Source organism: Flavobacterium sp. PS2, assembly GCF_046250155.1.
Lineage (GTDB): Bacteria > Bacteroidota > Bacteroidia > Flavobacteriales > Flavobacteriaceae > Flavobacterium.
In genome coordinates this window covers 5,132,764-5,190,434 of record NZ_CP176426.1, presented here as the reverse complement: position 1 = coordinate 5,190,434, position 57,671 = coordinate 5,132,764, and the positions used below count along the sequence as shown (strand labels likewise).

Annotated in this window: 41 protein-coding genes (2 of these 41 only partly in view); 20 read left to right on the top strand and 21 right to left on the bottom strand. The window is 32.6% G+C overall.

What is annotated here, in order from left to right; translation table 11 throughout:
• The 4 genes from ACJ6WR_RS22325 to ACJ6WR_RS22310 form a co-directional block, all read right to left on the bottom strand.
• Positions 1-749, bottom strand: the 5' end (the start) of a protein-coding gene (locus tag ACJ6WR_RS22325; protein ID WP_409416549.1) for an RHS repeat domain-containing protein. It extends 2,515 nt beyond the left edge of the window; only the first 749 of its 3,264 coding nucleotides appear in the window; the start codon lies at positions 747-749; its stop codon lies off the left edge, out of view.
• Positions 750-759: 10 nt separating this feature from the next.
• Complete coding sequence (locus tag ACJ6WR_RS22320) at positions 760-2,418, bottom strand: T9SS type A sorting domain-containing protein (protein ID WP_409416548.1); 1,659 nt, start codon at positions 2,416-2,418, stop codon at positions 760-762.
• A gap of 386 nt (positions 2,419-2,804) precedes the next feature.
• Entirely contained in the window at positions 2,805-3,626 is an 822-nt protein-coding gene (locus ACJ6WR_RS22315; RefSeq protein ID WP_409416547.1) for an alpha/beta hydrolase, read from the bottom strand.
• 71 nt (positions 3,627-3,697) lie between these two features.
• Positions 3,698-4,270 (bottom strand): Crp/Fnr family transcriptional regulator, encoded by a 573-nt coding sequence (locus ACJ6WR_RS22310; RefSeq protein WP_039120524.1) that lies wholly within the window; start codon positions 4,268-4,270, stop codon positions 3,698-3,700.
• A 238-nt stretch (positions 4,271-4,508) separates the two neighbouring features.
• On the opposite strand from ACJ6WR_RS22310, the gene ACJ6WR_RS22305 reads away from it, so the two are divergent.
• The 18 genes from ACJ6WR_RS22305 (at position 4,509) to nagB (ending at position 37,982) form a co-directional block, all read left to right on the top strand.
• Positions 4,509-5,723, top strand: a complete 1,215-nt coding sequence (locus tag ACJ6WR_RS22305; RefSeq protein WP_039120523.1) for a glycoside hydrolase family 88 protein — start codon at positions 4,509-4,511, stop codon at positions 5,721-5,723.
• A 15-nt stretch (positions 5,724-5,738) separates the two neighbouring features.
• Positions 5,739-7,721, top strand: coding sequence for a heparin-sulfate lyase HepC (gene hepC, locus ACJ6WR_RS22300; RefSeq protein ID WP_039120522.1), 1,983 nt, complete (start codon positions 5,739-5,741; stop codon positions 7,719-7,721).
• A 147-nt stretch (positions 7,722-7,868) separates the two neighbouring features.
• Positions 7,869-10,652, top strand: a complete 2,784-nt coding sequence (locus ACJ6WR_RS22295) for a chondroitinase family polysaccharide lyase (RefSeq protein WP_409416546.1) — start codon at positions 7,869-7,871, stop codon at positions 10,650-10,652.
• A gap of 122 nt (positions 10,653-10,774) precedes the next feature.
• Positions 10,775-12,757, top strand: coding sequence for a heparin-sulfate lyase HepC (gene hepC / locus ACJ6WR_RS22290; protein WP_409416545.1), 1,983 nt, complete (start codon positions 10,775-10,777; stop codon positions 12,755-12,757).
• Between the two features lie 1,080 nt (positions 12,758-13,837).
• Entirely contained in the window at positions 13,838-16,987 is a 3,150-nt protein-coding gene (locus tag ACJ6WR_RS22285) for a SusC/RagA family TonB-linked outer membrane protein (protein ID WP_039116815.1), read from the top strand.
• Positions 16,988-17,003: 16 nt separating this feature from the next.
• A complete protein-coding gene (locus ACJ6WR_RS22280) occupies positions 17,004-18,890 on the top strand; it encodes a RagB/SusD family nutrient uptake outer membrane protein (RefSeq protein ID WP_409416544.1) in 1,887 nt (628 codons plus the stop codon).
• 11 nt (positions 18,891-18,901) lie between these two features.
• Positions 18,902-20,329 carry an alpha-L-fucosidase gene (locus ACJ6WR_RS22275; protein ID WP_409416543.1) on the top strand — a complete coding sequence of 476 codons (1,428 nt, stop codon included), beginning with the start codon at positions 18,902-18,904 and terminating at the stop codon, positions 20,327-20,329.
• A 28-nt stretch (positions 20,330-20,357) separates the two neighbouring features.
• The gene (locus ACJ6WR_RS22270; RefSeq protein ID WP_131474458.1) at positions 20,358-20,696 is read left to right on the top strand and encodes a hypothetical protein; all 339 of its coding nucleotides are present in this window, start codon (positions 20,358-20,360) and stop codon (positions 20,694-20,696) included.
• Between the two features lie 465 nt (positions 20,697-21,161).
• Entirely contained in the window at positions 21,162-22,541 is a 1,380-nt protein-coding gene (locus ACJ6WR_RS22265) for a sulfatase (protein ID WP_409416542.1), read from the top strand.
• Positions 22,513-25,245, top strand: coding sequence for a DUF4962 domain-containing protein (locus tag ACJ6WR_RS22260; RefSeq protein WP_409416541.1), 2,733 nt, complete (start codon positions 22,513-22,515; stop codon positions 25,243-25,245). Before ACJ6WR_RS22265 ends, ACJ6WR_RS22260 begins: the two co-directional genes overlap by 29 nt.
• A 263-nt stretch (positions 25,246-25,508) precedes the next feature.
• The gene (locus ACJ6WR_RS22255) at positions 25,509-29,564 is read left to right on the top strand and encodes a two-component regulator propeller domain-containing protein (protein ID WP_409416540.1); all 4,056 of its coding nucleotides are present in this window, start codon (positions 25,509-25,511) and stop codon (positions 29,562-29,564) included.
• A gap of 61 nt (positions 29,565-29,625) precedes the next feature.
• The gene (gene kduI, locus ACJ6WR_RS22250; protein ID WP_409416539.1) at positions 29,626-30,468 is read left to right on the top strand and encodes a 5-dehydro-4-deoxy-D-glucuronate isomerase; all 843 of its coding nucleotides are present in this window, start codon (positions 29,626-29,628) and stop codon (positions 30,466-30,468) included.
• A 6-nt stretch (positions 30,469-30,474) separates the two neighbouring features.
• Positions 30,475-31,605, top strand: a complete 1,131-nt coding sequence (locus ACJ6WR_RS22245) for a DUF4861 family protein (protein WP_409416538.1) — start codon at positions 30,475-30,477, stop codon at positions 31,603-31,605.
• A gap of 444 nt (positions 31,606-32,049) precedes the next feature.
• Positions 32,050-32,844, top strand: a complete 795-nt coding sequence (locus ACJ6WR_RS22240) for a gluconate 5-dehydrogenase (protein WP_039116544.1) — start codon at positions 32,050-32,052, stop codon at positions 32,842-32,844.
• A gap of 6 nt (positions 32,845-32,850) precedes the next feature.
• Positions 32,851-33,861, top strand: a complete 1,011-nt coding sequence (locus tag ACJ6WR_RS22235; RefSeq protein WP_409416537.1) for a PfkB family carbohydrate kinase — start codon at positions 32,851-32,853, stop codon at positions 33,859-33,861.
• Positions 33,854-34,519: a bifunctional 4-hydroxy-2-oxoglutarate aldolase/2-dehydro-3-deoxy-phosphogluconate aldolase gene (locus ACJ6WR_RS22230; RefSeq protein WP_409416536.1), complete on the top strand. Its 666-nt coding sequence runs from the start codon at positions 33,854-33,856 to the stop codon at positions 34,517-34,519. The genes ACJ6WR_RS22235 and ACJ6WR_RS22230 overlap by 8 nt, the downstream gene beginning before the upstream one ends.
• A gap of 1 nt (position 34,520) precedes the next feature.
• A complete protein-coding gene (locus ACJ6WR_RS22225) occupies positions 34,521-35,792 on the top strand; it encodes an MFS transporter (protein ID WP_409416535.1) in 1,272 nt (423 codons plus the stop codon).
• 261 nt (positions 35,793-36,053) lie between these two features.
• Positions 36,054-37,982, top strand: a complete 1,929-nt coding sequence (nagB, locus tag ACJ6WR_RS22220) for a glucosamine-6-phosphate deaminase (protein ID WP_409416534.1) — start codon at positions 36,054-36,056, stop codon at positions 37,980-37,982.
• Between the two features lie 171 nt (positions 37,983-38,153).
• Here the strand turns inward: nagB and ACJ6WR_RS22215 are convergent, their stop codons facing one another.
• The 9 genes from ACJ6WR_RS22215 to ACJ6WR_RS22175 all read right to left on the bottom strand — a co-directional run bounded on the left by ACJ6WR_RS22215 (position 38,154) and on the right by ACJ6WR_RS22175 (position 46,099).
• The gene (locus tag ACJ6WR_RS22215) at positions 38,154-39,014 is read right to left on the bottom strand and encodes a hypothetical protein (protein ID WP_409416533.1); all 861 of its coding nucleotides are present in this window, start codon (positions 39,012-39,014) and stop codon (positions 38,154-38,156) included.
• 236 nt (positions 39,015-39,250) lie between these two features.
• Positions 39,251-40,357: an alkene reductase gene (locus ACJ6WR_RS22210; protein WP_409416532.1), complete on the bottom strand. Its 1,107-nt coding sequence runs from the start codon at positions 40,355-40,357 to the stop codon at positions 39,251-39,253.
• 25 nt (positions 40,358-40,382) lie between these two features.
• Positions 40,383-40,766 carry a cupin domain-containing protein gene (locus ACJ6WR_RS22205; protein WP_409416531.1) on the bottom strand — a complete coding sequence of 128 codons (384 nt, stop codon included), beginning with the start codon at positions 40,764-40,766 and terminating at the stop codon, positions 40,383-40,385.
• Positions 40,767-40,780: 14 nt separating this feature from the next.
• Positions 40,781-41,794, bottom strand: coding sequence for a zinc-binding alcohol dehydrogenase family protein (locus ACJ6WR_RS22200; protein WP_409416530.1), 1,014 nt, complete (start codon positions 41,792-41,794; stop codon positions 40,781-40,783).
• A gap of 20 nt (positions 41,795-41,814) precedes the next feature.
• Positions 41,815-42,195, bottom strand: coding sequence for a hypothetical protein (locus tag ACJ6WR_RS22195; RefSeq protein ID WP_039114647.1), 381 nt, complete (start codon positions 42,193-42,195; stop codon positions 41,815-41,817).
• An 11-nt stretch (positions 42,196-42,206) separates the two neighbouring features.
• Positions 42,207-43,157: a polysaccharide deacetylase family protein gene (locus tag ACJ6WR_RS22190; RefSeq protein WP_409416529.1), complete on the bottom strand. Its 951-nt coding sequence runs from the start codon at positions 43,155-43,157 to the stop codon at positions 42,207-42,209.
• A gap of 314 nt (positions 43,158-43,471) precedes the next feature.
• Positions 43,472-43,828 carry a hypothetical protein gene (locus tag ACJ6WR_RS22185; protein ID WP_131450978.1) on the bottom strand — a complete coding sequence of 119 codons (357 nt, stop codon included), beginning with the start codon at positions 43,826-43,828 and terminating at the stop codon, positions 43,472-43,474.
• Between the two features lie 25 nt (positions 43,829-43,853).
• Positions 43,854-45,275: an L-dopachrome tautomerase-related protein gene (locus ACJ6WR_RS22180; RefSeq protein ID WP_409416528.1), complete on the bottom strand. Its 1,422-nt coding sequence runs from the start codon at positions 45,273-45,275 to the stop codon at positions 43,854-43,856.
• Positions 45,276-45,319: 44 nt separating this feature from the next.
• On the bottom strand, positions 45,320-46,099 hold the full coding sequence (locus tag ACJ6WR_RS22175; protein ID WP_409416527.1) for an acetolactate decarboxylase: 780 nt from the start codon (positions 46,097-46,099) through the stop codon (positions 45,320-45,322).
• A 116-nt stretch (positions 46,100-46,215) separates the two neighbouring features.
• On the opposite strand from ACJ6WR_RS22175, the gene ACJ6WR_RS22170 reads away from it, so the two are divergent.
• Together ACJ6WR_RS22170 and ACJ6WR_RS22165 are read left to right on the top strand one after the other, a co-directional pair.
• Positions 46,216-47,061 carry an AraC family transcriptional regulator gene (locus ACJ6WR_RS22170; protein WP_409416526.1) on the top strand — a complete coding sequence of 282 codons (846 nt, stop codon included), beginning with the start codon at positions 46,216-46,218 and terminating at the stop codon, positions 47,059-47,061.
• A gap of 229 nt (positions 47,062-47,290) precedes the next feature.
• Positions 47,291-48,025: a tyrosine-protein phosphatase gene (locus ACJ6WR_RS22165; protein ID WP_409416525.1), complete on the top strand. Its 735-nt coding sequence runs from the start codon at positions 47,291-47,293 to the stop codon at positions 48,023-48,025.
• A 100-nt stretch (positions 48,026-48,125) separates the two neighbouring features.
• On the opposite strand, the gene ACJ6WR_RS22160 is transcribed toward ACJ6WR_RS22165, so the two are convergent.
• From ACJ6WR_RS22160 to ACJ6WR_RS22125, 8 genes are all read right to left on the bottom strand, one after another.
• A complete protein-coding gene (locus ACJ6WR_RS22160; protein ID WP_409416524.1) occupies positions 48,126-50,486 on the bottom strand; it encodes a GumC family protein in 2,361 nt (786 codons plus the stop codon).
• Between the two features lie 7 nt (positions 50,487-50,493).
• Positions 50,494-51,258: a polysaccharide biosynthesis/export family protein gene (locus tag ACJ6WR_RS22155; RefSeq protein ID WP_409416523.1), complete on the bottom strand. Its 765-nt coding sequence runs from the start codon at positions 51,256-51,258 to the stop codon at positions 50,494-50,496.
• 48 nt (positions 51,259-51,306) lie between these two features.
• Entirely contained in the window at positions 51,307-52,005 is a 699-nt protein-coding gene (locus ACJ6WR_RS22150; protein WP_039114656.1) for a WecB/TagA/CpsF family glycosyltransferase, read from the bottom strand.
• A gap of 2 nt (positions 52,006-52,007) precedes the next feature.
• Positions 52,008-53,195, bottom strand: coding sequence for a delta-aminolevulinic acid dehydratase (locus ACJ6WR_RS22145; protein WP_409416522.1), 1,188 nt, complete (start codon positions 53,193-53,195; stop codon positions 52,008-52,010).
• Between the two features lie 4 nt (positions 53,196-53,199).
• The gene (locus tag ACJ6WR_RS22140) at positions 53,200-54,543 is read right to left on the bottom strand and encodes a hypothetical protein (protein WP_039114659.1); all 1,344 of its coding nucleotides are present in this window, start codon (positions 54,541-54,543) and stop codon (positions 53,200-53,202) included.
• On the bottom strand, positions 54,540-55,580 hold the full coding sequence (locus tag ACJ6WR_RS22135) for a glycosyltransferase family 4 protein (protein ID WP_052259489.1): 1,041 nt from the start codon (positions 55,578-55,580) through the stop codon (positions 54,540-54,542). Before ACJ6WR_RS22135 ends, ACJ6WR_RS22140 begins: the two co-directional genes overlap by 4 nt.
• 332 nt (positions 55,581-55,912) lie before the next feature.
• Positions 55,913-57,022: a glycosyltransferase gene (locus tag ACJ6WR_RS22130; RefSeq protein WP_165572115.1), complete on the bottom strand. Its 1,110-nt coding sequence runs from the start codon at positions 57,020-57,022 to the stop codon at positions 55,913-55,915.
• An 8-nt stretch (positions 57,023-57,030) separates the two neighbouring features.
• On the bottom strand, positions 57,031-57,671 hold the 3' portion of the coding sequence (locus ACJ6WR_RS22125; protein ID WP_409416521.1) for a glycosyltransferase family 4 protein. The gene runs 466 nt beyond the window's last position; 641 of the gene's 1,107 nt are visible here — the last part of the coding sequence; the start codon falls outside the window, past its right edge; its stop codon occupies positions 57,031-57,033.

The window sequence follows — 57,671 nt, the reverse complement described above, 5'->3', positions numbered from 1 at the left end:
GTAAGATAAATTTCGGATCCGTTTGGGTGTACCATCTTGCTTAAATACCATGCCGTTACACTGGCACTTATTACTGAGTGTCCCTCCCCCTGACTTCTAAAAGCTGTTGTTTCTTTTTCGGTAAAATAATATTTAACACCATTAGTAGTAGTCAATAAAAAATCGGCATTATTAGTGATTCTTTCTATTTTAATTTTTTGGTTATTTATTAAAACCGGTATGTTGTTTTTATCATATATAAATTTTCCTGAGTTGCCATTAAAATTAAAAGAATATATATCTCTTTCTGAATCAGCATTGCCTTGCGCAGCTGCTTTATAAAACGCTACTCTTTCAGCATTGGTAGCATTAGGCATATCATCTGGTGGGTAAATCATTGTTTGCAAATCATCTGATTTATCTCTTACGGTTCGGGTAATAACTCCTCCAAAATTAAGATTCCAACCCAATCCCACATTCGAAGCAACTTCATCTACCTTAATTCCGTTAGAGCCATAAAAAAGTGACATAGGAGATTCTAAATCTTTAGTTTTAAAACTTATTAATGGAACTGAAATATTTGCCGCTCCTGTAAACATTCCAACAGGAACGTTACCATATTTACCTAATTCCCCAGCTACAGGTGATGGTGGTGTTATATTAGGCATGAATTTACTATCATCAGACTGTGCAACACTATGCAAGGTTGTAAAAATGAGCAACAAGAAAAATATATGTTTAATCCTGTTGGTGGTATGTATTGTATTCATTATGATTCTTTTAATTTTTTCCTCTTCTTATTACTTTCACACCATCACTCTGCACATTAGTTTTTATGTTTATTATATAAATACCTTCAGGGTAACGGCTTAAATCTACTGGTACAGTTCGCTCTGTGATACTAAACTGTTGCAGGATGCGACCCGCCATGTCTACAACCGTAGCAGTACCAGTCTCGTACTCATATCCTATAATAATATTGGTAAATGTTACAACTGGATTAGGAATGGCTTCTACACTTATTTTAACTTTTTCGAGTTTGGTTTTGTCCTTGAGTTTTACAACCCAAAAATCATTTCCGCCTATACTTCCGTTTTTATCCTTAGATGCGCTGGAATTTGAGGTTCCTGCCATAAGATATCCACCATCTCTGGTTTCTACAAGCTTACGAAGTATATCCTCTCCTGCACTTCCTACTGTTTTCTTCCAAAGTTCTTCACCTTTATCATCTATTTTTAGAGCGATATAATCATTGATCCCTTCTTTATCTTTGTCTATCAAACCAGTTACTTTACCCACAATACCTTCTTTAGGAGATTTTTTTTCGCCTTGGGCATAACCTCCAATTAGGTAGGTATTGTCTTTATTTTCTACTAATGAAGTCAAGATATCTACTTTGCCAAAATCATAGGTTTTACTCCATATTACTTCTCCTTTCTCATCTAATCGTAATACCCAATAATCGGTACCATTACCTACTGTACCGCCTAAAGTCGTGAGAGGTTGAGTACTATTAGAATTCCCTCCTGCTATATAACCTCCATCTTTTGTTTGGTGAACTACATACAACTGATCATCACCATTGCTTCCATATGTATTTTGCCATTCTATCCCGCCTACATCGTTAATTTTTATAATCCAGTAATCTCCTATTCCTTTATTGGGTTGGGTTTTGTCTCCTGATAGTGTGGAATTAGAATATCCTCCTAATATATATCCTCCGTCTTGGGTTTGCTCCATACTTCTTAATAAATCAGCATACTGACCTCCATAGGTTTTTTGCCACTCTACTACTCCAGCTTTATCCAATTTCACGATCCAATAATCCATGTTTCCACGGCTTTTTTCAGATTTAGCGTATATATCAGTTTTGGTATCCAGAGGTAAAGATTTTGAAGTACTTATTAATGCTGGGCTTGAACTTGAAGAACCTCCAAGCATATATCCACCATCTTTGGTCTGAAAGGCACATAAAAGTTCATTTTGTCCACTACCGCCAATCGTTCGCTGCCAAAGCTCTTCGCCTTTGGCATTGAGTTTTATAACCCAAAAATCGGAAATACCTTTACACGGATCTTTCTTTTGGAAATCATTTGGCGAGCTTGAAGTTCCTGCAAGGATAAAACCGCCATCACTTGTGTTTTTTATGCTTTGTAGTAAATCAAAACCGCTTCCTCCAATGCTTTTTTGCCAATCGAGGTCGCCTTTTTCATCCATTTTCCAAATCCAATAATCTAAATCGCCATGATTATTATCGGTTTTATTGCCTGTTTTATCAGATAAAGAACTGCCTGCTAGTATAAAACCATAATCGGCTGTGGGTTGTGCATCAAAAAGATAATCTGCATGTTTGCCTCCATACGATTTTTCCCAAAGTATGTCTTGAGATTGCATGAATAACGGGCAAATAAATAAGAGTAGTAAGTAGTTTTTTTTCATATTAAAACTGGATTAAGATAAATGCAGCTATATATTACATAATACTGTTAAATAGCTATAATTTGCGCAATGATAGTTCTGCTATTCTGAAGATACAATACCCACTTTTAGTGATTTTATTATAAAATCACTAAAAAAAAACCTTATATATTGATAATTAGTTAATTATAAAAAACATCAATACATATAATAAATAAAACATTAACATAATAAAATAATGTTAGGAAGAATAAGCGTACAGTTAAAAAGTCTATTCTTGCTTCAGTTACATTTATTTTAAGCAATAAACAGTTAAAAGTCAGTATACTTAAAATCATAAACTAAAAAAGCTGATACGAAATGTATCAGCTTTTTTAAAATAAATCTTGCAACAATCAACATAAGCTTTACTTTCCCTCACTACCAAAATAATTTTCAAACAAAGCCAACTGATTTGATAACGCTTTGCTCCAATAATTTGTATCGTGTGCGCCCAGAGATTCTATATAAAGGTGTTCAATTTTTTCATTTGTTAGGAGTTTATGAAAATCTCTATTCATATCTATCATTTGAGCATCCTCTGTACCACAATCAAATATATAAAACTGATTTGAGGCTTGCATTTGTTTCGTTTTATCAAATGTTAAGTATTGTTTTGGTAAGCTTTTAAATTCGCCTAAAAATTTATCTACTTGATAATTATGGAAACTTTCTCCAAATCGATTAAAATCTAATGCGCCACATGAACTTCCTACTATCGAAAAAGTATTTTTATACGCAATTCCGATGTTTGTTGCGCCATATCCTCCCATACTCCATCCTAAGATTCCTCTAAATTTTCGGTTTTGGATTGTTGGATAATTGGCATCGATATAATCAACTAATTCTTTCCCAATAAAAGTTTGATATTGCGAAGATTTATCCACAGGGCTATCTACATACCAACTATTAAAATTACCATTGGGTAGGACATAAATAGTTTTATTTTTTTGAGATTTGCTTACAAGATCAGGAATATCCTGCTTATATGTTCTATCAGGATTACCGCTATAACCATGGAGTATATAAATGGTTTTATAAGTTTCACCATCTACAAGATTTGGTGTAATAATTACGGTTTCAATTTCCTTATTCATTTTTTTGCTATATACATTCTTATGAATGATTTTCTGAGCAGAAATTGATACTGATAAGGCAAGTAGTCCAACTGTGGTAAGTAATGTTTTCATTTTTTTGTTTTTTATTTATAAGACAAAAGTCAGATATATAAAAAGCAAAAAAGTTTACAAATGTTGATAGATTAAAAGTTTATTTCTTTACGAATTCGACTTAACTGAGTTGGCGTAATGCCTAAATACGATGCAATATGATGTTGTTTTAACCTCAGGAACAAATGTTGGTTTTCATATAATTCGATATAGCGCTGTGTAGCCGATTCCCATTTTAAGTTAATTTCTAAAGGCTCTTTTCTTACCACCCAATTTTTCTCTAGATAATTGATGTGAAATAATGCTAAATCATGATGTTTTTTAACCAATTCACGAAAAGCATTTGCAGGATAAACAATCAATTCTACATCTTCTAAGGCTATGATATTAAAATTACTTGGTTTGTCTTCAATAATTGCTGCTGTAGAGGCTACAAAGTTATTCTCTTCAAAAAATATTTTATAAATCGTATCCCCATTTTCATCAATAGTATAATAGCCAAGCAAGCCTTTCTTAACAAAATAATAATACAATGCCAAATCTCCAGCCTGAAGTATTAATTCGTTTTTCTTAAAATGTTTTACTCTACAAATACCCAACAAAGCTTGTGAAGTTTCATCGGAGATAGGATAATATAAATTGATTTGTTTTAAGAAGTCTTCCATAATTGTTTTAAATGAGTTTTATAAAATCAATCTCATTTATAAGTGACAAATTTACTCATTATTGATTGACTATTTTCTCTAATAAATGATTGAATTAACTTGAATAGATGCATAAAACATGATGTTTACACAAATTCGAAACATTTATGATAAAATTTGAAAGTTCGTTTTCTAACTCCCGTCTAACTTCGCTTAATTAAAGATTTAGAACAAAAGATTATAAATAAAATATCAAACCATGAAAAAAACCTTTAGCCTATTTTTAGCAATCACTACCATTACCATAAGCTCATTTGCCAAACCTAAACAAGATGATCCTTCTTTTGATTGGTTCAAAAAAACAACAGAAGTAATTCATTTTCAATTAAACAAAGCAGCTCAAACTTATAAACCGGGTAAAAACCCACGTTCTGTAAATCCTGATGGATCAGTAAGATTGGCTGGTTTAACCGATTGGACAACTGGTTTTTTCCCAGGAAGTCTTTGGTACGGATATGAACTCACTGGTGACAAAGTAATGGCAGAAGAAGCTAAAAAGTTTACCCTAGCTTTAGATTCTATCAGAAATATAAAAAACACGCATGATGTTGGTTTCATGCTTTATTGTTCTTACGGAAATGCCTATAGAATTACTGGTGATAAAACCTATCTTCCTGCACTTGCTGATGGTGCTGCAAATCTTTATGCTCGTTTTAACCCAACGGTTGGAGCTATTCGTTCTTGGGATTTTGCTTGGTTACATTACCCTGTAATTATCGATAATATGATGAATCTTGAGTATTTATATTGGAGTGCCATTGAGTTTAATAAACCAGATTATGCTAAGGCAGCAAGCACTCATGCATTGACAACAATGAAAAATCACTACAGAAAAGATTATAGCTCGTATCATTTAGTCGATTATGATCAAAAAACGGGTAAAGTATTACGCAAAGGAACACATCAAGGTGTTACCGATGATTCGGCTTGGGCTCGTGGGCAAGCGTGGGGACTTTATGGCTATGCTATGTGTTATGAAAACACCAAGAATCCTAAGTTTTTGCAACAAGCCGAAAATATTGCTTCTTTTATCATGAATCATCCGCGTATGCCTAAAGATAAAGTACCAGTTTGGGATTTTGATGTACATAACGCAATGGATACTGCAGAACTTGCACCAAGAGATGCTTCGGCAGCTGCAGTTATTGCATCAGCTTTACTAAATTTAAGCACTCAGGTAAAAGACGGGACAAAATATGCCGATTATGCCGAAGATATTTTGAAATCATTATCATCAGATGCTTATTTGGCTAAACCGGGTGAAAATAGTTATTTTTTATTAAAGCATAGTGTGGGCGCATTTTTGTATAATTCAGAGATTGATACACCACTTGATTATGCAGATTATTATTATTTGGAAGCTTTAAAAAGATATGCTACCATCAAAAAAATAGATTTTTCGGAAAAATCATAATTTAATAAATTAAAAATGAAGATTAAAAAATATACATTCATTTTAGCATTTATCTTACTTCTTGTGCAAAATATTTTTGCGCAAGAAGTAAAAATTAATCAATCAAGTTTTGAGAATATTAATCTTGACAGCAAAGGACTTGAAAAAGTAAAAGCATTGGTCGTTTCTAAAAAATATGAAGATGCTGCCGCTGCACTTTTAAAATACTATAGAACTCGTACTGGTGTTAAATCTCTGGATTTTAATCCTGTAGATAAAGAAAATTTGGCTGGCAAAAAGGTAAATGCTAATACATTAGAGCTTGCCAACAATATATTATTACACAAGTTTAAGCCCCATAAAGGATATCCTGCTTACGATTATGGCAAAGATATTAATTGGCAATATCGTCCGGTACAAGATCAGTTGGTAACGACTTTTTTGCATCGTACAGCTTTTTGGGAATCCTTAGGGATTGTATATAACAGTACTGGCGATGAGAAATATGCTCAAGAATGGGTACTCGAAGTGCGTGATTGGATTAAGAAAAACAAACAAGGAGCATATCCAGATGATAAAGATTACTCTTGGAAGGCATTTGTTGTTTCTTTTAGACTTAATCATTGGTCGAGTTATTTTAATATGTTTTTAGATTCGTCAAATTTTACGCCTGCTTTTTTAATGGAATTTTTAAACTCCTATAATGAACAGGCAAATTATGTAATGGCAAATTACACCGATATAGGTAATCATCGACTGTATGAAGCACTTCATTTAATGTATGCAGGAAGTTCATTTCCAGAATTAAAACAAGCTACAACTTGGCGTAAAAGCGGTATTGAAGTATTAAACGAAGAAATTAAAAAACAAGTATTACCAGACGGAGTTCAGTTTGAGCTATCCCCTTCTTACCATATCGGAAGTATTAAAATATTTTTAGATGCATTGCAAATTGCCCAATTAAATGGGGCTGAAAATGAGTTTCCAGGAAGTTACCGCAATCTGGTAGAAAAAATGATTCTTGCAGTGGGCAAATATTCATTTCCAGACTATACGTTTCCGTTATATGGTAATTCGTTTTTAACGAATAAAACTATGATGCTCAAAAATTATGAGAAATGGGCTAAAGCTTTCTCACAAAACGAACAGATTAAATATTATGCAACAGATGGTAAATCAGGAAAACAACCTGATTATCTTTCTAGTAGTTTGCCTAATGCAGGTTTTTATGCTTTTAGAAATGGTTGGGATTTAGCAGCAACAGTAATGCAAATTAAAGTTGGGCCTCCTGCAGAGTTTCACTCACATCCAGACAATGGTAATTTTGTTCTTTGGGTAAAAGGTCGTGATTTTACTCCCGATTCAGGTAGTTTTATCTACGCCAATGTTGGTAACCAGGAAAACTCAAAAAGAGATTGGTATCGTTCTACCAAAGCGCATCAAACCCTAACTATTGATAATAAAAATATCACAAATGATGCTAAAGTAATAAAGTGGCAACCAGATGGTAATCTTCAGCAGCTTTCTTATATAAATCCTAGTTACAAAGATTTAGATCATCAGAGAACCTTTCTTTTTATAGACAAAACTTTTTTTGTAATTATAGATAGAGCAATCGGGAGCGCTACAGGCAATTTAGGAATTCATTATAATCTAAAAGAAGATAGTAAAGCCTCTTTTAATGCTTCAAACAATCGCATTATTACCAATTATAACGACGGTAATAATCTCTTGATTCAAGTGTTAGATAAAGATAAAGTAAGCCTAAAAGAAGAATCTGGTTTTGTATCGTACCAATATCAAAAAGAAACTAGCCGTCCGGCTTTTGTTTTCGAAAAAAATAAAAGCGATACTACAACTCAAGGTTTTATTTCGATACTATATCCATACAGTGGTACTGCTGTGCCTGTTGTAAAAATCACCGAAAATGCAGCACATAATCTATCTAAAGGAATAATTGATATAATACTAACTATTAATAATAAAACTAGTCATATTAAAGAAAATTTAAACTTCTAAAAAAATATAAAAACCTGATTTAAAATTAAACAATGAAATACCTTTATAAGTAAACTATTTTGATGTGTTTGATGAGTTAAAGTTGATAACGGATGAATGGCTAAGAATACAGAAAATAATAAATGAAACTATTTAATAAATAATCTTATGCGTAAAAAATTATTTTTATCCGGATGGCTAATTGCCATAGTATTCAACTTTTCGTACGCTCAAATGAGTGATGTAAATAGTATTAAAACAAAATATAGAAATTGGCTTACGGGGGAAAATCTTGATTATTCTAAAACACAAGTTAATGAAAGATACAGCCGATTCCTGAGCAACGGAATTGCAGCCAAAAATCTATCTTCATATAATTTTGCTAATCCGGGACCAGTTTGGAATTTCACTGTAAGTGCAGATCAAAATGCCTATCAGGTACTTGTAGAACAAAAACTAATTAGACTTGTGTTTTTATATCAGTTAAAGGGATCAAGTACCACTCCTAATCCAGATTATCATAGTCCGGCACTTAGAGATATGATTCTCAGTCTTTTTAATTATATGAAAGCAAAAGGAATAAGTAGTACAACCAATTTTGATTATGTTTCAATTCCTGCTACCGAAGAGATTATTACAAGTGGTCATGGTGTATGCCTGCGTTCATCGGGATATGCAACAGCTATTTTCTTGATGAAAGACGAACTAGTTACAGCAGGAGAATTTACACATCATATGGGAGCACTTAATGCGCTTACCGCTTTTATAGCGCCAGAATTTCAATCTTTTAATTTTACCAATCCAGGTTTTAATACAGATGTTATTCGTTCGTCAGTTCAACAACGACTTTGTTATGTTTTGGCTCAGGATGATTCAGACAATTCCAGACTTGCTAATATGGATTTTCTAAAAAGGTTTATTAATAATGCTTTAAAAATCGGCAATGGCTGGAACGATTGTATTAAACCCGATTATATTACCTATCATCACAGAGGAGCATATTCTAATACTTATGGTGTAGAGGCTTTACAGCAATCCTCTATCATGAATATGATGCTGAAAAATTCGGCGTATGAATTAAATACAGAAGCACAAAGCAATTTAAAAAGTGCTATTTTAAACTATAGTAAATTCAGTAAAGATTTCGAAATGCCTTTAGGACTTGCCGGAAGATTCCCGACTAATACTGATGCAATAAATGATTTAAGACAAGCTTTGGCATTTTTATATGTAACAGATCCTGCTAGTAATCAAGATGCAGGAAGAGAGTTTGTAAGACTTTGGGATATATCTGTAACTGCTAATACTGCTTTACTAAGACAGAATGCCTTATCGATTACCATGATTTATACACCTAGTGGTGTAATGGATATTTTGCAAACTTTAAACTCTGGACTTACTCCTCTTCCCGAAATAACCGAAGCACAGTTTAGTTTTCCGTATGCGGGATTAAGCGTTCATAAGTATAACGGATTTCAGGTAAGTGCAAAAGGAACAAGCAAGCATATTTGGCATTTTGAGAATTCGAGTACCGAAAATGTTTTTGGAAGATACACATCTGCAGGAGCTTTGGAGTTACTTACAAAAGGAAGCCAAATGACCCGTGCTACAAATGGTTATATAGAAAATGGCTGGGATTGGTCGCACGTACCTGGAACTACAGTAGCATATCTTCCGTTAAGTACACTTGCAATTGGTACAATGAGAGAAATGAACGGAAAATCTTTTCTAGCACACGCATCTCTTGATAATAATGGAGTTTTTGGAATGGATTATAAAGATTTTAATTCCGCAACAGGAATGACAGCCTTAAAATCTAATTTCTTTTTTAAAGATATCATACTTTGTTTAGGTTCTAATATTCAGGACACAAACGGAACCTTTCCTATTCATACTACTTTGTTTCAAACTGCTCTGGCAGATACCAACACTCCTACTTACGTAAATGGAAATTCTGCTACAGGAACTAGTTTTACGATTACACAAACTGGCGGTGATTTTTGGGCAACCGATGCAATTGGAAATGGTTATGTAATTCCTGCAAATCCTAGCAATACTGAAGCTATTACAGTTACCAGATCAGCACAAATCTCTCGTAATAATGCCAATACGGTTAATACTACAGGTAATTTTGCTACAGCATATATAAATCATGGTATTGCTCCTACGGCAGGGAAATTTCAGTATGCAATTGTAATGCAAGGTGGTCAAACAGTGACACAACAACTGGCTAATAATTTTGATTCTTATTTTAAAATTCATCAACAAAATAATCAGGCGCATATTGTTGAGTATGTACCAGATGCCATATTTAGTTACGTTATTTTTAACCCAACGACTGTATTTGCTTATGATGCTGTGATAAGTGTAAATAAACCAGCTATAGTAATGACTCAAAAAACAGATGGAGGAAATAAATTAAAAGTAAGTCTTACGAATCCAAATCTGGGGTTATTATCAGCTACCGAAACTTATAAATGGAGCCAGATTAGTGGTCAAAACGCAATACTAAACAGAGAACCACAAACTGATGTTGTTACACTTACTATTGCAGGTAATTGGGTTTTAGTATCGCCAACAAATAATGTAACAGCGGCTATTAATGGTACTAATACCGATATTAGTTTTAGTACTATTAACGGTTTAACTATACAAACAGAATTGATAAACTCATCTCTAGGAACTAACAATCCTAAAGACGAAGATGCAAACGGATTAAAAGTAATTGTTGCTCCCAACCCAACGCAAACAGACTTTAAGATAAACGTAAAAGGAAATTCTACACAAGGAATTTATGTACTTGTATTTGATGCTTTAGGAAGAAAAATAAAGACTTTAAAAGCCGATTATAATCAAACAATTGTACTAGGGAGTGATCTTAATTCAGGAATATATTTTGCCGAAATACATCAGGGTAACAATAAAAGAACAGTAAAACTGATAAAACAATAAATAAAAACATTAATCAATTTAATGAATAAATAAAGACATTAAGAAGCTATTTTTGACGTAAAATATCAATATAAATAGCTACTTAATTATTACAGAAATTAAATCTATTTAATTAAAAACCAATGATAAATTTAAAAAGAACAGCAGCATTATTTTTTATGCTAATGACATTTTGCTTAACCCATGCACAAGAAGCTCCTATTACTAAGGCAAGTTTTGACAACATTAATCTTGCCTATCCGGGTTTAGAAAAAGTAAACAAACTTTTTACTGAAGCAAAGTATGATGATGCAGCCAAAGAATTACTTACCTATTACCGCAATCGTAAAAACATCAAACATCCTGATTTTAATGTTGGTGATGAAGCCCGTTTTAGAGGAAAAGATATTGGCAAAGCCAATCAGGAAAAAGCAGACAATGCCTTATTACATAAATTTCAGCCGCATAAAGGATATGGATTTTTTGACTATGGCAAAGATATCGATTGGGATTATTGGCCTATAAAAGACAATGAGATTCGTTGGCAATTACACCGCGTAACCTGGTGGCAATCTATGGGAATGGCATATCGTGTAAGCGGAGATGAGAAATATGCCAAAGAATGGGTTTTCCAGTTTCGTGATTGGGAAAAGAAGAATTATTTAGGAAGATCTAAAGGAAATGATAGTATCGCTTGGCGTCCGTTAGAAGTTTCTGAACGTATACAGAGTTTCCCAGGAACGTTTAATTTATTTGTAGTTTCGCCAAACTTTACTCCAGCATTCTTATTAGAATTCTTAAATAGCTTTAATAAGCAAACAGCTTATATCCCTAAACATTATAGTAAAGAAGGAAATCATTTATTGTTTGAAGCACAGCGTGTATTAAGCGCAGGAGCATTTTTTCCTGAGTTTAAACAAGCTGAAGAATGGCGCAAAAGTGGTATCGAAATCCTGAACCGCGAAATAAAACTACAAGTATTTGCCGATGGTGTACAATGGGAACTTTCACCAACGTATCATGTAGGTTGTATCGAAATTTTTACAAAAGCATATAATTCTGCAAAAATGGCGGGTGTAGAAAAGGAATTTCCAGAATCCTACATTAAAACAATCGAAAAGATGGTTTATGTTACAGCCAATATATCTTTTCCTGACTATAACTATCCTATGTTTGGTGATACTTGGGTTGTTGATAAAAAAGTAAGAATCAAACAATTTTCAAGTTGGTCAAAAATGTTCCCTCAAGATGGGCTTATCGAATATTATGCTACAGAAGGAGCTTCAGGTAAACTTCCTGATTATCTATCAAATGCATTCCCAAATGGAGGTTTTTACACATTTAGAAACGGATGGGATAATAAAGCAACCATACTAGTTTTAAAAGCCGGACCACCTGCAGAATTTCATGCACAACCTGATAACGGAACTTTTGAACTTTGGGTAAAAGGACGCAATTTTACACCAGATAGTGGTTGTTATATTTACAGCGGAGATGCCGAAGTTACCAAAATGAGGAACTGGTTCCGCCAAACAAGAGTTCATAGTACGCTTACCTTAGATAATCAGAATATGGTTATTACCAAAGCAGAGCAAAAGAAATGGAAAACGAGTAAAAACCTTGATATACTAACGTATACAAACCCTAGTTATACAAGTTTAAACCACGAGCGTAGTGTACTTTTTATCAACGAAAAATATTTTATAATAATTGATAAAGCAATAGGTAAAGCAACAGGGAATTTAGGAGTACATTTTCAGTTAAAAGAAGATAGCAAACCTGTTTATGATAAAGCCAATAATAGAGTATATACTACATATGCAGATGGTAACAACCTATTAATTCAGTCATTAAATAGTGATAAAGTTATTCTTAACGAAGAAGAAGGAAAAGTATCCTATTCATACGCAAAGGAAACGGCAAGACCAGCTTTTGCTTTCGAAAAACCAAAGAATGATGACAAAACACAACAATTTATAAGTGTTGTATATCCTTACGATGGCAATAATGCTCCTGAAATCAGTATTAAACCAAATACAGGTAATGATTTTGAAAAAGGAAACATAGACCTGAGTATTATTGTTGATGGCAAAAAAAGCGATCTAAAAGCTAGTTTGAATGACTAAATCATTCTAATTATAAACAAGTAGTTCAATTTGTAAAAGCGTCTAGAAAGTAATTTTTAGGCGCTTTTTTTATGTTTCAAACATATCTGTGAGCTAAAATGGTACGCGGATGACGCAGATTTACATAAGTAAAGACGCTGATCCCGAAGCGTCGGGACGGATTTTAAAACAATCTAAATCTCGTCAGAAACTTTGTATCGTGATGAGAGAAAATCAGTTTTTATCCGCGTTTTCGCTCTAGCGAATCCGCGTCATCCGCGTACCAATATAGACAATCTGCAACAGAAAATTAATAGAAAAACTCGTAAAACTTTGCGGAATCTACACCTAAAAAGACTCTTTATGAACAGAAAATAACTCATCAGAGTTTAATTTTTCTAAAATTTTGAATTATTTATTGTTAAATAGATTTAAAAAAATCAATCCCATATAAAAAAGAGAAATGTAATATCAAATTCTCAATCAAAATTGCAATAAAAGTAGTACTTAATTGTCTTTATTGGTCAAATTTACTTAACATTTCATTAAATTTTATTTAACCATTCTCCCCTACTTTCTATCTCAAAATTGTCCAGTAATAGCGGTGTTTTCTTCAAAAATAGAAGCAAAAATAGTTTAAGTTTTTTCTTGTTTTTCCTTTGTTTAAAGGGCGTATTAATCAAATTCAATAGTATTTTGGACGTATTCAAAACATTGATGTACCCTTGATGTATATATTTGTTTTTGTTAAACCAAAATCAAATTTAAATAAGCCACAAAATGAATAAACCAACACACCTCCGTTTTTATTTACCAGACGCAAAACTCCCCAGCGTTTTTCTCCCAGTTAACAAATTGTTATAATTTATTAAACTGATAACAATTCAATAATTGATTAAAAAAAAATAACCACATTAACTAACACTAAAAACCCAACTTATGATAAAAACTAATTTAGAGTTTCTATAAGGCTCATGAAAAATTATTTGATGAATATCTTTTGAGAAATAACAAAATTTATAAATCAAAATCGAATATCAATTTAAATAATATCAATTAGGAAATAAGAGGGTAAAACTTATTCCAGTTTAAACAAAAAATATGAAAAGGACTATATTTTTATTTTTGTTGCTACTAGTTTGTAAAGTTACGTACGGACAGACTATAACCGTAAAGGGTGTTGTAACTGATAGCCAACAATTACCATTACCAGGAGCAACAGTTTACGAAAAGGGAACTAAAAACAGTACGATTACATCTATGGATGGAGAATATCAAATTAAAGTAAAACCAGATGCAACATTGGTATTTAGTTTTATGGGAACCAAAACGGCAGAAATAAATGTAAAAAACAGAACAACTATAAATACAAAATTAGTAGATGATGCTAATAATCTAGACGAAGTAGTTGTTGTAGGTTACGGAACAAAATCAAGAAAAAATCTTACTGGAGCTATATCATCCTTAAAAGGTGAAGAAATTGCAAAAATGCCAGTGCAAAACGTTGCGCAAGCTTTGCAAGGTCGTATAGCAGGTATGCAAGTTACAATGGCCGATGGAACACCAGGATCTGAACCTTCGTTAAGGATTAGAGGTGGAACATCTATTACACAAAGTAACGAACCATTGTATGTTGTAGATGGAGTGGCTCAAACTGGTGGATTAGGCTTTATTGATCAAACAGATGTAGAATCTGTAGATGTTTTAAAAGACGCCTCCTCTACTTCTATTTATGGAGCTCAGGGTGCAAACGGAGTTGTTCTTATAACGACTAAAAAACCAAAAGGCGGAAAACTTACAATTGGTTATGATACTTATGGAGGAATAAAAACGATTGCCAGAAAACTTGACGTAATGAATCCGTATGATTATGTTCAATTAATGTACGAAGGAGCGACTGACGATGCAAAATTGCAGAAATTCACGAAAAATTTTGGAACATATGATGAATTAGCATCTCTTTATCAAAACAGACCGGGTATTAACTGGCAAGAAGAAATTTTCGGTAAAGCTGTAGAAACTCAATATCATAAAATAAGTTTTAGTGGTGGCGGAAGCGAAACTAACTTCAATGCTTTTTATTCTGTAAATAATGATCAGGGTATTATGCTTGGAAGCGAATCGGTAAAAAATATTGCAAAATTAGCAGTAACTCATAATGTGAGTAAAAAATTAACTGTGAGCGCAATTGTTAACTATTCTAATCAAAAAATAACAGGATTAGATACAGGCGAAGGTGGAAATGCAAGATTAAGTATGTTGCAAACTTTGCTACAATACCGCCCTACAATAGGGAAAAATGGTGTAGATGAAGATCTTAAAACTCTTGTTGTAGATCCATTTGATAATCAGGATTCACCTATATTTCAGAGTCCATCGATTACAATAGATAGTCAGAAAAGAGAAGCGATTAAAAAGTCTCTTAATATGAATTTTCAACTTCAGTATAATTTAACTCCTAAGTTGGTATATCGCGGATTAGTTAGTTATACAGATAATAATAATAGCGACAAATATTTTAACGATGCCAGAGGTATTCAGGCCATCAGAAGCGGCGGACCTAATGGTGGGGTTACTTACACTACATCTAACCGTTTAAACTATAACAATGTCCTAACGTACAGTAATACCTTTGCTAAAAATCATAAATTTGATGTTACAGCAGGTCAGGAATATATTTATAATTATTCTGAAGGAATTAATGCAAGTGCAAGTGCATTTCCAGATGTAAACTTAGGTTGGGATAAATTACAATTAGGTACAATTGCCGGAATCCCAACATCATATGCTGAGGATGATAAAATGTTGTCATTTTTTGCAAAAACAAGTTATGCATTCAAGAATAAATATTTATTTGCAGCAAGTATAAGAGCCGATGGATCTTCAAAATTTGGTGCAGATAACCGATGGGGTTATTTTCCTTCAGTATCTGCTGCATGGAGAATTATCGAAGAAGATTTTATGAGAAGCATACCTGAATTTTCAGATTTAAAACTTCGTGTAAGTTATGGTGAAGCTGGAAACAACCGAATTGCAAATTATGCAGCATTAGGTATTTTTAATTTAGGATCCTACCCTATTAATAATCAATCAAATATTACAGCGTATCAAAATAATATTCCTAACCCACAATTAAAATGGGAAGCTACAAAATCGACTAATATAGGTTTAGATTTAGGATTTTTTAAACAACGCATCTCACTTACAGCCGAGGTATATGAAAACCGTTCTAAAGATTTACTTTATAACACACGTGTACCAGCAAGCTCTGGTTTTAAAAAGCAGTTTCAGAATATTGGAGCAACTTCTAATCGTGGTTTAGAATTTACATTGAATACTGTAAACATCAAAAAAGCCGATTTTAGTTGGAATACAAGTTTTAATATCGCCTTTAATGAGACTAAAGTACTTGCTTTAAGCGAAGGAGAAAACTCTTTAATAACAAATAGTTACACCAATGCAAATGACTATATCCTTGAAGTAGGAAGACCAGTTGGAGTTATGTACGGTTATGTAAGAGATGGTTTGTATCAGGTAAGTGATTTTGATTATAACCCTACGCTTAATACCTATACTTTAAAATCGGGTGTGGTTAGCGATAATGTCGTGGTACAACCTGGATTTATAAAATTTAAAGATATTAGTGGGCCAAACGGTGTGCCAGATGGTGTAATTAATGATCTTGACAGAACTGCAATAGGAAATTCTAATCCTAAATATACAGGAGGATTAAATAATACATTTAGTTACAAAGGATTAGATCTTAGTATATTTTTAGATTTCTCAGTAGGTAATGATATCTATAATGCAAATATGCTAAACAATTCAAGGCTTAATCAGGAAAACCTAAACACATTTGCGGTATATGCTGATAGATGGACAACTATTAACTCAAGCGGACAACGTGTTACTAATCCTGCTGAACTAGAAGCTCTAAATGCTGGGAAAAAGAATCCCGCATTTAATGGTAATTCAACAGGACGTTTGTATAGTGATATTATAGAGGATGGTTCATTCTTGAGAATCAACAATATAAGTTTAGGATATACTTTTCCGAAAAAATGGTTGAGTAGTACGAAAATTTCAAACTTAAGAATTTATTTTACTGCTAATAATGTGTACGTATTTACTAAATATTCAGGGTATGATCCAGAAGTAAGTGTTATAAATAGCGCCATAACAAGAGGAGTCGATTTTAGTGCTTATCCAAGAAGCAAAACCTTCCTTACAGGTTTAAATATCTCACTATAATTTAAAGCTTAAAAAAATGAAAAAATATATATTTTCCTTTAGAACAATCGCAATAGCTGGGATAACTTGCCTACTATTACCGCTTAATTCTTGCGAAAAAGAACTAGAAGTAACACCATACTCCTACTTTACAACGGATGCTTTTTTTAGTAATATAAATGAAGCCTATATGGCAACATTAGGAGTTTATGAGCCAATGTCATCTGTAGATAGTTATGGTTGGAATATCTCATTAACTTTTGATGCCGATACAGATATTGGTCAATTAAGCGGAATAGGTTCTGATGATTGGCGTACTGTAGCACATTACCAGGGAATTTCTCAAACAAACACATTCTACCTTGTATGGAGTAAATTATACGAAGGCATAGACAGAGCAAATGTGGTGATTGAGAGAATACCTAAAATGGATTCGTATTTAAATGGAAGTCAAGCTGAAAAAGATCAACTAAACAGAATGATTGGCGAAGCAAAATTTTTGCGTGGTTTTTACTATTCAGAGTTAGTACGTTTATGGGGAGATGTTCCTTTTAAAACAAAAAGCTCACAACCAGGAGATAATCTTAGAGGAGGACTTGTAGATCGTTATGAAATATACACACAAATCATAAAAGATATGCAAGAAGCTGCGCTTGTCTTGCCAGTTCAAACACCAGTAGATGAACGCGTTAATAAATGGGCTGCAAAAGCCATGCTTGCCAGAGTAGCTCTTTTTGCAGGGGGATATTCCTTAAATGCAGATGGAACGATCAAACGCCCAGCTAATTACAAAGAATATTACCAATTAGCACAAAAGGAAATTAATGATATTATGGCGCAAAATCCATATAAATTAAATCCATCTTATTCTAAAGTATTTAAAAACCAATGTCTGCACGTTTTAGAACCTACAGAAAATATTTTTCAGGTTGCATTTTTTAATTCTGCCGGAGCAAAAGAGAATGGATCTTGGGTTGGATATTTTAATGGAGCATTAACATCAAACGGAGTTTATCCTACTAGTATAGGCAGATGCTTAGTACCAAAACCATTTTATAATAGCTTTACCGAAGGAGATCAAAGACGAGATTTCTCTATAGCAACCTATACAATTAATGCACAGGGAAATAAAGTAGCCCTTTTAACCGCAAAACAAGACGAAAGCTGGACAGCTGCAAAATGGAATAGAGAATATCAAACTAATTCTACGCAAGAGAGATCTTATACCCATATAAACTGGGTGGTGATGCGTTATTCAGACTTATTGCTAATGCGTGCCGAAGTAGAAAATGAATTAAATGAAGGACCAAATACTATTGCTTATGATGCCATTAATCAGGTAAGAAAAAGAGCTTTTGGTGGTGATATAGCAGGTAGCAGAATTGCTATTGATTTAAAAAACAAAGGAACAGGATATACATCGGCAGCCAATGTTTTAATAAAAATTACTGGTGGCGGTGGTACCGATGCTGCGGCTGCAGTAGTTACACTAGCGAGTGGTGGTATTAGTGCAATTGGTATGTTACGTTCAGGAGATGGATATACATCTGAGCCTACTGTAACGATTACCAGTGTAGACGGAAAAGGTTCTGGAGCAACTGCTGTAGCAAGAGTTTTACCAAAACTAACAACTACAGAAATGAATCTTACAACTGGATTAAGCAAAGCTAATTTTCTTAAAGCATTACAACAAGAGAGAGCTTGGGAACTTAGTAACGAAGGTATGCGTAGAGCCGATTTAATAAGATGGGGAATTTTGGCAGATAAAATAGCCGAGACAAGTGCAGCAGTAAAACTGATTCGTTCGGGTTATTTTTATCCATCTGTAACAAACTTTGTAAGCGGTAAGCATGAATTATATCCGTTTCCTCAAAATGAAACAGATGTAAATAAGTCAATTACGCGTCAGAATCCTAAATATTAATTTATAGATTTATGTATAAAATAATAGTTTTATTAGTCGTTTTTTTTCTTCCACTTTTTGGGCAAGCCCAAGTAGATGTTCACGAAGCTTCTGGCGAATACGAATATCCTACAGATCCGTTAGTTCGTGAAAAATTAGACAAATGGCAGGATTTAAAATTTGGAGTTATTTTACACTGGGGACTTTACAGTATAACCGCCATGAATGAATCTTGGCCTTTGGTTAACGAACTTTGGAAAAGAAGAGATACTACAAAAACATACGAAGAATATAAAAAATGGTATTGGGATCAATCAAAAAGCTTTAATCCTGTTAAATTTAATCCCGAAAAATGGGCTGAAATTTCTAAAAATGCAGGAATGAAATATCTGGTATTTACTACCAAACATCATGAAGGCTATTCGATGTTCGATACTCAACAGAGCGATTTTAAAGTTACCAATGGGCCATTTGCAAACAACCCAAAAGCCGATGTAACCAAATATATTTTTGAAGCATATCGTAAACAAGGTATGATGATTGGCGCTTATTTTTCTAAACCCGATTGGCATTCAGAATATTTTTGGTGGCCACGTTTTGCAACAGTAAATCGTAATGCAAATTATAACACAAACGAATTTCCAAAACAATGGAAAAAATTTAAAGATTTCACTTATAATCAAATAGGGGAAGTTTTAGGCAACTATGGCAAAGTAGATATTTTATGGTTAGATGGTGGTTGGGTTAGAAATCCTCAGCCAGGAGAAATGGAAAAAGCATATGTACAAAGTAGTAAATCCTACTATCCTCCCTATCCGCAAGATGTAGATATGCCTAGAATAGCCAAAATGGCAAGAGAAAAACAACCTGGGATTTTAGTGGTAGACAGAACCGTACACGGATCTTATGAAAACTATCGTACACCAGAATTAACTATCCCAAAAGAACAATTAAAAGATCCTTGGGAAACTTGCCTTACCATAGCTAAAGGTTGGGGATATACAAAAAAGGCCCCAATAAAATCAGGTACTTGGATAATCCAAACGTTGGCAGAAGTTGTAGCCAAAGGTGGTAACCTACTTTTAGGCTGGGGACCAACGGCTGAAGGTGAATTTCCAGAATATATTAATAAACCATTAGAAGAAATCGGTGCTTGGCTTAAAGTAAATGGTGAAGCCATTTATGGAACACGAATCACTGAAAACTATAACGATGGTTCGACTTGGTTTACACAATCTAAGGATGGGAAAAAGAAATATGCTATTTCTTGTATAAAAGAAGGAACAACCATTCCTGCAACAATAAAATGGAAAGGAAATATCCCAACAAATGGAAAAAAAATAAAACTAATTTCTACAGGTAAAAATGTAGTTTGGAAACAAGAAGGAGATTCTGTTGTGATAGAAATACCAAAAGAATTAGTAGGAAGTCAAACAGCTGCTTTAGCTTTTGCATTTTAAAAAAATCAATCAAATAAAAATAGCGATTATGAAAAACATACTATTGGTATTAAGTTTCGCCTTAATGACTACAGTTACATTTGGACAAAGCAAGCCTCAAAATATGAAAATATTAAGAGATTCTATTTTTACAGTCATGAAACTTAGTGATGAAAACAAACTCAAAATGCATAATTTAATTGCAGAGAACGGAAAAACTCAAAAAGCAATAAAAGAAGACGCAACACTTACCGAAGAACAAAAAAAAGAAAAACTACAAGCTTGGAGAAAAGAGATATCTGTAAAAGAAAAATCAATTCTAACACCCGAAGAATTCCAAATATGGAGAGATTTTGGAAAATCATTAAGCGATAAGTCTAAGAAATAATAATTGTCAATTGAATCTTTTCTAGTGAATTACCAAACTAGAAGTTGCTGAATACGGGTTTTAATTGAATTTAATATCATTTTGAACAAAATTAAAACCCTATTTAAGCATTGATGATTAAATTCGTTTTGTGGTTTTAAAGGGTAGTAAAAGAATAGTTTTATTTGTTGAAGTTAATTTGAAAAAAATAGGATTAGCATAGTTCCGATACCGATCCAAAAGCTTCGGGCAATGTCATTAAGTTAAGCCCTTTTGAGCTAATAATGGTTAATTGTTTTCTCGCAAAGACGCAAAAGCGCAAAGATTTTAGGCGAAACTTGGCGGCTTGGCGACTTGGCGAGAGATTTATTCGGTACAGTATTACAGCTGTTTTTCTTATCTTAATGACATTGAGCTTCGGGATGGGATGGGACTATGTGTTAAAAATAATAACAAGAATAAGCTAATCTATTAATATAAGTAGATATGAAATTTAGAATAAACATTTTGCTTTTATGCGTACTAGGATTGATAATTACTCCATTAATAAGTATTGCTCAAACCAAAGAACGTCCAAATATTCTCATCATCATGACCGATCAGCAAACTGCTGATGCGATGAGTATTGCCGGTAACAAAGACTTACATACACCCGCAATGGATAAGCTGGCACAAAACGGAGTTCGTTTTACCAAAGCCTACTGTGCACAACCACTATGTACGCCATCCCGCACAGCAATCTTTAGCGGAAAAATGCCTTATGAAACTGGTTTTATAGGCAATGCACCAGAAAAAGACGGACAATGGCCAGATGATTTATTAATGATGGGCAAAATCTTCCAAAACGGAGGATACAAAACAGGTTACGTAGGTAAATGGCATTTACCAGTTCCTACTACAAAAAAGAGTCAGCATGGTTTTGAATATATCGAGAACACCAATTTTCAGGATTATAATGATGCAGCTACACCATCATTTTGTGCCCGATTTATCAAAGAGAATAAAAACACCCCGTTCTTGCTAGTAGCTTCATTTTTAAATCCTCATGATATTTGCGAATGGGCAAGAGATGAAGATTTAAAAATGGATGTATTGGCCAAAACACCTCCAGTTGATCAGTGTCCGCCATTGCCGATTAACTGGAGAATTCCAGATAACGAACCACAAATAGTACGTGATCAACAAAAAGTAAGTGCCCGCACCTATCCTACTGTAAACTGGAGTGGAGACCAATGGAGACAATACCGTTGGGCGTATAATCGCTTAGTCGAAAAAGTAGATAATTATATCGAAATGGTATTGGCATCATTAAAGAAATATGGCATCGAAAAAAATACCATCATTGTTTTTACAGCAGATCATGGTGATGGTTATGCAGGTCATAGCTGGAACCAAAAGCAAATATTATATGAAGAAGCCGCAAAAGTACCTTTTATCATTTCAAAAATAGGACAATGGGAACCTCGCACCGATGATATGTTGGTTTGTAATGGTATCGATATAATCCCAACCATTTGTGGATTTGCTGGTGTAGAAAAACCTACTTATTTAAAAGGAATTGATATTAGTAAAAAAATTGAGAATCCATCGCTAAACTTACGTGATACACTAGTTATAGAAACTGATTTTGCCGATAACGAAGAATTATTAGGTATAAGTGGTCGTGCCGTAATTACTAAAGATTATAAATATATTGTTTACAATAAAGGAGAGATTAAAGAGCAACTTTTTGATTTAAGCAAAGATCCGGGAGAAATAACTAATCTGGCAGTAAATAAATCACATAAAAAGAGACTCGTAGAAATGCGCAATTATTTAAAAAATTGGTGCAAAATAAATGGAGACAGTTTCGTATCAGGATTATAAATCAGATCAAAAGAAAAGAATCATGATAAAGAAAAAAATAATTGCTTTGTTATTGTTAATTACATTTAATGCGTTTAGTCAACAAGAACCAGCAACAATCAAATTAAATGCAGAAAAACTGCATTCGAGAGTACGCGAATGGCCTTATCCTATAAACGGAATAACAGTGCCAACTAATGCTCCAGCTTTACTCTGGCCGGCAACCAATGGCAAAACCATGGTGAAACCTATGGAAAGCGGAAGTGCAGTCCCAGAAGATCCTAATATTGGCAATGTACGTTACAAAGTAATGTTGGCAAGTGATAAAAATTTTACAAAAGAGCTGCTTACTAGTTCAGAACAACGTTGGGCTGTTTATCCGTTACATCAATCATTAAAACCAGGAAAATGGTACTGGAAATATGCGTATGCTTTAAAAGGCAGCAATCAATGGACCTGGTCTACTGTTTATGATTTTGTAATTGATGCTAAATATGCCAATGAAAAAGTATCTCCACCAATAACCGAAGTGCTAAAACGAAACCAAGGTTCACATCCCCTATTATGGGATATGAATCGCATAGGTGAAGATTTTTATAAAAATAATCTGGAAAATCCTGAAGCCAAAACGTTTATCGCTTTCGCTGAAAAACTGATGTTAGCCCCTCTTCCTACAGAAAAACCTCAAAGAGTAATTGATACAACGGGGAAAAATCCATTGGAAAAAAAGTTAATTATTGAAAGAATGTACCATGGTTTTGGAGATGCTGTAGGTACACCAGTCCGTAATTTGTGTATTGCGTATCAATTAACCAAGGACAAACGATTTATCTTAGATGCAAAACGCAGAGCATTAAATATTGCTAATATGAACCCTGATGGTTTAGCCACAGGAGATGATTTTACAAGCGGTGCAGTTCTCGAAGCACTAGGTTGGTTTTACGATGCAGGATATGATTTTTTAAATCCACAAGAAAAAGAATTATTCAAAAACATAATTACACTTAGAGCACAAAGAGTTTATAATCATTTACCAAACCGTTTTGAGTTGCACGTAAGTGACAATCACGTATGGCAAATCACCATGCGCAATTTAGCCATTGCAACAGTAGCAGTTATAAATGATGTGCCCGAAGCCAAAGAATGGCTTACGTATATGTACGAAGTCTGGTCGGCACGTTTCCCAGTATTAGGCACAACCGATGGAGGCTGGCATGAAGGAAATGGCTATTTTAGAGTAAACTTTAAATCTATTATCTACCTTTCTCAAATGTTTGGAGATTTTAGTGGAGTAGATTATTTTAAACTGCCGTGGATGCAAAATCTACCTTATTATATGTTATATACACATCCTAATGATGGGGCAAGTACCGCCATTGGGGACATGTGGGAAAACATACCATACATTGTAAAAGGAGAAGCTTGGTTTGCAGATGCGCTTACTTATAAAATAGATAACCCGTATTTAAACTGGTACGTAGATAGAATAAAAAAAGATCATCCAGACTATTTTCGTGGTACAGATGATTACTTATTATTTAGATTATTAAACTTTAAACCAAATAGAAATTTACCTGTTTACTCGCCTACTGATTTGCCTAAAACACGCAAGTTTGGTGATGTCGGAGTAATAGCAATGCACGAAGATTTGGCTAAAGCCGATAAAACACTAAGCAGTTATTTATTCAGTAGTCCATTTGGTGCTTCAGGACATGGACATGCATCGCAAAATGCATTTACAGTAAACTTTAAAGGAAAAGTAATCTTTGGAGGAACTGGGTATTATAGCAACTTTAGCGATAAGCATAACCTTTTGTATTATCGTACATCCAAGGCATATAATACAATTTTGGCGGATAGTTTGAGTCAGAAAATTGGAGAAGAAGGTTACGGATGGACACCACGTGCCATTTCAGGACAACATATTCAATATGCTTTAGGTGACGCAAGTAACGCTTATGGCGAAATTAAAAGTGAATTTTGGCTGAATAGATTCAATCAAATTAATGTAGTTCCAAATAAAGAAAATGGTTATGGAGATCCAGGAGTAACATTATATCGTCGACATATGTTACAACTAGATGGTGGATATATTGTATTGTATGATGAACTAGAAGCTAAGAAACCTGTAAAATGGACAACGCAATTTCATTGCCCCTATTACACAATCGAAGCACAAAATACCGAAAACGCAAACCAACAAAACTTTACAGTAAAAACAGATTTAGGTAGCGTAACGGCAAGTGTTTTTGCCAATAGTCCTTTGAATATGAAGGTGCACAACAAGTTTTTTGAAGCAGCAGTTAATTGGAATAAAGTAACCAATGATACAGGCGAAATAAAAGATTTTAAAGACCAATGGCACGCAGGAATTACATCAGAATCTAAACCGAAATTCAGATATTTAACCATTATACAAGTTAAAGATGGTAAAGCTGAAGTAATTAAAACAGTTTCAAACTTAGATGGATTATACAATTTACAAGTTGGAGATTGGGAAATACAAGCACAATTAAATGGAGAAAAACCAGCGGCATTACAAGTAGCTGGCAAAGCAGTAAAATCATTATTTAATTATGGCGGTTTACCAATTAAATTTCAAGGAAAAACATATATCCCTAAAGTTATGGGAAGTTCTATTTTGTTAGAAATGAAAGGTTCTAAAGTAAACAAACAAGAGGTTGTAGATGAATTGCCAGATGTAGCTAAATACGATAAGAATTAAAAAAAGTAAACCATACAAGTTATCTAAGTTCATTTAATCGAAATTTATTATATTTTTAAAGTAAAAAAAAGTTAGATTACTTCAGCTTAACGCATTGAATAGCCACCTGCTTTAGCTGGAGGTTTAAGAAATGATGATGAATATGGCTTTAGCCAAAATAAAAATGAAAATAGAATTTGTGAAAATCATCACAATTTAATTACAATACCTACAAGGTCAAAAAAAGACCTTGCAGGAAAAAAACAAGAATTATTTAAACTACCATGAGAAAAAAGATTGCTATAATAACCCTTTTATGCACTGTACTTTTTGCAATAAAAAGTCACGCCCAAGTGCAAGACCGATATTTTCGCAATATTTCGGTTGATAAAGGCTTATCGCAAAGTTCAGTTTTTGCAATTCAGCAAGATCAACTCGGGTTTATCTGGATTGGAACTCAAGATGGTTTAAATCGTTATGATAGTAAAGGTTTTAAAGTATACAGACCTATAAAAGGAGCTAAAAATAGCTTACAATCCTACTACATCCGAAGCTTGTTTAAAGATCATAAAGGGCAATTATGGGTTGGAGGAAACCAAGGAATCAGTGTTTATAATTACGATACAGACAATTTTGTTAATTATAAACTTCCGCGTAGTCTTGGCGAATGGTACATATCATCAATAACAGAAGATAATGCGCATAGAATCTGGGCTACATCAATAGCAGGAGATGTATTTATGCTTACTCCCGAAGCCGAAAATTTCACAACAATAAAGTTTAATGCTTCATCACACGAAGTAAAAAAAATAGCCTATATCGGCGTTTGGCAACAACAAATTATTTTAGGAACAGATGTTGGGCTTTTTAAATTAAAACCAAAAACACACGAATTAATCAAAATTAATCTAGGAGCAAAAAAGCCTTATATTAATGATGTTTATGTAGATGGAAAAAAATTATGGGTAGCAACCGAAGGATATGGAGTAATACAATATAATAGCCAAAACGGGCAAGCTACTTCCCTCCTGCACAACTCAGGAACAAACAGTATAGCCGATAATAATATAAGATGTGTTGGTAAAGATACCGAAGGAAATATTTGGCTAGGAACCTTTAAAGGACTTACTATTTTTAATCCTAAGGCAAATTCTTTTGCAAATTACTACCATCAAATATCACAGCCTTACACCATTAGTCAGAACTCGGTGCGTTGTTTCTTTAAGGATAATCAAAACGGAATTTGGCTAGGAACGTATTATGGTGGACTCAATTACTATCATAAAAACGATATTAAGTTCAATTTACTAAGTCAGAACTCTGGTAAACCTTCTTTAAATGACGAAGTTATCGGTGTTATAAAGCAAGATCCAAAAGGTAATTTTTGGATTGGAACGAATGACAAAGGAGTAAATTATTGGAACAAAAACAATAATACAATTAGCTATTATTCAAACAGTGAGAATAACCCAAATAGTCTAAGTTCTAACAATATCAAAGCCATTGCTTTTGATGATAACGGCAATGTATTAATTGGGACTCACAACGGCGGATTAAATTTATTGAACCCAAATAGTGGTCATGTGCAGCGCTTTCGCCACGACGAAAACAATCCAAGTTCTATTGCAGGCGATTTAGTTTATAGTATTCTTAAAGATCATAAAGGACGTATTTGGGTAGGAACAAGATCAGGATTAGATCAATTTCATCCAGAAACAAAGTCATTTACACATATTCATTTAGATAAAGCTGGCAAAAGACCAACTTCTGATGATATTACTTTTCTTTATGAAGATAGTAAGCATAGAATCTGGATCGGAACTACCAACGGAGTTACGCTGTTTTATCCTGATAATCTATTATTTGGAAACATCGGACACGGAAAAGTCAGCGAAGATATTGTCAATTGTATTACCGAAGACAAAAAGCACAGAATATGGATTGGTACAAGAGAAGGATTGAGTTTATATAATGAAACACAGGAATCTTTTATCAGTTTTAAAACAAAAAACGACTTTGTAAAAGGAACTATTTACGGCATAATTCCAGATGAAGATAATAATTTATGGATTTCAACTAATAGCGGATTAATTAAATTTAATCCCGATAGTGGTTCTATACAAACTTTTGACGAAAGCGACGGACTTCAAAACAAGCAATTCAATGAGTATTCATTCTATAAAGCCAAAGATGGAATGTTGCTTTTTGGAGGAATAAAAGGTATTTCTTATTTCTATCCTGCAATGGTTAAGCAGCAATTGCTTCCGCTAAAACTTAGTTTTACAGGACTGGAAGTTTTAAATAAAACCGTTGCTGTAGATGATGAAACAAATATACTCGAACAACATATTGATCAAGCCGAAGAATTAGAGATTGGACCAGAATACAAGCAATTCAGTATCTTTTTTAATACATTTAATTACATATCTGCCAATCGCACACATTATTATTACAAATTAGATGGACTCGACAAAGATTGGCAACGTACCGATGAGCTAAAAATAAGCTATAGCAATTTGCCCGCAGGAAATTACAATTTGCAAATAAAAGCAATGGGACCTAATGGAGAAATGAGCCCAATAAGAAGTTTAAAAATTATAATTCTTGCTCCATGGTATAAAACAATATGGTTTTATTTATTGCTGTTGGCAATTATGGGTACAGCAGCATATATTGCTTTCAGAATGATTACTGAGCGTATAAAAGCCCTGCAACAATTAAAACTAGAACGAATAGATAAAGAAAGAGTGAGTTATATTAATCAGGTAAAAATGGACTTTTTTACCAATGTATCTCACGAACTAAGAACACCACTAACATTGATTTTGGCACCTCTGGAAGATTTATTAAAATCACCATTTGCAGATAAAACATCCAAAAAGAAACATGAACTCATGTTTATCAATGCCAAAAGGTTATATAATCTCGTTGATCAATTATTTGAGTTTAGAAAAACCGAAATGGGAACGCGCCAACTTAAAGTGGGTAAAAGTGACCTTGTGAGTTTTACCAATGAGATTTTTGAATCCTTTAAACCACTTGCCGAAAAAAATCACATTCATTACACCTATCATTCATCAGAAACGCAACTTATATTTTCTTTTGATAAAGATGCTATGGAGAAAATCTTGTTTAATCTACTTTCAAATGCATTTAAATATACCCAAAGTGGTCAAAGCATAAAAGTTGAATTAATAAAGGAAAATGAAAAAGTATTTATAAAAGTAGCAGACACAGGAGTTGGAATAAGCGAGGATGATTTGTCTAAAGTATTTGATCGTTTTTATCAGGTAAATAATAAAGAAATGAATTTGGGTTCGGGTGTTGGTTTAGCATTTACCAAACGATTGGTCGAACTACATCATGGCGAAATCATTGCTGAAAGTACAAAAGAAAAAGGAACTGTTTTTACTGTAGCAATTCCTACTTCAGAAACTGTATATATAAATGATTCACGTGTAGAAGATTCTGTATATGAGTTATCTATGGTAACAGACGATAATCTTGTTATAGAAGATGATATACTCCTGCAGGAAAATGAAATTTTAATAGATGAAACTGCCGATGGAGATCAAATAATCAAACTACTTATTGTAGATGATAATAAAGAGATTCTGGATTACCTGCAAGATTATTTGGGTAAGATGTATGAAATTGTAGTTGCTTACAACGGACAGATGGCACTGGAACTATTAGAAATTCAGCAATTTGACCTCATTATTAGCGATGTAATGATGCCAGAACTAGACGGATTACATTTTTGTAAACGTGTAAAACAGAACATCAATACATCACACATTCCATTAATGCTTTTAACTGCTAAAACGGAAACAAGTCAGCAAATAAAAGGATTAGAAATGGGAGCCGATGATTATATCACAAAGCCATTTTCGCCAAATTTACTTGCCGCAAAAATTGCAAACTTATTACGTTCCCGTAAACGATTAAAAGAATACTATTCGGCTGGAAAAGAAATGGTACCCGAAAATATTGCTTTTAATGCCCTTGACGAAGAATTTTTAAAACAAGCCATAAATATCGTCGAGGAACATTTAGCCGATTCAGAATTTACAGTAGATAAATTCAGTAAGGAAATCGGAATGAGCAGATCCAACCTTTATTTAAAATTAAAGGCAATTACAGGAGAATCGGCTATGGATTTTATAAAAAGAATACGATTTAAAAAAGCAGTCGAGCTAATGCAAAACAAGCGGCATACTATTGCGCAAATTACTTATATGTGCGGTTTTAACTCGCCTTCGTATTTCTCAACAGCATTTAAGCAATACTATGGTTGTATGCCAAGTGAATATTTAGCCAAGCTAAATGATGAAAAATAATATTACCAAAATACAGTGTAAAAAACTGAAATTTCAATAATACAAAACAAACCAAATTATTATGAATACCAATTTTGAAAGCCGTTTTGCAGTAAGTCCAAAAGAAGCAAAACAAATGGATACAGAAACATTACGCGAAAATTTTTTAATCGAAACTATTTTTAGCGCAGAACAAGTAAAACTAACCTTATCACATTACGATAGATATATTATTGGTGGAGCAATGCCAGTAAACCAAAAAATTGTATTACCTAATCCTACCGATTTAAAAGCGGAATATTTTCTGGAAAGAAGAGAAATTGGAATCATTAATGTAGGCGGAAAAGGAATTATTACCGCTGATGGCGAAAGATTTGAAATAGATTTTAAAGAAGCTTTATATCTGGGCAAAGATATAAAAGAAGTAATTTTTGAATCTGTAGATGCTAATTCTCCAGCCAAATTTTATTTAAACTCTGCTCCTGCTCACCACAAATATCCATCAAAAAAAGTAACAAAAGCCGATGCTGAGATTGTAGAATTAGGAACTATGGAAACGGCAAATCATCGCATTATAAATAAATTAATTGTAAATAGTGTGGTACAAACCTGTCAGGTTCAAATGGGAATGACAGAGCTAAAATCAGGTAGTGTTTGGAATACTATGCCAGCGCACACACATGATCGCCGTATGGAAGCTTATTTCTATTTTGAAGTACCCGAAAATCAAAGTGTTTGCCATTTTATGGGACAACCACAAGAAACAAGACATATCTGGATGCAAAATGAGCAAGCCGTAATCTCTCCTAATTGGTCTATCCATTCAGGATCAGGAACCTCTAATTATACCTTTATTTGGGGAATGGCAGGAGAAAATTTAGATTATGGAGATATGGATCATTGTGCTATTAACGATTTAAAATAAGTGATTATGAAATTGATTAAACTCTTTCTTTGCCTTGCTTTTGTCTCGCCGTTAGGTGTTTTTGCACAAACAAAAGCAACAATTACCATTCAGAATAATTCGGCTCAGGAACGAAAAGAAGCTGTTGTAGCTATAAAATGGGCAACGGTTTTATCACGTTATCCTCAAATAGATACAGCAAATTTTGTTGTGATTAATCAGGCGACAAAAAAACAAGTTCCTTTTCAGTTAGAACACCGCGGACTTTCCACAATTCAAAATCTTTTAGTACAAGTTAATGCTAAAGCAAAAGCGTCACTTATCCTGGTAATACAAAAAGGTAAACCAGAAACTTTTGCAACCAAAACTTATGCGCGTTATGTACCAGAACGCAAAGATGATTTTGCTTGGGAAAATGACAAAATAGCCTTTCGTGCCTACGGTAAAGCCATAGAAAACACAAAGGAAGATGCTTCTGGATTTGATGTTTGGGTAAAAAGAACCGATAAAATGGTCATTAACGAACGTTATAAGATTGTAAATTACCATATCGATAGTGGCAACGGAATGGATTATTACCACGTTGGCCCTACATTGGGCGCAGGAAATATGGCACCATATGTAAATGACAGTATCCGCTATTCGGGAAATTATCGCAAATGGTTAGTGCTAGACAATGGGCCTTTGCGCAGTACATTTCAATTAACTTACGACAGCTGGATTGCTGGAGGAATAGAAGTTAAAGCTACAAAAATCATTTCTATAGATGCTGGATCACAACTTAATCGTGTAGAAAATACCTATACATTTAATGGAAATAAACCTATGGAAGTTGTAGTTGGCTTAAGCAAAAGACCAGAAGCCGGAGTTATTTCATTAAATGAACAACAAGGTATTATGGGATATTGGGAACCTACATTTGGTGAAGACGGAACTACTGGAGTTGGTTCTATACTAACTACACCAGTAAAAAGTATGTGGGTAGATAAAACACAAATATTAGGAAAAACGACCGTTGTAAATAACGAACCTATCGTGTACTACACAGGAGCAGCTTGGAATAAAGCAGGAAAAATTACCGATGCAAAACAATGGTTTACTTATTTGGATAATTTTTATCAGCAACTAAAAAATCCATTAATTGTAAAAGTCGAATAAAGCTACAGTAGCACTCAAATAAAAACTTTAGATAAATATACCTAGTCAGCGCATTAAATTGTAGTTGACAGCCATACTTATGCCTTTTTTGAAAAGAATTTAGCACCAATCCTGCAAGGTTTTAAACCAAAGATCCAAGGAATTTTGATAAAAGCTCAAGTTTAAAGTTGGTCTGCGCATTTTTGTCATTTCGACGAAGGAGAAATCTCCGTAAGAAACTAACTCACAGGTTTTTCTTAAATTATTGAGCTACTCGTGGAGATTTCTCCTTCGTCGAAATGACAAGTTTGGGGATTATTTTGTGTAAAACTAAAGCCCCTTAGACCTTTGGTTTTAAACCTTGTTGGTATAATTTAAGAATACAAGAATAATACCTAACAGGTTTTAAAAACCTGTTAGGATAACAATAACTCAGAATACTATTAACTATAAAAAAGAAAAAAAATGTCAATTAACTTATTTGATTTAACAGGGAAAACAGCACTTATAACAGGAGGAGTTCACGGTCTGGGAATGGCAATGGCAAAAGGTCTTGGACATGCAGGTGCAAAAATTGTAATAAATGATCATTCATCACAAGAAGCTGTAAATAATGCAGTTGCAGAATATAAATCTGTGGGGATTGAAGCTTACGGATATATTTTTGATGTTACCGATGAAGCTGCTGTAATAGAAGCAATAAACAAGATAGAAGCCGAAGTTGGACCAATAGATATTTTAATTAATAACGCAGGAATCATTAAAAGAACTCCAATAATAGAAATGGAAGTTGCAGATTTTGAAGCTGTAATAAAAGTAGATTTAACAGGACCTTTTATCGTTTCTAAAAATGTTGCCAAAGGAATGATTATTCGCGGAGGCGGAAAAATTATAAATATGTGCTCTATGATGAGCGAACTTGGTAGAGACTCCGTAAGTGCTTATGCTTCTGCAAAAGGAGGGTTAAAAATGCTAACCAAAAATATGGCTACGGAATGGGCTAAGTTTAATATACAAACTAACGGAATTGGTCCTGGATATTTTGCTACAAGCCAAACTGCACCGATTAGAGTAAATGGACATCCTTTTAATGAGTTTATTATAGGTAGAACGCCAGCTGGTCGTTGGGGAGATCCTGAGGATTTACAAGGAGCAGCAATATTTTTAAGTTCTAAAGCAAGTGATTTTGTAAACGGACATATTGTGTATGTAGATGGTGGAATACTTGCTACAATAGGAAAACCATCAAACGAAGCATAATACATCATGGGTAAAGTACTTTGTTTTGGGGAAATCCTTTTACGATATAGCATGGGGGAAAACTTTCCCAAACAACAAGATATGTCGGCTTATGTAGGTGGTGCCGAAAGTAATGTTGCATTGGCATTGGCAAAATGGAATGTTCCTGTGGCCTATTGTACCGCCCTACCCGACCATTTTTTGTCGGCTACCATTCTTGCTTATTATAACAAAATGGGGGTTGATACAACTACAGTAATTAAGTCTGGGGAAAGAATTGGTTCCTATTACCTTAATCAAGGAGCAGATGTTAAGAATGCAGGCGTAATTTATGACCGTAAATATTCTTCTTTTTCAGAACTAGAACCGTCTAGCATAAACTGGGAAGAAGTTTTTGAAGGTGTTTCCTGGTTTCATTTTACAGCCATTGCACCAGCTTTAAATGCAAAAATTGCTGCACTTTGTGAAGAAGCTTTACTTGTTGCCACAAAAAAAGGAATTGCAATTTCTTTGGATTTGAATTACAGAGAAAAACTTTGGAAATATGGCTCAGAACCTAACGAAGTAATGCCTAAACTAGCTAGTTACGCTCATGTAATTATGGGGAATATTTGGTCGGCAGAAAAAATGCTCGAAATAGGTATTAATCAGCAATTAATAGCATCCGAAAAAGAAATTCATTTAGTAGAGCAAGCCAATGCAAGTTCTCAAGAAATCTTGGCAAAATATCCTAATTGTAATATCGTTGCGAACACTTTCCGCTTTAGTAAAGAAGATAGTGTAACCTATTTTGGAACATTGTATCAAAAAGGAAATAGTTATAAAAGCGAAACTTTGTTTGCTGCAAATACAATAGACAAAGTTGGAACTGGAGATTGTTTTATGGCTGGACTTATTTATGGAATATTACATAGAAAAGAGCCACAACAAATAGTAGATTTTGCTGCAAGAGCAGCCTATCAAAAATTATTTATAAAAGGTGATGCTACAACATTCCCAGTAGAAGAAATCGAACAGTTAATAAAGCAAAATGAATAAGTCAGAAAAAGTTATTCAACAAATCATTCATTCGGGTTTGTTGCCTTTATATTATCATGAAAGTAAAGATTTAAGTATAAGTATATTAAAAGCTTTATATCAATCAGGTATTCGTATTGTAGAATATACAAATCGAGGTAAAAATGCTTTAACAAACTTTGAAGCATTAAGGACTATAGCTTCACAAGAAATGCCCGATTTATTGCTAGGAATTGGTACTATAAAAACGGCTGAAGCGGCCAAAGAATTTATAGACTTAGGAGCTGATTTTATAGTAAGTCCTATAGTTTCTGCCGAGGTTGCAAAAATTGTTTTAGAGCATAATTTAGCTTGGATTCCGGGTTGTTTAACACCTACAGAAATTCATCAGGCGCAAGTTTATGGAGCTAGATTAGTAAAAATATTTCCAGGAAATTTAGTTGGAGCATCTTACGTGCAATCTATAAAAGACATTTTTCCTGATCTCCTTTTTATGCCTACTGGCGGAGTTGAACCAGAAGAACAAAACCTAAAATCATGGTTTGATGCAGGCGTATCTGCTGTAGGTATGGGAAGCAAACTTTTAAAAACCAGTGCAATTGAAGAGAATAATTTTGATGCACTTTCGGATTATATTACAAAAGTTACTATTCTAATTCAATCTTGTAAACATTCTTAAAATGAATATAACTTCAGAAAAAAGAGTTCGATATGGCATCTTAGCCCTATTGTTTTTTGGAACAACCATTAACTATATCGACAGGCAAGTAATTGGTTTGTTAAAGCCCACATTAGAGAAAGAATTCCATTGGACAGAAACTGATTATAGCAATATTGTTATGGCTTTTTCAGCAGCATATGCCATTGGTCTTATAGGTTTTGGAAGATGGATTGATAAAATCGGAACTAAGCTAGGATATGCTGTATCGGTTTTCTTTTGGAGTGTTGCTGCCGTAGCACACGCATTTGCCAAAAGTACGTTTGGTTTTGGATTAGCAAGAGTTGGTTTAGGCGTAGCCGAAGCAGGTAATTTTCCTGCTGCAATAAAATCTGTAGCCGAGTGGTTTCCTAAAAAAGAACGTGCCCTTGCAACAGGTATTTTTAACTCAGGTGCCAATGTTGGTGCTGTGGTTGCTCCTATTATGGTTCCTGCAATTTTAGGTGCTTATGGTTGGCAAGAAGCATTTGTTATAACTGGAGCTATTGGCTTTATTTGGCTGATTTTTTGGTGGAAATACTATGAAACTCCTGCTAGACATAAAAAAATATCCAAAGAAGAATTTGACTATATCCACAGTGACAATGAGGTAGTTTCAGAAACTGAAGTGCCTGTAAAATGGACTGCTTTATTTAAAGTAAAACAAACGTGGGCTTTCATCTTTGGGAAACTATTGACAGATCCTGTTTGGTGGTTCTTTTTGTTTTGGTTGCCTTCATATTTTTCCGAAACATTTAATCTTGATTTAAAGAAGCCAAGTTTACCATTGGTAATTGTTTATACAGCCACAACTATTGGTAGTATTGGAGGCGGTTATTTATCCTCCTATTTAATAAAAAAAGGATGGAATGTACAACGAGCACGCAAAACAACCATGTTTTTTATCGCCGTTTGTGTATTACCAATAATGTTGGCACAGTTTACCAAAAATATATGGGTAGCTGTTGGCTTAATTAGTTTGGCAGCAGCAGCTCACCAAGCTTGGAGTGCTAATATTTTTACAACAGTATCTGATTATTTTCCTAAAAAAGATATCAGCTCGGTTGTAGGTATCGGTGGTATGGCAGGTTCTGTTGGAGGTATTCTTTTCCCTCTGGCAATAGGAATCATCTTAGACCATTATAAAATCTTAGGAAATATTACCGCAGGTTATAATATCATATTTATCATGTGTGGTTCTGCCTATTTATTGGCTTGGATAGTGATGCATTTTTTAACCAGTACTAAAAAATAACTATTTATAAAGAAACCCAATCCCGAAGCGTCGGATAATGTCATTAAGTTAAGCTCTTTTTATCTAATTATGGTTAATTGTTTTCGCGCAAAGACGCAAAAGCGCAAAGGTTTTAGGCATAAACTTAGCGGCTTGGCGACTTTGCGTGAGATTTATTCGGTACAGCATTGTAGCTGTTTTTCTTAACTAAATGACATTGCGCTTCGGGATTGGGACTATATATTGAAATAAATTACGCCCAATGGGTAAAATAAATTTAAAATGATAAAAAGTATAATAGACAAATCAACTGGTTTCGAAAAAAGATTCGAAAATATTGACACGGTAGTTTTTGAGAATTCCACCGATGCATCCAAAGCAGTTGCGCAGCAAATAGCGGCACTTATCAAGTCAAAACAAGAGAAAAACGAATCATGTGTATTAGGATTAGCCACAGGATCATCCCCAAAAGGATTATATGCTGAGTTAGTACGTTTACACAAAGAAGAAGGATTAAGTTTTAAAAACGTAATCACTTTTAACCTGGACGAATACTATCCAATGGAGCCAGATTCAGTAAATAGCTACGTACGATTCATGAAAGAATTGTTGATGGATCAAGTAGATATTTTACCTGAAAATTACCATATTCCAGACGGACTTTTAACTAAAGAAGAAATCGCAGATTATTGCGCAGATTACGAAGCTAAAATAGAAGCTCTGGGCGGAATCGATCTACAAGTTCTTGGAATTGGAGCAAATGGACATATCGGATTCAATGAATCGGGTTCCTTACAAAACTCAAAAACAAGATTAGTAGCCTTAGACCATATCACCAGAGTTGCAGCAAGTAAAGACTTTTTCGGGTTAAACAATACGCCAAGAACAGCCATTACACTTGGAGTAAAAAAGATAATGGAAGCTAAACAAGTTATTCTATTAGCTTGGGGAGAAGGAAAAGCAGACGTTGTAAAAAAATCTGTAGAAGGAGAAGTTACCAATAGAATTCCTGCGTCATTTTTGCAAGAGCATAACAATGTAGTTTTTGTTCTGGATAAAGAAGCCTCATCAAAACTAACAAGAATCAACAGACCATGGTTAGTAGAGAAAATTGTTTGGACAGATAAACTAACCCGTAAAGCTGTTTTAGGATTAGCACTAGATTTAAAGAAACCAATCCTAATGCTTACCGATGCCGATTATATCGAAAATGGAATGAGCGATTTACTAGCCGATTCAGGACCAGCATACGATATCAATATTAAGATATTTAATAAACTGCAAAATACCATTACAGGATGGCCAGGAGGTAAACCAAATGCAGATGATACCAAACGCCCAGAAAGAGCAGAACCAGCAAGAAAAAGAGTATTGATATTCAGCCCGCATCCAGATGATGATATCATAAGTATGGGAGGAACATTTATGCGTTTGCAAGAGCAAGGACATGAAGTACACGTAGCATACCAAACCTCAGGGAATATTGCAGTTGCAGATGATGAAGCTTTGCGTTTTGCAAGATTCGTTACCGATTACAACGAGAAATTCGGAATCAAAAGCGCCGAAGCAGAAAATATCTATCAAAAAGCAGTAACCTTCTTGACCAATAAAAAGAATAGTGAGATTGATATTCCAGAAGTTCGCTACATAAAAGGATTGATTAGAAAAGGAGAAGCACGCTCAACAAGTCATTTTGTAGGTTTGCCAGACGAACAAATTCATTTTATGGAACTTCCATTTTATGAAACAGGAACAATCGAGAAAAAACCAATTGGAGAAGAAGATATTCAGCTTACAATGGCTTTAATCGAAAAAATCAAACCACATCAAATCTATGCAGCAGGAGATTTAGCCGACCCACACGGAACACATAAAGTATGTCTGGATGCTATTTTTGAAGCAGTAAAACGATTAAAACCAAAATCGTTTATGGATGATTGTTGGTTATGGTTATACCGTGGAGCATGGCAAGAATGGGGAATTGACGAAGTAGAAATGGCAGTACCAATGAGTCCGGATCAGGTATTAGCAAAAAGACATGGAATCTTTAAACACCAATCTCAAAAAGATGGAGTTGTGTTCCAAGGGTCAGATGCACGTGAATTCTGGCAAAGAGCAGAAGACAGAAATGCAGAAACAGCCGAATTATACAACCAATTAGGTTTATCACGTTACGCTGCAATGGAAGCTTTCGTGAGATGGCATTATTAAAAGGTTCTAAGGTTTTTCGAAAAGGTTCAAAGGTTCAAAGGCTCGAGGGACAAAGGTTTAAAGGATAAAAAAATCTAATTATTTTTTCAAAGTAATTAATAAAAAAGAGCGCTTTAGCGCTCTTTTTTATCAATTATCAATTATCAATTATCAATTATCAATTATCAATTATTAATGTTTTGCTTTAGATCCAAACGGACAACGCTTTATAAGATAATTGATTGTAGCGTGGTAAGCATCGAATCCGGTTCCAAAAGAATTTCTAGATTCCGAGTATAAGTTCGATCCTTTATCGTTATAAATATTCAGATTAATTTTAGTTTCATAATTAATCATTGTTGTGGCATTATTAGAGTTATATGCTGAACCCGATGATTTAGTAGTTTCTTTTCGACCTTCTTTGTTTTGGGTTTCTTTATCATTATAACTAGAAACACCACTTCCGTAAGACGAAGTTCCTTTATTAGTTACAGTGGCAATTCCGTATAGAACATTTTCAACCCCTAGTAATACGGCCATTTCCTGTGGAGTTATCGATTTTAAATTAGCATGTGTAATTTTATTTTTAGCCAATATACTATTTGTTGTAATAGGATCTTGCAAGTCTAAACCATAAGTATTGTCTTTAACAGACAAATAACCTTCTGCTTGCAACTGCTCAGCCATCGAATTAACATTAAGTGAAGGATCATTAGATATGAACTCAAAAGGCAATATAGCTATTCTCCCTCTGCGATCTGTAGATGTAGAAACTGGTGAAATTGTTTCGGAACTAGCCGTTTTATTAACTACTTCCGTTCTTCCGCTGGCAAATACGATTACATTTATATCTGCCTTTTTAAATTCATATTCTAGGGATTCTCCCTTAAATATAAACTTAATGGCATTATCTTTAACCGATACAACTTTGCCTTCTCTTTTTTCTCCATTTACCATAATAACAGTATCAACTTTATCCTGAGCAGACATGGTAATTACACTGCAAAAAAGGATTATAAAAAAAGTGATTTTTTTTAAAATAAGAATTTTCATTTTTTCAAAGATTAAATTTTTAAGAATTAAAACCAATCTAAATGCATAAAGCAAAATCTTTAATCAAGACAATAGTCGCGTATACAATTGTTAAAAAAAATGTTATTTGTAGATAAATTGATACTATAAAAATAATTATTTTTTTATTTAAATCCAATATAAACCCATATTAATCGTAGGTAAGCACTAGTTTTATCAATCGATTGCGCAAGTTAAATTTTTCTTAAATTAAGATTTTACCCCACAAAAGGATAATCTGTGTAACCTCTTCCTGTGCCGCCACCAAATAAAGTATGATTATCTGATATTTCATTTAATGAGGTATCTAATTTGACTCTTTTTGGATAATCGGGATTCGTCAGAAATTTTCTTCCAAAGCCAATTAAATCAACCAAATTGTTTTCTATTAATTTTTCACCTTCTTGAGGGGTTTTATTACCAGTGGCTATAATTGTATTTTTAAATTTTGCTCTAAGTTCTTTCCTGAAATCATTTGAAATTTGTGGAGCATCATCCCAATCGGCTTCACAAAGATGAATGTACGCAATATCTAATTTATTCAATTCCTCCGAAGCTAACATAATAGTTTCCAGAATCTCAGGATCGTTCATATCTTTAAAGCTTATAAAAGGAGAAAGCCTTACTCCTGTTTTTTCTTTTCCAATAGCTGATACTACTGCTTTAGAAATTTCAATTAATAATCGGATTCTATTTTCTTTTGAACCTCCATGTTTATCGATTCTTTTATTACTATTACTTCTTAAAAACTGATCGATTAAATAGCCGTTTGCTCCATGAATCTCTACACCATCAAAACCTGCTTCGATAGCATTTTTAGCACCCTGAACAAATTCTTGGATTACGTTATCGATATCAATTTTAGTCATTTCTCTAGGTTTTTCTACAGGAATAAAAGTAGCATCACCATTTGGAGCGCCATCAAAAATATAAACATTGGTATTTTGTGCCAGTAAAGCCGAAGGAGCAATAGGTTGCAATCCATTTACTTTAGAACTGCTTACCCTGCCTACATGCCATAATTGAAGAAATATTTTGCCTCCTTTTTTGTGTACAGCATCTGTTGTTAGTTTCCATCCTTCTATTTGTTCCTGGCTATATATCCCTGGAGTTTTTGCATATCCCATACCCTGCATAGAAATTTGCGTTGCTTCGGTAATTATAATACCTGCCATACTCCTTTGAGCATAATATTCTGCCATTAATACATTAGGAACATCTCCGGGTTGTGTAGCTCTAGAACGTGTCATAGGAGCCATTAAAAAACGGTTTTGTAATTCGATTCCTTTTAAGTTATATTTCTGAAATAATTCTTGATAATTCATTTTTATGTCAATTTAGAATTGTAATTTATTTTTTGAATTCTACTGTTGAAAAAATCAATGTTGTTTCTCCAGTGTTTTTTAAATTATGAATGAAAAAATTCTCTTCATTAAGCTTATCAAAATAAACTGTATCTCCTTTTTCATAAATTATTTCCTTTACAGAACCATCATTATAGTAAGAAATAGATTTGCCAGATGAGAGTGCTGTCCAGAAATAGCGCAAACAATGTTTATGAAACGGAAGTTCTTTTCCTGCAGGTAAATGAATAGTCCAAACTTTAAATTCTTTATTTTCAAAAACTAATTTTTCACCTACTACCCTATTGTTTTCAGCATTATTAAGTTCATTGCGTAATTCATCAGTCCACAGTTCCCAGGTTCCTGCAGGATTTATTATTGTAGCTTGCATGTTTATCTTTTAATTTAAAATTCAATAGCAATCTTTCCTATTGTTTTTCCAGATTCCAATAGTTGATGTGCCTTTTTTAAATTATCAGCCGTAAGACCAGTTAATGTTTCATTCAAAGTAGTTTTGAGTATTCCATTATCTAATAAATCAGCTATTTTATTGAGAATATTATGTTGTTCTTGTATATCATTTGTTTGAAACATAGAACGGGTGTACATCAATTCCCATGAAAACGAAACGCTTTTGTTCTTTAATTTATTCAAGGCAACAGGGTCACTGCTTCCGGTAATAGAAGCAATATGTCCTTGAGGTTTAATAAGATCCACCATAATATCCCAATAAAAATTTGTATCAACAAAATCGAGAATGAAATCAACATTTTCGAATCCTAATTCCCTAACAGCAGAAATCAAGTTTTTATGATTAACCACATAATCGGCTCCTTGCTCTTTGCACCAAGCAATAGTTTCCGGACGAGATGCTGTGGCGATAACAGTTAAACCTGCTATTTTTTTAGCCAATTGTATGGCAATAGAACCAACTCCTCCTGCCCCTCCAATTATTAAAACCGTTTTACCTTTATCCTTTTCAGGATTAATACGAATGCGGTCGAAAAGTATTTCCCAAGCTGTTAAACCTGTTAAAGGTATAACGGCAGCTTCTGCATTCGTAAGAGATTTTGGTTTTCTGCCTACAATGCGCTCATCTATAATTTGATATTCTGCATTGCTACCTTGTTTCGTAATATCTCCTGCATAATATACTTCGTCGCCAACTTTAAATAAGTTTGCATTTTCACCAACAGCTTCTACTATACCTACAGCATCCCAGCCGATAATTTTTGGAGTTTCTAAAACTGTATTTACAGCACTATTCTGGCGAATTTTAAAATCTACTGGATTTACAGATACCGCATTGATTTTTACCAATAAATCATTTGCACCTGGTATAGGTTTAGCAGTTTCAAATTCTAAAAAACTATTTTGTTCAGTTATTGGTAGTGATGTTTTAAATCCTATTGCTTTCATAATTTTAATTGTTTTATTTATTATTCATTTCTAAAAACAGCTTCGAGCAAAACTCCTGTCGGAGTATGCAAAAAGATTCTTTTTTCATTAATATCCTTTAATTCCATTGTGCTATAATCCACAGCTAGTGAATCTAATTTTGACTTAAATTTTTCATATCCATTCATAAAAAACGCAGTATGATCTATTGCTTCTGCAGCATAATTACTACTTTGCTGAAATCTTAAATTAGATTGAATGACATGAACTATTGGGTCATTTCCTTCATATAACCAATAACCAGGAATAGATTTTTCGATCACATCGGGGCGTTTCCCTTCTTTTAAATCAAATACAGAAATAAAGAACTTTTTTGTATTGTCTATATCCCTTGTTCGAATGGTAGTATGATCAATGTGCATGGAAATTATAATTAGTTATTAAACTTTTCTTCGGCATTATCGATAGGCGTTTTAGGATCATTTTGAACCATCTTAGCGATATCATCCTTTCTCATAAATACGACTCCTTTTTTAGTTTTTGTATATTGAATAAAGGTATCCATTGCTTTAACCATCGCTGGAGTTCCGCCTATTCTGTCATGAAAACTAATAGACATCATTCTTCTTTTGGTAGCTCCTTCTTCATAAAGTTGGTCAAATTCCATTTTTAATTGAGCCAAAAATTGATCTGGACTCCAATGTTTACCCTCTACATTTACAATATCATTATTACGAAGTGTATATGGCATTACGACAAAGTTTTTCCCATTTACTTTAGTGATAAAAGGTTCATCACGACTTAAATCATCGATATGATATAAAAAACCAAGTTCTTGCAATACTTTTAGAGTGTTTGGACTTCTGCGTAACCAGTTTGCATTATATCCAACTCCCCTTTTACCAGTAATAGATTCTACAGTATCAATCCCTTTTTTTACAAATGCTAATTCATCAGCATAACTCATATTCCATTGATTACTCCATGACATTCCATGAGCTGCGATTTCATGACCACCATTTGCAATAGCTTTTGCAATTTCGGGATATTTTACAGCAGCTTCACCTACTACATGCGAAGTAACTTTAATATCGTATTTCTTCCATAAATCCAGCATTCTGTAAATCCCTTCATTTGCTCCATAACGAAACCAACTTTCGGCAGGTAAATCCGGTTGTCCTTTGGGTAATGGACTTCCAGAAAACGGACTTTCTGCACCTTCTGGTTGGCCTCCTGTTTCGAATTGCATGGATACTGAAATTACTAATTGAGCTCCATTTGGCCAACTTTTAGTACTGTTTTCTTTTTTTGTCTGTGCATTAAATGATAAAAATAACATCATGAAAATTGAAGTTATTATTGTTTTGAAAAAAGTTGAATTCATTTTTTATAAGTTTAAAATTTTTAACAAAGTTAATATGGTTCTACATCTGTTTTGTTGTAAAATATCATTGAATGTTTGTAAATTTCGATTAACCAGTTAGATTTGTTTTTATAATCTTTATAGAATACAATTTCATATTAAATTTGAATATTAACAACAAGTAAACAAAATCATAATCACTTATAATTAACCAACATACGTTGATTTAATAATCTATATAAAAAGAAAAGCACACAATAAAATTATAAAAAATTATTGTGTGCTTTCTTTTACCTAAACTAGTATAAGTATGTTTATATTAATTGGGATTTTTGTTACCCAAATAAAGCAGTTCCGCTACTCATTCTCTCTAATAATCCCATGCAAAGTGAGCATGTAAATAGCGTAATTGCAATTGCCATTAATCCAAAAATCATTAACAATTTTCGAATAGATCCTCTTGCTAAATTTTGTTCATTATCTTTTGAAATGTATTCATAGATATTTTTGAAATTTTTATAGATGATAATTCCCGTAAAACCTATCGCAAAAAATATCACTGCTGCTATAACAGTCAATACATAAAAACGAAATTGATTACTATGAATAAAAACATCACTAAGCGTAATTAAACTTAGTATAAAAAAAGCTACTACAGCCGTATAAACAGAAATCTTGAAGAATGTAAACATAGTTGCTTTTAAGTATTTAATTAGTCTATTTTTTAAAACGATAAATATAATAAGGTGGTTTGCCCTCATCACCAGCTCCTGTAAATGCAGGCGAACTATCAAGTTGGTTTACTGAAATATACATCCATCCATCTGGACCTTGGTAAACATTATCAGGCCATAATATTCTTTCACTATCTTGTATAATATTGGTTAATTTACCTTTAGCATCTAGTTTGGTAATAGCATGTTCTTGCAAGTTAGTAAAATAATGATTGCCATCTGCATCCGTAATTGCTCCGTCACTAAAAGGTTTGCTTCCAACTCTTTCTATCGAATTACCAATTACAGCATCACTTTTACCATCTCTTAACAGTTTTGCAGACACTTTATACCAAGAAGAACCATTCATAGCTCCAAAAAATATAGTTTCTCGATCATTCGAAAGCGTAATAGGATCAATAGCCACACGAGCCGGTTTACCGCCAAAATGGGTAACCTTACCTTTAATAATCATATCTTTATCTTCTGCTTGCAATGAAGTATGTCCGCTAAATCTACGAACATTTTTAGTTTTTAAATTCAGTACAATAATTCCCGGATTGGCAATATCAGCTAAATAAGCAAAACCATTCTTTTCATCTATTGCTACATCTTGAGTAAAAGTTCCTTTGGGAGCTACAGATGAAGGTAATTCGATTTTTTGAGTTACTTTATTTTTGCTAATATCAAAAGCCCAAAGCCTTGTTTTACCAAGTTCAAGCCCCATATCGATAACCCATAATTGATTGTTTTTATCAAAAATAAGTCCTAGCATTGCATCAAATGTAGCATCAGTAGCTTTTTTACCATTCTTCTGAAAATTTTCAGATGGATAAGGAATTGCTTTACCATTTACAATTTCTACCAATTGTATTTTTTGACTTCCTAGCGGGTGTATAGTTGCAAAAACACGACCTTCTGCCGATACAGCTACATCCCCCGGACGTATATCCATTGCTGCTACAACTTCTAGATTGTTATTAGTTTTATTAGCGTTCCCAAAATAACTTGCAGTACCTTCTATCCAGTCTTTACGAGGAGGAGCAAAAAAGTCAACATCGAGTGTTCCATCTTCAAGACATTCAAATTGATGTGGTATATTCCCTGGAATTATAAGTACTTCTCCAGCCTTAACGATATAATCTTTGCCTTGCATAGTTACTTTTACGCTCCCTTTTGTAATGTAAGATGTTTGTTCATTAGGATGCTGGTGCAAAGGTACTTTTGCTCCTTTATCCATCTTAAATAAAGCTAACATTCCTTGCTCTCCATATACATATTTTCGTTGTAATTTATCTCCCAACTGTTCCCAACCCAAATCATCAAACTTAATATGTTGTATCTCTTTTATATTTTGTGCTGTCATACTATTCGTAATCAAAGTCATTACAGCAATTGCCAATATTGTTAATTTTAATTTTATCATTTTTATTGTATTTAATTATTTGAAATAGATTTTCCCTTCAATTATTAGTAAGAGCTTTTGGTATTGCTTTGCTGCGGCCAAGGTTTATCAAAAGTTTTATTTTGCTTTGGCAAAAGAATCTCATAACCTGATTTTTCGTCTATACTAATTTTTATTTTTACAGAAGATAATTCTCCAGAAACCAAATGTCCCCCATATGTTTTATCATTTGATATAAAGTGAAAATGAAACGGTGACAAATCGATAGCTGCAAAAGATGGTGGATTATAAAAGCCAACCAGAGTTCCCGAAATATTTTCTTTTTTATATAAAGGCCTTGTTTTCATTAACTCAGCTAAACCTGTAGTATTCCAGTCTTCGAGTTTATTTGCGCCACCCACTACAATAGATTCAAAAACACATTCTATTCGTAATGCATATGGCTTATTTGCAGATGGGAGTTTGCTTATGATTTCTTTTTGGAGCATTTCAATATTTTTAATACCACTCACCTCAAATTCTTTGTCTGCTCTAAAAAAAGCAACCGATGCAAATGGAACTTCTCGTTCAACTTCTGCTTTTGTAACACGTCCATCCGAAGCTATACGATAAAAAATACCATCCAGAGCAATCATTTCACCATCGAGATGATTATAAGTGCCTAATCCGAAACTTCCTTTAGCAGCAAGTGATTTTATACTAAGATCACCTATGTAAACACCGTTTCGCATTGCGTCCATTACAGAATAATGGAAAATTGGCTTCTCTTCCTGAACTTGCCCATTTACTGCTAAGAAACTAGCAGTAGTAATTAAAGAAGCTATTGTTGTTAATTTTTTTCTCATTGTTTAATTTATTATTCTGTTTACACAGAAAGGATTATAAAAGCAAAGATATTTTTTAACAACTAAGATATATTGTAGATTTTCATTGTATTTTTGTATAAATTAATCATCAGTATATGAAACGTTTTAGTAGCTATCATTCCTTAAATGTATTTAGATTACAGCTCGACGAATGGGAATTTCCAACACACAAACACAATTTTTATGAATTCATTTTTATAGAGAAAGGAAGTGGTAATCACATTCTAAACGAAACCATGTTCAATTATAAAGAGGGAGATGCTTTTTTATTAAGACCAGAAGATTCCCATTCTTTTGAGATAGAGGAAAATACAAGCTTCATTTTCGTGAAATTTACAGAGCAACTTTTTATAGAAAAACTAGAAGGAGGCAAAACTGCCAAATGGATGGAAATAATTAAAGTTCTTTTACAAAATCCATCTGCTGTAGATGGAACTTTGATATCAGATGAAGAAGATAAAGAACATATTTGCAACTTATTGAAAATACTATTAATTGAATTTTCAAAAAAATGTGCCTACAGTCGTGAAGTTGTATTAGAGCTTTTTGGCGCAGTAATGATGATGGTTGCAAGAAGCCATTCTACTTCTAAACACGGAGATCAATGCCCTAGTAATACAGAACTTGATAAGTTAAATCAAATATTAGGTTATACCCGTCTACATGCGTTAGATGCTGAAAAAATGCGCATTGAAAATATAGCAGAGTTATTTGCCATGTCCCCCAACTATATTAGTATTTATGTAAAAAAGCACAGTGGAGTTTCGATTCAGCAACATATTATTCAGACAAAATTAAAAGCTGCTGATCAATTACTTAAAAATGGTCGCCATAATGTAAATGAAATAGCTGCCAAATTAGGATTCACAGATGCAAGTCATTTTAATAAAATATATAAAAAGTATAAAAAAGTAAGTCCTACCGGATTCATGAAACCATGATAGATTTTTACAATCTTAAAAAGTCTAAAAAGTGTTATTTTGTCCTAAATCAGGAGAATTATGTTTTTGACTTATTTAATAAAACAACTAAATACACTTACCTTTGCGGCACTGCTTTATATTCTAAATGAGAGTTTTACAAACAATTAAAATCTTTTTTAATCTCAAAAAACAATTGCTCTAATAGTGAATATTTTAAAGTTCTATTCAAAAAACACACCTATTCCATATGTTTTCATTATTTAAATCCCGCTATTATTTAAAAGATTTAATACCTAATCATTATATTGATATTCATAACCATCTCTTACCTGGAATTGATGATGGTGCTAAAACAATCGAAGAAACTAAAATGCTTATTTCAGGCATGAAAAAAATCAATATTACAGGTGCGATAGCTACACCGCACACTTTTGCTAAATATTGGAATAATACTCCCACAAGTATAAAAACCGCATATAATGTTGCCATAGAATCTGAAGAAGAAAAATCTTTTTTAAAAGGATATGCTAGTGAATATATGTTAGATAATACTTTGATCGAACGATTGAGTAAAGAAAATCTTTTATGCTTACAGGATTCATACATTTTAGTAGAACTATCACTTGTAAGCTGTCCATTAGACTTGTATGAAATGCTATTTGAATTAAAATGCAAAGATTATAAAATTATAATAGCGCATCCTGAACGTTACTTTTATTTTCATAAGCATATTGATAAATTTGAAAAATTAAAAGCATTTGGTGTTTATTTCCAGCTTAATTTATTGTCATTAACTGGCTACTACGGCAGGGAAGTTCAGAGAACTGCTGAACGTTTAATCGAGAAAGATTTATATGATTTTACAGGTACAGATATCCATAATGAAGAGCAAATGAACCAATTTTCAACTGAATCAATTTACTTCAATAAGAACAAAATTGGTGATTTGATGCAGAAGAATAATATCTTTTACAGAGATTAATTTCACTTTATCATGTTCCAATATATTATAGCTTAAAATAAAAAAGGTCCTCATATAAATGAGGACCTTTTCGGTTAAAGCATATTTAATATAGATTCAACTACTTCTTAAATAAACGATTAAATAACGTTTTCTTTTCAACATATCTGCCATAACCATAATTATGACCATAATTATACCCACTGGCAATATCATTAATTACATACCCCATATTATTGAGTTTTTTGTCTTCATTTAGTTTACTAGAATAAGAAATTAATTTTTTCTCCGTCATTCCTGAGCGTACAACATACAAGGTTGTATCTGCATATTTAGAAATAATTAATGAATCTGAAACCAATAATGTAGGTGGCGTATCAAAAACTATAATATCGTACAGTTCTTTTATTTCATTTACAAAAGTTGTAAATCTTTTACTCGATAATAAAAGTATCGGATTAGGTGGTATATCTCCAGATAACAATACATCAAAAGAAAAATCGTTTGTTTTATTCTTATAGAGTAAATCCTGCCATTCCAATGAACTGTTATGTAAATAATTAGATAATCCTTTATTATCAAGTTTAGATTGATCTAAATGTTTATGCAATTGTGGGTTTCTTAAATCTGTACCTACAATAAGTATTTTTTTGCCTAATTGAGCAAGAGTATTAGCTAAATTAAATGATACAAAAGTTTTCCCCTCGCCTTTAATAGATGAAGTAACAAAAAAGATTTTTCCTTTTTTAGTATCATCAAATGGAGTAATAAATTCGGTGTTATGAACTAACGTTCTAAACGCTTCCAATACTTCTAAATTAGCTTCATTATTTTCATTTTTATTTTCTTGTAATGAAGGTAATTCTCCAAGAATAGGGATATGATTGTTTATTTTTTCGATATCATTAGTACTGTATATCTTATTGTCAAATTTAAAAAGCAGATACAAAGCGCCAAATGGAATAAATAAACCTAACATTAAGGCCATCAAAAAGACAAAACTTGTTTTTGGATAAATAGGAATATTATTTGTTATGGCATAATCTATAATTTTGGTATTAGGTACTGTAACAGCTAGATTAATAGAAGCTTCTTCTCTTTTTTGAAGCAATAATAGATATAAGTTTTCTTTTAGATTTTGCTGACGTTCTATACTACGTAATACTTTTTCTTTTTCGGGTAACGTCGAAAAAGCACCATCTGCAGTTCGCTGAGCTAATACACCTTGATTACGAGTAGTTTCTAATTGTTGCTTGTAGCCTTTTATAGAATTTATAATATTATCTTTTTGATTCTTAAGAGAACTTAACACAACTTGAACCGATGGGTTATTGCTACCCGCACTCGTTTGTAGCTTTTGATATTCTAATATTAATGTATTGTAACCTGTAATTAACTGATTTATAGTAGCATTTTGAACTCCAATATCAGCAGGCAAAAGATCAAAACCAGACTGTTTAAATAAATTATCCTGAAGAAGTTTAACCAATAATAATTGAGATTCTACATCAAAGAGTGCTTGTTCCTTGTCAGACTTTATTTTTATACTCACTCCAGCATCTTCTTGAATAAAACTTAGATTGTTGCTTGTCTTGTAGTCTTTTTTAGATATTTCTATCGCATCTAATTCTTGCTTTAAATACACAAATCTATTATCAACAAAATCAATTGTTCGTCGGGAAACTTGTTGATTATCCTTAATTCCGTCCTCTTCAAATACTTTAATTAAATTATTCAAGATAACTTGAGCGTGTTGTCCATCAGAATTTTTTAAAACTAATGAAATGATATCACTATCTTTTCCCATTGCAGTTACCTGTACTGCTTTAGTTAGCTCTAATGTCGCTACTCTAATAGGCTTTAAAATTATCTGATACGTATTATCAACAAATGAGTTTATACTTTCATTCGCAGATGGTTGGATTGTAATCGGGAAATTAGGAAGCGGTTTATTAAGCCAATATCCTTTAGTTTTCAAGGTCTTTCCTGAATCTGTGTCTAAAATTGTATATCCTGTTTTAGTAATACTTATGTCATACCGTATTATATCTGATAAACTATCTTGTGGTAGCGCATAATTGATTACAAATGGTGGATTAAAATTTATTTTAGAATTTATTTTTCCTTTTGAAATATAAATTACATTTAATTTTAAATTCTGCACTACTTGTTCAGAAAGACGATATGAGTTAAACAAAGCAATTTCGTTTTCTAAGTTAATAGCAGATTTACTAAATGCTTTGGAGATATCCAGAGAAAAATTAGTATTCTTTTTATCATCTATAAGTTTAACTTTAGCTTCTGTTGTATATATAACATCTGCATAACGTAAATATGTAAATGCAATTAAAAGAGAAAGAAGCATTGCACCCAAGAACCAAGGCCAATAGCGCAAATATTTTTTAAATGATTCTACAAAATTTATAGTAGTCTCTTTTTCGTCAAAGTCTAAAAAACTATTTTTAGTTATATTTTTATCCATCTCAAAATTATCGTGTTAACAAAATAACCGAACTTAATACCAAAGAAGCTATCGTTAATATGGTAGCTGCATTTCCTATATAGCCGGATGTTTTTACTTTAGAATTATTAGGATTTATTACTAGTACATCGTTCTGTCTGATAGTATAATCTGGATTATTCATCCAATCGGTCGTAGTAAGATCTAGGTGTTTAATAGTACGTATACCTAGTGATTCTCTGATAAGTATTATATCTTTTCTTTTACCATTAATAGTTAAATCTCCTGCATATCCTAGAGCTTGAGGTAAAGTAAGGTATTGCTCTGTAAAAGAATATGTTCCTGGCTTATTTACCTCCCCCAGTACAGTAACTTTAGCGTTTAAAAGACGAATACTTACAGTTGGGTTTAATAAATGACCTCCTATCTCTAATACATTTTTTAGTTCTTGTTCTAGCTCAGAGGTACTTTTATTGACTACAGGAATTTCACCTAATACAGGAAAAACAATTGTGCCTTGAGGAGATACTAAGTATCCTTGCAATTTCATTGTCTCAATATTAGACATACTATTTGTACCTAATTGTTGAATATTATAAGGAATAACCGTTTCTGGAACTTTTGCCCCCACAGTAATACTTAAAATATCATTCGGTTGTATTAACGAACCTGTATACTCAATACGGCTTGATATGTATTCAGTGCTGTCTTGAAAATATAAAATATCTTTTTTGGAAGCACAGGATTGCAAAAGCAAGAGAATGGATGCTAATGCGTAAATGTATTTATTCATGATTTTATTTATTTATTTATTTATTTATTTATTTATTTATTTATTTATTTAAAGCTTATTAAACTGAAGTAAAGCAAAAAATCGAATTAAATGAATTTGCCTTTTTATTCGTAAAGGCTGACATACTAAACGATAAGCCCATTCTAGATTGTTATTTATCCACCATTTTGGTGCTCGTTGTACATGACCAGTAAACACATCAAAACTCCCACCTAATCCTTGATAAGTTGCTTTATGTCTCTTTTGAATTTCTTCCATGAGCAATTCTTGCTTAGGAGAACCCATTGCTACGAAAACAATATCAGGTTGTTTCTCGACTATATCTTTTATTAGATTTTCTTTTTCTTCATCCGTTTTTAAAAAACCATTTCTGTAATTTAAAATCTGAATCCCTGTAAAATCTTTTTTTAAATTTACCACGGTAGCTTCAATTACTTCATCTTTTCCTCCAACTAAATAAAATGTTTTAGTAGTATGATATGCAGCAATTATATCTAACCAAAGTTCGCATCCAGGAATTTTTACTGCTTTTTTAAAACCTTTTTTGCGAAGTGCCCAAACCGCTCCTATTCCGTCAGGATATCCTAAATTTCTGTTTATAATAGAGCGACTTTTATTAGTTGCATGGAGTATTTTTTCTGCGTTTACAGCAACTAAAATTTTATGATTAAAAACAGCATAATTTATAAGTTCAATTCTAGATTGAGGGGCATAAATATTAACGCCATTTGAAAAACTTGATTCCATAATTATAATTTTGAATTTTCTTTTAAAAATTGAGTCATAGCGTTAAACATAAAAGCATTACTCCAGCGCATATACGAAATTTTTGAACTTACCCCCTTTTTCAATTGGTAATAAAAATATCCTTTAGGATCCTGCATATTATTAATTGTCCATTCCATGATTTTTTTAGCTAACCCTTTATTATTCATAAATTTGTTAAGACTCGACAGCGTTACAAATAATTGTGCAGGACAATGTATATCTATAGGATAAGTTTGATTATGATAATACTTTGGTTTTCCGTCAGCTTCAAAAAAATTTTCTATATAATATTTAAAGCCTCGCTCAATATTTTCTGAAAAAGTAAAGTCATCCGTACAATTCTGATAAGTACTTATTGCGTCTAAATTGTAGCCTGTATGAAAACTATCAATCCAAGACTGCACTGGTAAAAGACCATATACCCAAGAACCATCTTTTTGTTGTCCATCACAAGCAGCTATTACGGCATTTTTTGCAGTTTCTTTTTGATTAGAATCCTTAGTATAATTATAACATTTACTCAATAATTTTGCACCAAGTAATGAAGCGTTATAAACAGTATTATTCCCTTTTAACGGACTATATGAAAAAAGAAAACCATTAAAATGTGGTGTTCTTCCAAGGTCATTCAGAACAAAATCTGCTGAACTTAAAGCAGTTTTAAGATAAATCTCGTTTTTAGTAATCTCATATGCTTCAAATAATGCCGAAGCACAAAAAGTTGTAGCAACAACCGTTGGTGTGTTTTTAGGGAATAAAAAAAGACGACGCGCTTGCCAATCAAAATTATATCCCCAACATACTCCTGAATAGTGTTTATTTTGTAATTCTAATAACAAATCTGCAAGGAAAATAATTTTTTCAAGAAACTCCTCTTTCTTGTCAAAACTGTTATTCCCTTTTTTAGCTAGTTCATACAGGTTACAATAACCTGATAAGAACAGACCAATACCTTTTGCATTATATTGTTTTGGAACAAAAAAAATCTTCCTAAAATTAATAGGTGATCTTTTAAACCCTTGAATCCATGCTAATCTTGCTAAATCCCATTGCTTAAATGGGAGTGCATTAAAAATTTTAGAATTTAAACCATCATAAGGATCCCAACCTTTAAAGTTCTGATATTCACAATATGATTTTAGTTTAAGAAAAGATTTATCTAAATTCATTAGTTTAAATTAATAGTTTAAATTTTCCCGAAATAGATTTTACAGGTTCTGGTATCTCTCTAAAAGTGAATTCTATATCAACTTTAGAAGAGTCAAATGAATTCATTGGATTGAAGTCTTTGCTTAAATTTATGTCTTGATTTATTACGTATAAAATTTCGACTTGACCTATTTCGCTTTGACTTGCTTGTATACTAACACAGTAATCAAATAATTTATGATGTCTTCCAAAAATCAATCCTGTCAATGGAATTTTTTTATTCTTTTTATCTAAAATATATTCACCACTTCTTCCTTCTTTTATCGAAAAAGAACTTAATAAGGAGTCCCTATATTCGCAATTAAAGGCAATATCTTCAGTATCATATCTAATCATTGGAGATTGAAAATTGTAGTAATTCGTTCCTATTAAACTTGATTCTCCCTCTGTTTCATCAGTTTCAACATAGCCATAAGTATGAAGTGGCTTATATTTATTTTTATCTATCTCATATGCTATTATACACCCTTCGGAGTGTCCATAAAAAGCATTTGTTTTTACACCAAAAACCTCTTCAATTGTGATTCTTAAATAATCGTAAGGAAACTCAGAATTTAATATTATGCCTTTTAAATCTCTCTTAAGCCTTTCCTTGAGTTGCTCATTTGTCTTACAATAAAGAGCTAGTTCATATATTGCGCTTGGGTAACCATGAAGGAATTTAATTTGAACTTTTTTATACTTACCTAATAATACTTTTGATATAGTATTATAATCACTATATATATCTAATCTTAGGCTATTTCTAACGAAATCGTAATCTACATAATTCCGAACATCGTTTCTTCCTACAAGCATAAGCTTTAATTCAGGTACTTTAAACTTCATTTGTTTTTTCCAGATATAATGGAGATGAGCCCATTCTATACCCATTTTTTCTGAAGGAGTAAAAAAAGATAATGTTTTGCCACTTGATCCTCCAGTATTTACTTGAACTGCTTTAGTAAAGTTTACCGACCTATCTGAAATATTGTATTTAAGTAAAAGTTCTTTTTTGATTATTGGTATGCGCTTAATATCATTGAATGAATTCAGTTGCATCATAGGATTGAAATTCAATGAATTATAATAATCCTTATAAAATGCTATATTTTGATAAGCATAAATTGTAATTTTTTTTATTTTAAAAAATAGATACTCTTCTTTTTTCTTCTTTTCTAAAGTATTAAATACTAATAATTCTTTTTGTGAATCTCTATAACTTTTACTAATTCCAGGCCTAAAAGAATAAGGCAAAAACGAAATGATTTTACCTATACCATATGGCATAAAATTTAAATTATTTCTTAGAAAAAAACCTAAATTCATATGTTATTATATAAGTTGTTTAATATGTTTTTGACATTTTTAGGAAGGTATGGTTCTACCATTTTCATGCTATTTTTTCCTAAAAACTCAAACTCTTTTTGTTTTTCTATGATGTATAAAATTTTATCTGATAATGCTTTTTTGTCACCTGGATTTATTAAATATCCGTTTGCATTTTCTTTTACTACCTCAGGAATGCCTCCAACGTTAGTAGATAAAATCGGTAAACCATATGACATTGCTTCCAAAATAGATATTGGAAGACCTTCGTTGTAAGAAGGTAAAATGTAAGCATTAACACTATTCAAGTAATTGATTTTTATGTCATCAGATACCCAACCAATATATTCTATTAAACTGTTTAAATCATTTTTTAATATTAACTCTTGTAATCTATTTACTTCGCCATTACCGCCTATCAGAAATTTACATTTACCAAGAAGTTTTTTTTTATTTTCTATAATAACATCTAGTAATAACCAAATTCCTTTGTTTTCAGAAATATGGCCCAGAAATAAAAATTTAAAGAGATTATTCAATTTATTGACTTTAAGATTAGGATAAGGGACAATATTAGGAACTACATCAATTCTCTTAGGATTAAAATTTTCTAAGAAAAATATTTCCCATTCTTTTGACAAACAAATAACTTGATCAGCATTGTTTATAAAATCTTCAATATATCTTTTTACTCTTTTAGATGATTTTGCATAAAACACATTAAATTCTCCTCCATGTATATGATATACTATTTTACAAGAAAATCTTTTGCATATTTTATAGATGATATACTTTCTGAAAAAACTATGATATGACGATCCATGTATATGGATAATTAAGTTAGAATTTCTAATTAAAAGAAATGAAAGCTTAGAGATACAAATTAAAAATTGTATCAAGTTGCTAATTTTATTAACTGAGGATGTGGATTTAATAAATATTGCTTCAGGAAATATTTTTGAATATTGAAACAATACACTAGCGACGCCACCTTTTCCTTTTTTGTAATCAACTCCAATAAAAACAATTTTATTCATTTATTAACTAGTTTTAATACCTTTTAGCGCGTCGGTATTATTCATTTAGAGCCGAATAATTGATATTCAACACTCATTACTTCATTAGGATGTTCAGATTTGCCACCTATTGTAACATTTGTTCCTATTTATACATTTTCACCAATTACTATACATATTATAATGAAGGACACAGTCAATTCCGCCTCAAGCAAATTTTGTTAGTTTTCCTATTTTTGCGGAAATTCTTTTTTTATAGAACCAATGTCTCATTCTATAGATACTTAACATTTTAAATAAGCATTTATAATTTTATAAAGCATACAGAATAAGCATATACCAAATTGTTATTATTAAAGATTTTTGAAAAAAATTAAGTAGTTTGATACTGTTGCACTTATGCTAAATTTTTTTATCATAGAATCTCTTTTATTAATTATTTCTTCCTTACTAACAGCAAATAGTTTTTCATTTTTTTTAAATAACTCAACATACGAACTTACAGCATTCGTTTTAGGAAAATAACAGTATTCTAAATCTCTAAATACGTTTAAATGCTCTTTTATAGGAGATAAAATGAGTGGAACACCTGTATTCATGGCTTCTAGAACAGTAATAGGTAATCCTTCATGAATCGATGAGGAGATATATAAATCTGATGAATACATTAAATCATTAATGTTATCTTGTATACCAATAAATTTAATATTGTTTTTAAATTTCAATTGGTTATGATGCAGTTTTATATTTTGATAAAGACTGTCATTATAATGCTTACCACATATTAATAGATAAAGTGTGCCTTCATATAATTCAGTATTCAGGTTTTCTATTAAGTCAATAAGTAATAATTGATTTTTTTGTTTTGTAATCCGTCCAACATTTAATAGAATTAAGCTGTTTGTGGGAATTTCATATTTTTGGGTTATAAATTCTCTAATGTTTTGATTTGCGTGAAAAGCTATACCATTATTGATAACCATTCCTTCTCCTATAATTTTATTTAAACTCAAATAAGCTTCATCAGAACAATAGGTATATTTAAACTTTAAGTGAAATAATTTAGAGTAAGCTAATTTTAATAATTTACTCTCACTTATATGTGTATTGTGTATTGTTTGAACAAATTTGATTTTGAATATAAATGCAAAAGGAAAAAAGTATATACTTGCCAAAAAGGAATGAATATGAATTAGCGTAGGTTTATTTTCTTTCAATAATTTATATATTTTAAAGAATAAAAAAAGTGATTTTTCGCCAGGTTTCCTGTTTAGACTTATTACTTTTATACCGTTTTCAAATAATTGATTTATTTTTGACATCTCAGAAATGTCATTAGAAAATGAATCAATTATGACAACCAAAACTTCATGATTGTGTTTTTTTATACCTATAGCCAAATCTTTCAAAAGTGTTTCTGCCCCACCAGCTCCTAAACTCGCTATTACTTCAAGGATTTTCATTTTTTTCATTATTGTATTAAGTAGAAAAAACTTAATTTTTCAACGGTTTTTTTTATATGGAAATTTTCATCGAAATAGTTCTTTATATATTCTTTATCAATATTTGATTTGCTCATCAAATGTTTTTTTATAACTGTATAAAAGTCTTCATGCGAAACAGATTTCGACAATAATCCGAGTTGAGAATTTACAATGACATTAGGAATTCCTCCAACAGGAGTGCAAATAGGATAACATCCTGTAGATAAGGCTTCCAAAAGTGAGATAGGTAATCCTTCCCATAACGAGCTCAAACAAAATACATCTGAATTAAGTAAATAATCTGCTACATTTTCTTTTGGCCCTAAAAAGATAATTTCAGGTCTTGCATTTTTTTTTATCTCTAGTCCAAAAGGCGTATCAAAACTAGAGCCAATAACAAGTAAAAGTACATTATGATCTTCGGATAAAAGTTGATTAAAAACTTCCACTAATAGCATGTGATTCTTTGCTTCAATACAACGCGCAATATTGATGAAAACCAAACGGTCTTTATTTTTTTTTAAATTAAAAATATACTCTTTGACCTCTTCGAACTTATTTGTGGGAACCTTAGGATAACATCCATTTTCGATTAGTATTGGAGAATCGAGTTTATAAAATTCTTCAA

Bases quoted from the DNA above. Each gene is read 5' to 3' on its own strand.
- ACJ6WR_RS22320 (WP_409416548.1), bottom strand. From the start codon at position 2,418: ATGAAAAAAAACTACTTACTACTCTTATTTATTTGCCCGTTATTCATG.
- ACJ6WR_RS22315 (WP_409416547.1), bottom strand. From the start codon at position 3,626: ATGAAAACATTACTTACCACAGTTGGACTACTTGCCTTATCAGTATCA.
- ACJ6WR_RS22310 (WP_039120524.1), bottom strand. From the start codon at position 4,270: ATGGAAGACTTCTTAAAACAAATCAATTTATATTATCCTATCTCCGAT.
- ACJ6WR_RS22305 (WP_039120523.1), top strand. From the start codon at position 4,509: ATGAAAAAAACCTTTAGCCTATTTTTAGCAATCACTACCATTACCATA.
- hepC (WP_039120522.1), top strand. From the start codon at position 5,739: ATGAAGATTAAAAAATATACATTCATTTTAGCATTTATCTTACTTCTT.
- ACJ6WR_RS22295 (WP_409416546.1), top strand. From the start codon at position 7,869: ATGCGTAAAAAATTATTTTTATCCGGATGGCTAATTGCCATAGTATTC.
- hepC (WP_409416545.1), top strand. From the start codon at position 10,775: ATGATAAATTTAAAAAGAACAGCAGCATTATTTTTTATGCTAATGACA.
- ACJ6WR_RS22285 (WP_039116815.1), top strand. From the start codon at position 13,838: ATGAAAAGGACTATATTTTTATTTTTGTTGCTACTAGTTTGTAAAGTT.
- ACJ6WR_RS22280 (WP_409416544.1), top strand. From the start codon at position 17,004: ATGAAAAAATATATATTTTCCTTTAGAACAATCGCAATAGCTGGGATA.
- ACJ6WR_RS22275 (WP_409416543.1), top strand. From the start codon at position 18,902: ATGTATAAAATAATAGTTTTATTAGTCGTTTTTTTTCTTCCACTTTTT.
- ACJ6WR_RS22270 (WP_131474458.1), top strand. From the start codon at position 20,358: ATGAAAAACATACTATTGGTATTAAGTTTCGCCTTAATGACTACAGTT.
- ACJ6WR_RS22265 (WP_409416542.1), top strand. From the start codon at position 21,162: ATGAAATTTAGAATAAACATTTTGCTTTTATGCGTACTAGGATTGATA.
- ACJ6WR_RS22260 (WP_409416541.1), top strand. From the start codon at position 22,513: ATGGAGACAGTTTCGTATCAGGATTATAAATCAGATCAAAAGAAAAGA.
- ACJ6WR_RS22255 (WP_409416540.1), top strand. From the start codon at position 25,509: ATGAGAAAAAAGATTGCTATAATAACCCTTTTATGCACTGTACTTTTT.
- kduI (WP_409416539.1), top strand. From the start codon at position 29,626: ATGAATACCAATTTTGAAAGCCGTTTTGCAGTAAGTCCAAAAGAAGCA.
- ACJ6WR_RS22245 (WP_409416538.1), top strand. From the start codon at position 30,475: ATGAAATTGATTAAACTCTTTCTTTGCCTTGCTTTTGTCTCGCCGTTA.
- ACJ6WR_RS22240 (WP_039116544.1), top strand. From the start codon at position 32,050: ATGTCAATTAACTTATTTGATTTAACAGGGAAAACAGCACTTATAACA.
- ACJ6WR_RS22235 (WP_409416537.1), top strand. From the start codon at position 32,851: ATGGGTAAAGTACTTTGTTTTGGGGAAATCCTTTTACGATATAGCATG.
- ACJ6WR_RS22230 (WP_409416536.1), top strand. From the start codon at position 33,854: ATGAATAAGTCAGAAAAAGTTATTCAACAAATCATTCATTCGGGTTTG.
- ACJ6WR_RS22225 (WP_409416535.1), top strand. From the start codon at position 34,521: ATGAATATAACTTCAGAAAAAAGAGTTCGATATGGCATCTTAGCCCTA.
- nagB (WP_409416534.1), top strand. From the start codon at position 36,054: ATGATAAAAAGTATAATAGACAAATCAACTGGTTTCGAAAAAAGATTC.
- ACJ6WR_RS22215 (WP_409416533.1), bottom strand. From the start codon at position 39,014: ATGAAAATTCTTATTTTAAAAAAAATCACTTTTTTTATAATCCTTTTT.
- ACJ6WR_RS22210 (WP_409416532.1), bottom strand. From the start codon at position 40,357: ATGAATTATCAAGAATTATTTCAGAAATATAACTTAAAAGGAATCGAA.
- ACJ6WR_RS22205 (WP_409416531.1), bottom strand. From the start codon at position 40,766: ATGCAAGCTACAATAATAAATCCTGCAGGAACCTGGGAACTGTGGACT.
- ACJ6WR_RS22200 (WP_409416530.1), bottom strand. From the start codon at position 41,794: ATGAAAGCAATAGGATTTAAAACATCACTACCAATAACTGAACAAAAT.
- ACJ6WR_RS22195 (WP_039114647.1), bottom strand. From the start codon at position 42,195: ATGCACATTGATCATACTACCATTCGAACAAGGGATATAGACAATACA.
- ACJ6WR_RS22190 (WP_409416529.1), bottom strand. From the start codon at position 43,157: ATGAATTCAACTTTTTTCAAAACAATAATAACTTCAATTTTCATGATG.
- ACJ6WR_RS22185 (WP_131450978.1), bottom strand. From the start codon at position 43,828: ATGTTTACATTCTTCAAGATTTCTGTTTATACGGCTGTAGTAGCTTTT.
- ACJ6WR_RS22180 (WP_409416528.1), bottom strand. From the start codon at position 45,275: ATGATAAAATTAAAATTAACAATATTGGCAATTGCTGTAATGACTTTG.
- ACJ6WR_RS22175 (WP_409416527.1), bottom strand. From the start codon at position 46,099: ATGAGAAAAAAATTAACAACAATAGCTTCTTTAATTACTACTGCTAGT.
- ACJ6WR_RS22170 (WP_409416526.1), top strand. From the start codon at position 46,216: ATGAAACGTTTTAGTAGCTATCATTCCTTAAATGTATTTAGATTACAG.
- ACJ6WR_RS22165 (WP_409416525.1), top strand. From the start codon at position 47,291: ATGTTTTCATTATTTAAATCCCGCTATTATTTAAAAGATTTAATACCT.
- ACJ6WR_RS22160 (WP_409416524.1), bottom strand. From the start codon at position 50,486: ATGGATAAAAATATAACTAAAAATAGTTTTTTAGACTTTGACGAAAAA.
- ACJ6WR_RS22155 (WP_409416523.1), bottom strand. From the start codon at position 51,258: ATGAATAAATACATTTACGCATTAGCATCCATTCTCTTGCTTTTGCAA.
- ACJ6WR_RS22150 (WP_039114656.1), bottom strand. From the start codon at position 52,005: ATGGAATCAAGTTTTTCAAATGGCGTTAATATTTATGCCCCTCAATCT.
- ACJ6WR_RS22145 (WP_409416522.1), bottom strand. From the start codon at position 53,195: ATGAATTTAGATAAATCTTTTCTTAAACTAAAATCATATTGTGAATAT.
- ACJ6WR_RS22140 (WP_039114659.1), bottom strand. From the start codon at position 54,543: ATGAATTTAGGTTTTTTTCTAAGAAATAATTTAAATTTTATGCCATAT.
- ACJ6WR_RS22135 (WP_052259489.1), bottom strand. From the start codon at position 55,580: ATGAATAAAATTGTTTTTATTGGAGTTGATTACAAAAAAGGAAAAGGT.
- ACJ6WR_RS22130 (WP_165572115.1), bottom strand. From the start codon at position 57,022: ATGAAAATCCTTGAAGTAATAGCGAGTTTAGGAGCTGGTGGGGCAGAA.